Raw genomic sequence first — 57,671 nt, forward strand, 5'->3', positions numbered from 1 at the left:
TAGTATTATTTCAAAATAAAAATAAAAAGGTGAATAAATGCGTATCAAACCAGCTCATATACCTTATATAGCAAATAAAATAATACTTGATTTAATGCATTCTTCTTTTGTTAAAATTAAAGATGATAGTCAAAAACTTTTAAAAACAGCAAAAGAAATTATAGAAATAGATGTTTTAAATGAGCGTAAACTTGATGAAAAAGCAAAAGAAATTTTAGAAAGCCAAGAAGATGAAATTGAGTTTATGCAAATAGATAGAAAAAGTATGTTTTGGATGATTAAGAAAAAACTAGCAAATGAGTTTAAATTTATGCTCGATAGTGAAGATAGATACAATAATCTTTCTCATAAAATTTTAGAAAATTTAGTGGAAGAAGATTTGATAAACTACAATGTGTCAGAAAATCGCGTGAAAAATCTCATTTTTTCAAGTATTATGTCTTATTTAAAAGAGTATGAAAATTTAGAAGATTTAGTCTATGAAAAAATTTCAAATTATAAAAGAAAACTTATTCCAGGTTCTGAAGAATATGAATTGGTATTTGAAAAGCTATATCAAGAAGAGCTTAGAAAAAAGGGACTTTTATGAAAGCATATATTTATATAGAAAATGATGTTTTTTTAAGCGCAAAGGCTTTTGGACAAAGTGGAACTTTTTTTGGAGAGCTTGTTTTTAATACTTCTTTAACGGGGTATCAAGAAATTATTTCTGATCCATCATATGCAGGTCAGTTTGTAGTATTTTCAATGCCAGAAATTGGTATAGTTGGTATTAATGATGAAGATAATGAAAGTAAAGATGTATTTGCTAGCGGAATGATTATAAGAGAATTAAATGAAGATTATTCTAATTTTAGAGCCAATGATTCTTTAAGTGCTTATTTGAAAAAGCATGAAAAAATAGGGCTTTGTGAAATTGATACTAGATTTTTAGTTAAAATGATCAGAGATCAAGGAAATTTGAGAGCGGTAATATCTACTGAAATTAAGGACAAAGAAGAGCTTAAAAAAATGCTTCTTTCTAGTGCTAAAATTGATGAGGTAAATTATGTAGCACAGGTTAGCACTAAAAGCTCTTATAAACATAGTAAAGGTGCTTGGGATCATAGCAACAAAGCTTATGAGAATGTAAAAGCAAATGGTAAAAAAGTAGCTGTGATTGATTATGGTGTAAAAGAAAATATTTTAAATGAGCTTGTAAGTGTTGGACTTGAGGTGGAAGTTTTTCCTTATAATACCAAGGCAAAAGATTTGATTGATTTATATCAAAAAGGTAAAATTCATGGTGTATTTTTATCAAATGGACCAGGTGAGCCAAAAATTTTAAAAGATGAAATCGCAGAGATTAAAAAACTAGCAGAAGCTAAAATTCCTATGCTTGGTATTTGTTTAGGGCATCAACTTTTAAGTAATGCTTTTGGTTATGAAACTTATAAAATGAAATTCGGCCAACATGGAGCAAATCATCCTGTTATTAACCTTACTAATAACACAGTAGAAATTACAGCACAAAATCATAATTATAATATTCCTGAAGAAATAGCAGAGGTTGCAACTATTACTCATAGAAATTTGTTTGGTGATAATGTAGAGGGTGTGAGATATAAAAATTATCCTATTATATCGGTGCAACATCACCCAGAAAGTTCTTCAGGGCCACATGAGAGCAAGTATATTTTTAAAGAATTTTTAGAGCTTTTGTGAGTTTAGATTTTATTGCTTTAGCGAGTATAGCTTTTCTTTCTAGTTTTGGGCATTGTTATGGAATGTGCGGAGGTTTTGTTTTAGCTTATACTCAGCTTTCAAAGCAAATCAAACTCCCTTTTTTTCTTTTAATTTTCTCATATCATCTATCTCGAATTTTTGCTTATGTTTGCTTGGGTATATTTTTTGGAGTTTTTGGAAGCTTGCTTTCATTTAGTGAATTTTCAAAAGGCATAATGTTTTTTATAATTGGAATTTTTATGATAGCATTAGCACTTGCTTTGATTTTTAAAGGAAAATTTCTAAGTTTTTTTGAAAATTCTTTATTTTTTGAATGCGTAATTAAAAAAAACATCTCTAGATTGATTCAAAAAAAATCTTTCAGGAGTACTCTTTTTTTAGGATTTTTAAATGGCTTTGTGCCTTGTGGTTTGGTGTATTTTTATATAGCCTTTGGAATGAGTGTGCAAAGTGTGTATTTATCGGCTTTAATTATGCTTGTTTTTGGTTTTTCAACTTTACCAGCATTGATATTTCTTGCGTATTTTTCTAAAACATTAAATGAAAAATTTCAAAAAATAGCTAGTTTAATTTCCTATATTTTAATTTTTTGTTATGGTGTGTATTTTTCTTATATAGGCTTTGTTTTTACGCGATAATTTATTAATAAATAATAAATAATTAGACATAGTTTAAGCTAAAAAAGATATTAAGTATCGTATAATATAAAGATCGCATAATTGCAGAAAAAAACTTAAGGAGAGGAAATGCACCCAGGAAATGCATTAAACTATGACTATACGGTTGCTAAATATTTTATGTTTGCTACCTTATTGTTTGGTGTTATTGGTATGGCTATTGGAACGCTTATTGCCTTTCAGATGGCTTATCCGGATTTAAATTATTTAGCCGGTGAGTATGGTACTTTTTCAAGACTTAGACCATTGCACACTTCAGGTGTAATTTTTGGTTTTATGCTCTCAGGAATTTGGGCTACTTGGTATTATATTGGTCAGCGTGTGCTAAAAGTTAGTATGGCAGAATCAAGCTTTTTAATGTTCATTGGTAAATTGCATTTTTGGCTTTACATGATCACTATGATTATAGCTGTTATTACTTTGTTTGCAGGTGTTAGTACTTCAAAGGAATACGCAGAGCTTGAATGGCCGCTTGATATATTGGTAGTTTTAGTTTGGGTTTTATGGGGTGTAAGTATTTTTGGGCTTATTGGAATTCGCCGTGAAAAAACTTTATATGTTTCACTTTGGTATTATATAGCTACTTTCCTAGGTATAGCAATGCTTTATTTATTTAACAATATGGCTGTGCCTACTTATTTTGTGAGTGGAATGGGTGATTGGTGGCATAGTGTTTCTATGTATGCAGGGACAAATGATGCATTAGTTCAATGGTGGTATGGACACAATGCAGTTGCATTTGTATTCACTGTTGGTATCATTGCTCAAATTTATTATTTTCTACCAAAAGAAAGTGGACAACCAATTTTCTCATACAAATTATCTTTATTTGCATTTTGGGGCTTAATGTTTGTTTATTTATGGGCAGGTGGACACCACTTGATTTATTCTACAGTGCCTGATTGGATGCAAACTATGGGTTCAGTTTTTTCAATCGTTCTTATTTTACCTTCTTGGGGTTCAGCAATTAATATCTTACTTACTATGAAAGGTGAGTGGAGTCAATTAAGAGAAAGCCCATTAATCAAATTTATGATTTTAGCTTCAACTTTTTATATGTTCTCAACTTTGGAAGGTCCTATTCTTTCTATTAAATCAGTTAATGCATTAGCACACTTTACAGATTGGATTCCAGGACATGTTCATGATGGTACTTTAGGTTGGGTTGGCTTTATGACTATGGCTGCGCTTTATCACATGGTGCCTAGAATGTTTAAAAGAGAATTATATAGTAAATCGCTAATGGAAGCTCAATTTTGGATCCAAACTACAGGTATAGTATTGTACTTTAGTTCTATGTGGATAGCAGGTATTACTCAAGGTATGATGTGGAGAGCTACAGATGAGTATGGTAACTTACTTTATACTTTCATTGATACTGTTGAAGCTATTATTCCTTATTATTGGATTAGAGCTGTAGGTGGCTTGTTGTACTTAGTAGGATTTTTCATGTTTGTTTATAATATTTATAAATCAATTTCAGTGGGTAGAGTGCTTGATAAAGAGCCAAAAAGTGCTTCACCTATGGCAGCATAAGGAGGAAAAATATGTTTAGTTGGTTAGAAAAAAATCCATTCTTTTTTGCTGTGGCAGTATTTATAGTGATCGCATATGCAGGTATTGTGGAAGTTTTACCTGATTTTGCTCAAAATGCAAGACCAATTGAAGGTAAAAAGCCTTATACGGTTTTACAACTTGCAGGACGCCATGCTTATATTAAAGAAAGTTGCAATGCATGTCATTCACAACTTATTCGTCCTTTTAAATCAGAAACAGATCGTTATGGTATGTATTCAGTTAGCGGTGAATATGCTTATGATAGACCATTTTTATGGGGTTCAAAAAGAACTGGACCTGATTTATTGCGTATAGGTAATTTTAGAACTACAGATTGGCATGAAAATCACATGTGGGATCCAGTTTCAGTTGTTCCTGGTTCTATTATGCCAGCTTACAAACATATGTTTAGCAATAATGCAAATATAGAAACAGCTTATGCAGAGGCACTAACTGTAAAAAAAGTTTTCAATGTTCCTTATGATGTTGAAAATGGTACAAAACTTGGTACTTGGGAAGAAGCTCAAGCAGAAGTTAAAGCAGAAGCCCAAGCTATAGTAGATCAAATGAAAAATCAAGATGTTAAAGATGCGTTTGCTAGAGGTGAAATTAGAGAAATTGTCGCTTTGATTGCGTATCTTAATAGCTTGAAATAGGAAAAATTATGGATTTAGAACTAATAAGAGAGTTGCAAGCTTATGGTTTTTTTGCCCTTGTAGTATTCTTAGTGGTAGTTTTGTATTCTTATTGGTTTCATTTGTATAGATCTGAAAAAACAGGTAGAAGAAACTATGAAAAATATGCTGATTTAGCATTACATGATGAAATTGGCGATCGTGTTTTAGAGCAAAATAAAAGGAGTGCTTAATGCAATGGTTGAACTTACAAGATAATGTTAATTTATTATCTTTTATTGGAGCAATTCTTATCATATTGATTACGCTTGTTGTGGTAGGAAAATTGTTTAAAAGTATGAAAGAAGAAAAAAGTCAGGGTGAGCTAAGTGAACATAGTTGGGATGGTATAGGTGAATATAAAAATCCTATACCACTTGGCTGGGCTGTGGTATTTTTCTTAGCTATAGTATGGTGTATATGGTATTTTCTTTGGGGGTATCCTTTAAATAGTTATTCTCAAATTGGTCAATATAATAAAGAAGTGCAAGCGCATAATGAGAAATTTGCACAAAAATTTGCAAATTTAAACAATGAAGATAAGCAAGAAATGGGTAAAAATATCTTTTTAGTTCAATGCTCTTCTTGTCATGGTATTACAGGTGATGGTATCAATGGAAAAGCTCAAAATCTTAATGTTTGGGGTTCAGAAGAGGGACTTATAGAAGTAATTACTAAAGGTTCTAAGGGCTTAAATTATCCTATGGGTGAGATGTTAAGTGCAGCAGATAATGGTATAGATGAAGCTGATATTCCTGCAATTGCCGCTTATGTTGCTTCTGAAATTTCAGCAATTAAAAAAACTGAAAATCCTCAACTTGTGGCAAAAGGAAAAGAATTATTTGTCACTTGTACAGTATGCCATGGTGAAGATGGAAAAGGAACTATTGATGGTCAATTAGTGGCTCCAGATTTAACAAAATATGGTAGTGCAGAATTTGTAGTAGATGTTTTAAATCGTGGTAAAGCAGGTAGTATAGGTGTAATGCCTCATTTTAACAATGGCTTGTTAAATGAGCTTCAAAAAGAAGCGGTCGGCGAATATGTGATTTCTCTTTCAAGGGGCGAATAATGGAAAATTCAAACAGATGTGTATTTTCACTTTCAGGCGTTAGCGGAATGTTAATAGCAACTATTTTATTATTATCGATTTTAGCAGGATTAACTATTTTGGGTCTAAAAACACAACAAGATGTTATGCAAAAACCTTATAAAATAGAAAATGCAGAACAAATTAAAATGTTTGACTCTAAAAGAGAAGAACATATCATTATAAAGGAATGATTATGGCAAAAGTTCTTGAGTATTTAATCATAGCAGGTTTAGTTGTAGCGGCTGGAATCACTGCTTGGTCGGTTTTAACTGCAAATCATCTTTTTATAGGATGAAAAATATATTTAAAGGCGGTTTTTTAGCCGCCATTTTTATTTGTTTTGCTAATTTTTTACATGCTGAAATATTATTAAATGATAATATCTTAAACACTGCGATAGAACAAAATATCACTACAAGTTCTAGACAAATTTATGAATTAACTGGAGTAAATATCGCTTTAGCATTAAGTGATAAAAAAGATTTTGAAAGTTTAAAAAATTATGAAGCTAATTTAAGTAAGCCATATATTTTACTTGTATTTTCTAAAGCTTCACATAAGGTAGATATACTTGCAAGCGATGATGCTTTGGCTTTTTTTGATAAAGAAGGTGTTTTGAGTCCTTATCCTGAAAAAGGAACAATTTTACCTATACTTGCAAATCCTAAACAAAAAGATATTTATAATGCAGCTATTTTAAATGGTTATGCAGATATAGCCGATCAAGTAGCAAATTATTTTAATATAAAACCTTTTTATGGAAATTCAAATCGTGATACTTTAAATATCATGAGAATTTTAATCTATGGATTTTTATGTGTTGCAATTTTAATGCTAGTTCAAAGAAAAATCAAAAGGAGAAAATAAAAATGGAAAATAAGAAAACATTTTGGCCTTATGGTATTTTGATTTCTTTGGGGCTTATTGTTATAGCTTGTATTGTTACGATTTTTATTGCAAGTAAGGCTCCTGTGTATGAAGATAATTTTTATTTTGATTCTTATCAAAATGTAGAGTTAAATTATAATGAAATTCAAAACAGACAAAAGACTTTTGATGAAAATTTTAAGCTAAGCATTAAAGACAAAGAAAGCTTTATGCATAAGAAAAATCAAGTTTATTATATCAATGAAGGACAAAATGAGCTTAGGATTGCAATTGAAAATTTAAAAGATTATGACTTGAGTAAGCTTCAAATCCAAACTTTACTTTCGCGTCCACATACAAATGTAAATGATGAGAATTTGCAAGTAAGATTAGAAGGAAGTGATTTGGTGTTTGATTTTAATATCAAAGAAAAAGGTGTTTGGCAAATACTTTTAAAAATCACTCAAGATGAAAATAGTGTAGGATTTTTTAAATTCTTTTTGCAGACTAAATAATGAAACTTTTTGTATTTAGCTCACTAAGAGCTTTAAGAAAGTATTATGAGAAAAAACTACAGGTTGATAGTTTAGTAGAACCGGCTATGAGTATAGCCGAATTTATACAAAAGTTAGTTTTTTCTCCGCATTTTCAAGCAACACACTATGAGTGTTTACTTTTGATGAAAAAGGCTTGTGAGCAAACTAAAAATTTAGAGCAAAGCTTAAAAATACCGAGTAATTTTTTTGCTTTCTTAAAAAATAATGCTTATTTATTTAGTTTCTTTAAAGAGCTTAGTTTGGAAAAAAAAGATATCAACTCATTAAAATTTCATGATGCTTACGCTCAGTATGATGAACATTTGCAAATTTTAGAAGAACTTTTTAAAAATTATCTTACCTTGTTAAAAGAGCAAAATCTATATGATGATATTTCTTTGCCGCTAGATTATGAAATTAATAGTGATTTTTTAAAAAATTATGATGAGATTATTTTTGATTTTCAAGGTTTTTTAAATGCCTTTGAAGTAGAGCTTTTGTTAAAAGTTAAGGAAATACTTCCTCTTAAAGTGCAGTTTAATTGCACTAAATTTAATAAAGATTTTTTAAATACTCTTAGCTTTTTACAAGGACTTTCTCTTAAGGCAAATTATGCTTATTTGTTTGATTTAAATCAAAAAACAATTTTAAAAGAAGAGTGCTTTTTTAAAGAAAGTAAAATTAGTTATAAAAGTTTTCATTTAAGATCTTTACAAGCTGCTTTTGTTTTTGAAAAAATTAATTCTTTTTTAAAATCCGGTATAAGCGCAAAAGATATTGTAGTGATTACACCTGATGAGAATTTTGTAGATATTTTAAGACTTTATGATAAAAACAATGTTTTAAATTATGCAAGTGGAGAAAGTATTAAAAATACACTTTTTTATCACAGATTAAAGTCTTTGTATGAAAGTGCTAAAGATGATGAGTTTGAGTATGAAGAAGATGAAGAATTTTATGAAAGGTGTAATTTAAACAAACATTTGTGTAATTTACATTTTTTTTCTTCTAGTGTTGATTTTACAGAGTTTAAAAAGTTTTTTGATGAAAATATTTCTTTTGATTTTTTTGAGAATTTTATTTTTAATTTGCTAGAAGATAGTGATGAGGAATTAAAAAATTATATACATCAAGAGCTTATTTTTATCAAAGAGCTTGTAAAAACACACGAGTTAAGCTTTGTGCAAATTTTAGAATTATTTTTCATGCAAATTGATGGTATAAAATTAAGCAGTGTTGGTGGTGGTGAAGTTACTGTAATGGGGCTTTTAGAAAGTAGGGGACTTAGATATGACGGGGTGATTATAGTCGATTTTAATGATGAGTTTATCCCAAAAAGAGTTTCAAGCGAGTTATTTTTAAACAATGAAATTCGCAAAAAAGCAGGACTTATCACTCATGCTCAAAGAGAAAATTTACAAAGACATTATTATTATGCTTTAATAGCCAAGGCAAAATTAGTTGGAATTTCTTATGTGGAAAATGAAGAAAAAATCAAATCAAGATTTTTAAACGAACTTGAACTTCCATTTTATGAAGACAAGACTTATAGTAATAATGCTTATGTGAAATATTTTCAAACTTATCCATGTACTTTTAATCTTGAGCCTATTGTAAATATTAAAGCAAAGCACGATTATTTTCAAAACGATCTTTCTTTTTCAAGATTTCATCTTCTTGTGCATTATGGTTTGGATTATTATTATAAATATGTTTTAAGATTAAAAGAGCCAAAGACTTTAGACGATACACTTAGAGCAAATGAGTTGGGGAGTTTTATCCATAAGGCTTTAGAACTTTATTATACACAAAAATCTAAAAATCATTTTGATTATGAAGTTTTTATGCAAGTGGTAAAAAGCATTAAACAATACCGAGTTGATGCGCTAAATTTAGCTTTAATACAAACTATATTTAAAGAATTCCAAACACTTGAAAATGAGCATTTTAAGCAAGGTTATGTGGTAGAAAAATGTGAATTTAATCCACCAAGAAAAGAATTTATTGCAGAAAATGGAGTGAAAATTCACGCCATAGGCTTTTTAGATAGAGTAGATAATAATGGTAATGAAAGATTGATTATAGATTATAAAAGTGGTAAGGCAGATGAAAAATCTTATCAACTTGCTTTTTATAAGTTTTTATTAGAAAATCAAAATACCTTATTAAATACAAAAGCTTGCTTTTATGATCTAAAAAATATCAAAATCATACATGAAAATGCTAAAAGTAAGAGCGTACAAGAACTTAAAGATTTGCTTAATGAGCTTGCTAAAGAACCTTTGGAAAAAGAATTTTTTAATCAAAAAAACGACAATACTTACAGCCCTTATACCATGCTTTATAAAAAGGAGTTTAAGCTTTGAGTTATCATTTTGAGCCTTTTTTAGCTTTGGAAGCTAGCGCAGGAAGTGGAAAAACTTTTGCATTAAGTGTGCGTTTTGTAGCTTTGGTTTTAATGGGAGCTAAGATTAATGAAATTTTAGCCCTTACTTTTACTAATAAAGCTACAAGCGAAATGAAAGAAAGAGTTTTTAAAACCTTTTTAGAATTTGATGTGCTTGAAAATGGGGAGAATAAAGCAGAGTGTAATGAGCTTATGAAAATGCTAGGTAAAAGCAAAGATGAGCTTATAGCTTTAAGAGAAAAATACAAAGATGAGTTTTTAAGATCTAAGCTTAATATCTACACTTTTGACAGCTTTTTTTCACAAATCATTCGTTCTTTTGCTTTAAATTTAGGTCTTATGAGTGATTTTGACATTATAGAAAGTCAAGATAGTTATAAAAATTTCATTTCTAAATTAGACGAAGAAGAATTAAGAGCTTTAGCTTATTACATTGTCCAAACAAAAAGTAAAAGTGATTTTTTGCAAAATCTTGAAAGCTTGTATGAAAGATCTTGTGAAATAAAATCTATACAAAATGCACATTTTCCAAATAAAACTTTTTTAGAAAAAAGCTTAAGTGAGTTTATAGCTTATGCAAGAAATTTAAGCACAGATAAAAACTATCAAAAAAATTTCGAATTTGAAAACATAGAAGATTTCTTTACTAAACCTATTATTTGTGATTTAGATAAAAAGTATTTTGTAAAAGTCATCGATAGTGAATTTTTACAAAAAAGAGCAGAGTTTTTACAAAGCGCAAAAGAGTATTTTACTCAAATGGAAAATTATCGCATTAGTATGCTTGCAAAGCTTTTGAAGCATTTTAAAGAAGCAAGAAATGAAAACAATGCTAAGCAAAATGCATTGACTTTTTCAGATATAGCTTTAAAAACTTATGAGTTAATTAGTGATGAAACTAATAAAGATTTGATTTATTTTAGACTTGATGGTTATATTTCGCATTTATTAATCGATGAATTTCAAGATACTAATGTTTTGCAGTATCAAATTTTAAAACCCATCATTGCTGAGCTTGTTTCAGGCGAGGGAGTGAAAAAAAATAGAAGCTTTTTTTATGTGGGGGATAAAAAGCAAAGCATATATGGTTTTAGAGGGGGTAAAAAAGAGCTTTTTGATAAGCTTTTAAAAGATTTTCCACAAATTAAATTAGAGCATTTAGATACTAATTATCGTAGTAAAAAGATCATTGTTGATTATGTAAATGAAGTCTTTAAAGATAAATTTTTTGATAGCTTTTTAAATCCTAGCTTTACTTTGCAAAAAAGCATTAAAGAAGGTGGATATGTGGAAGTTTTGCAAAATCATATCCTACCAAAAAGTTCTTTGCATGAAGCAAGTGGCAAAGAAGTTTTAAAGATCATCCAAAAGCTTTTAGAAAAAGGCGTAAAGCTCAGTGAAATTTGCATTTTGGTATGGATTAACAAAGACGCTACTTTAATGAAAGAATTTCTTGAAGAAAATGACATTAAAGCCTATACGCAAAGCAATGTAGCTTTGATGGATTGTATTAGCGTAAGAGTGCTTTTTGAGTATGCAAAGGCTTGTGTGCTTAAAGATGAGTTTAGCTTGTACTTTGCAAGTAGTATTTTAGAAAAAGAGCTTGAGTTTATAACGCTTGATTTAAACCGCAGTGTAGGTGAGATTTTAAAATACTTAGTACATGTTTTAAAGCTTGATTTAAGCGATGTTAATCTCATCGCATATTTAGAGTATGCAAGTACTTTTGATAATTTTTTTGATTTTTTATTTGCTCCATGCGAGTTGAAGTCTTTACAAGCTCAAGATGATGGAGTAAGTATTATGACCGTGCATAAGTCTAAGGGGCTTGAATTTGAAAATTTAATCGTACTTGATAGACTTAGTAAAAAAGCTCCGGATAATGAAACTTTAATGTTTGAGTATGATTTAGAGCAAGGTTGGGAAGTAAAATACCGACACAGTGCTAGAAAACATCTTGAAGATCAAAATTACAATACCTTTTTAGCTAAAAAAGAAAAACTTCAAGTAGAAGATGAGATAAATTGTCTATATGTAGCACTTACTAGAGCTAAAAACTCTCTTTTTATTATAAAAAATGATGAGAGTTTTAAAACCTTTAAGAGCTATTTTCAAGGCTATGAGGAAAAACAAATAGGCATAATAGAAGAACAGCTTTCAAAAACAAAAGAGCCTTTAGAAAATTTAGAACAAATAGAAAACTTTGAAGAATTTCAAAAGGTGAATTTGCAGGAAGTTAAAGTAAAAAGTTATCTTTCAAGCACGCAAATACATTTTGGTTTGGCTTTGCATGAGTTTTTGCAATATTTTGACTTTAATACTAAAAGTAATTTTGAATTTTGCAAGCAAATGGTGTATAAAAAATATCGTTTTTACTTAGATGATGAAGGTTTTAATGAGCTTTTTAAAAGACTTACTATGCTTTTAAAAGATGAGAGCTTTAACGCGCTTTTAGCGGGTAAAAAGCTACTAAAAGAGCAAATCATCACTTATAAAGGTGAGCAAAAACAGCTTGATATGCTTGCATTTGATGATAATGAAGCTATCATTATAGACTATAAAACGGGTTTAAATTTAAACGAGCATAAAAAGCAAGTTTTGCTTTACAAAGAAGCCATAGAAAAAATCTTAGCCAAGACTTCTACTAAGGCTTTTTTGGTATATGTTTTAAAAGATAAAGTGGAGATAGCGGAGGTTTAATAATAATCTATATCATCAAATATAGGTTCTACTATAAAATTTCTATTTTTATCCATAAGTCCCCATTTTTCATTTAACTTGACTTTTGCAATTCCTTGGTTGAAACTATAAACTTTATCAAAATTAGCTTCTATTGCAAATTTTCCATTTTTATCTATAAAACCCCATTTTCCGTTTAAATTAACACTTGCTAGATTTTCCTTAAAATTAGAAATATTGTCAAATATAGGATTTATTATTATCTCCCCGTTTTTATTAGCAAATCCCCACTTTTCGTTTAAATTAATACCTGCAATATTTTCACTAAAACCAAGAGTATAATCAAAAATAGGATCTAATATAATTTTTCCACTTTTATCTATAAAACCCCATTTTCCATTTAATTTAGCGCCTGCTAGATTTTCATTAAAATCGAGAGTGTAATCAAAATAGGCTTTATGGCTATATTTCCATTCTTGTTTATAAATCCCCATTTTTCCTTTAATCTAATACTTGCAAAATTTTCTTTAAAATTCCAAGCATAATTAAATATAGGTTCTGTAATAAATTTTCCGCTTTCATTGATAAAACCCCATTTTCCGTTTAAATTAACACTTGCTAGATTTTCCTTAAAATTAGAAACATTATCAAATATAGGATTTATTATTATTTCCCCGTTTTTATCTATAAATCCCCATTTTCCATTTAATTTAGCTTGTATGGGCTTTTTATATTTAAGAGGATAGGAATCTAAGCACGCCTTAATATCCCCACTGTTGCACTTTTCTTTTAAAATTTCATATTTGTTATTTTGTTTGTTTGGGTTAGTTGTATGAATTTCACTTTTATTTGTATTTTAATAAATATTAAAACCAAAAGCTAAAATAGGTAGTACAAAAGCAATAGCAAATTTTATTTTATGTTTAGCAAATAAATTTAACATTATTTCGCCTTATAAAGTATTTTATATTACAATTGTAATATAAACTATTATAAGAATAAGTTACAATATAAAAAAGATATCATTTAAACTTTAAGTATTCTTAAATTAAGTATTAATTAAGCTAAAATAATTATAATCTCATTTTTAAAAAATTTTTGGCAAAGGTAAGATGATGACAAAGATAACAAAGCCAAACGAAGTAAAACGCGAATGGATCGTTTTAGACGCTGAAGGAAAGCGTTTTGGTCGTCTTTTAACAGAAGTAGCGACTATTTTAAGAGGTAAAAATAAACCTTGCTATACTCCAAATGTTGATTGTGGAGATTATGTAATCATTATCAATGCTTCTAAAGCAGTTTTCACAGGTGCAAATAAAGCAGAAGATAAACTATATCACAGACATTCAGGGTATTTTGGAAGCGTAAAAAGTGAAAAATTTGGTGATTTATTAGAAAAAAATCCAGTTAAATTATATAAATTAGCAGTTCGTGGTATGCTACCTAAAACAAACCTAGGTAGAGCTATGCTTAAAAAATTAAAAATTTATGCAGGTAGCGAACATCCTCATACTGCTCAAATTGCTAATAAAGGAAAATAATCATGGCAACAACATACGCAACAGGTAAAAGAAAAACCGCTGTAGCTAAAGTTTGGGTAAAAGCTGGTAGTGGTAAAATCATCGTTAATGGTATGGATTTAAACACTTGGCTTGGCGGACATGAAGCTATAAAATTAAAAGTAGTTCAGCCTTTATTAGTAACTAAGCAAGAAACTTCTATGGACATTAAAGCAACAACTTTAGGCGGTGGTTACAGTGCTCAAGCTGAAGCTTTAAGACATGGTATTTCAAGAGCTTTAGCTGCTATGGATGCAGATTTTAGAGCATTATTAAAACCAAAAGGACTTCTTACTAGAGATAGCAGAACTGTTGAGCGTAAAAAATACGGTCGCAGAAAAGCAAGAAGAAGCCCACAATTCTCTAAACGCTAATATTTTTTGGATCCATTTTGGATCCATTTTCTCTATTTTTTTAAAAAAATCATATTTTTTTCATATATTTTTATTTTATTTAAAATCAAAGGATTTTTTGTTTAGAATAAATATTTATAATTCCAAGGTCCGATCAGGGAAACCTCCTTTTTGTAGTAAATTTAAGCCCCTTACCCAAAGGGGCTTATTTTATTTTAATCTTCTTTTTTATATAATCGCTCAATTTATTTTATAAGGATTGTTATGAAAAAAATTATAAGCTTAGTTAGTTTAGCTAGTGTTTTATTTGCTTTTGATGCTAGCAAAATAGAAATAACCCCGACCTTTAACTATACAACACCAGAAGGAAATTTAGATCTTAAAAATTATGGTGGAGTTGGCTTAAGATTTGGCTATCACTATGATGATTTATGGATAGATCAAGCTGAACTTGGTTTAGAGTATTATGATAATGCAAAATATAATAATCCAAATGATAATACACATACAAATACTAGTGTTTCGAGATTTTATGTGAATGCTATTAAAGGAATTGATTTAGCTAATCATGTGTATTTATATGGATTATTAGGAACAGGTTATGAGTATTTAAGTCATGGGGCTTATGAAAATAAAAGTGGTATGTTTGCTCAATATGGTGCAGGTTTTAAATTCGCGCTTGGAGAAGATTTAGCTTTAAGACTTGAAGCAAGAGATCAAATTAAATTCAACAATGGCGAACATAATTTAATTTCTAGTGTTGGTTTAAGTTTTTATTTTGGCAATAAAGCTCCAAAAACTCCTAATGTTGAAACAAAACAAATTGAAGAAAAGCCACAAGTAAAACAAATCGATAAAACATGTTCAGAACCAAGAAAAGGTGCTTTGCTTGATCATATAGGTTGTGAAAAAACAATAGCCCTTGAGGGACATTTTGGTTTTGATCAGACTAATATAAATCCAGAATTTGCTCAAAAAATTCAAGAAGTAGGTAAGATCTTAGAGGAAAATCCTCAATACTATACTATTTTAGAAGGCCATACAGATAGTACAGGTCCTAAGGCTTATAATCAAAAATTATCATTAGAGCGTGCTAATGCCGTAGCGAAGGAACTTGAAAAAACAGGTGTTGCTAAAGAAAAAATTGTAACTAAAGGCTATGGTTTTGAAAAGCCAAAAGCAAGCAATGATACCAAAGAAGGTCGTGCGCAAAATAGACGCGTTGAAGCAAAATTTTTTATTAAAGAATAAACTTTGCTAAAAAAGACAATTTTATTTGATTTAGATGGCACTTTGATAGATTCTACAAGTGCCATTTTAGATGGATTTGATACTGCTTTTAAAGCTTTTAATGAGCCTTTAAGAGATCATGAAGCTATTAAGGCTTTGATAGGTTTTCCTTTGGATGTAGCTTTTGAAAAGCTTGGTGTGGCAAAAGAGAAAACAAGTGAATATATTAATGCTTATAGAAAAGTATATCAAAAAATCTATATAGAACAAACTTCTTTACTTCCTTTGGCAAAAGAAAGTGTATATGAGGCTAGTTTATTTGCTGATTTAGCTGTTGTTACGACTAAAAGTTCTAAATTTTCTAAACCTTTACTTGATCATTTAGGTATAGGAGAGCATTTTAAAGTTATTATAGGTAGAGACGATGTAACTTGTCCAAAGCCAGATGCTGAGCCTATTTTATTAGCTTTGAAGAAACTTTCTAAAAACAAAGAAAATGCTTTTATGGTAGGTGATACTCATTTAGATATAAAAGCTGCTCAAAATGCCAATATTATTCCTGTGGCTGTAAGTAGTGGTTATGAAAGTAAAGAAAGTTTAGCTAAATTTGAAATTCCGCTTTTTAAAAATACCTATGAAGCCATAAAATATATAAGAAATATCCGATAATTTCCCATTTAAACTCTATACCTATAAATAATAAAAAATTTTTATTATTGTTTAAGACAATTAAAGATAAAGTAGTTATTGACTTTAAGTAATTATTTAATTATAAGGATAGATTAAATGAGTAAAATAATGAAAACGATGGATGGTAATGAAGCAGCAGCTTACGCTGCTTATGCATTTACAGAGGTTGCTGGAATTTATCCTATCACTCCAAGCTCTCCTATGGCTGATTATACTGATATATGGGCTTCTCAAGGCAAAAAAAATCTTTTTGGAGTGCCAGTTAAAGTTGTAGAAATGCAAAGTGAAGCAGGTGCAGCAGGGACAGTTCATGGGTCTTTACAAGCAGGTTCTTTAACCACGACTTATACCGCTTCTCAAGGACTTTTGCTAAAAATACCAAATATGTATAAAATTGCAGGTCAACTTTTGCCTGGAGTAATTCATGTGGCAGCTAGAGCTTTAGCATCTCAAGCGCTATCTATTTTTGGAGATCATCAAGATATTTATGCTGCAAGACAAACAGGTTTTGCTATGCTTTGTTCGCATTCTGTGCAAGAAAGTATGGATTTAGCAGGTGTTGCACACCTAGCAGCTATTAAAGGTAGAGTGCCTTTTATGCATTTTTTTGATGGTTTTAGAACCTCTCATGAAATCCAAAAAATTGAAGTAATGGATTATGCACATTTTGATCGCTTATTGGATCGTAAGGCTTTATTGGAATTTAGAAATTCCTGTCTAAATCCAGAAAATCCAAAAACAAGAGGTACGGCTCAAAATGATGATATTTATTTTCAAACAAGAGAGTTGGCAAATAAATATTATGAAGCTGTTCCTGATATTGTTAATGAATATATGCAAGAAATTTCAAAAATTACAGGAAGAGAATACAGACCTTTTGTGTATTATGGGGATAAAAATGCAACGCGTGTTGTTGTAGCAATGGGTTCAGTGACTGAAGCTTTAAAAGAAGTTGTAGATTATTTGAGTAGCAAAGGTGAAAAAGTAGGGGTTTTAAAAGTTCATTTATATAGACCATTTAGTTTAAAATATTTATTTGATGTAATGCCTCAAAGTGTTGAAAAAATTGCTGTTTTAGATAGAACTAAAGAGCCAGGAAGTTTAGGCGAGCCACTTTATTTGGATTTAAAAAGTGCATATTATGGAAAAGAAAAAGCACCTTTAATCGTTGGTGGTAGATATGGACTTTCTTCAAAAGATGTTGATCCTGCCCAACTTTTAGCTGTATTTGAAAATCTAAATCAAGCAAATCCAAAAGATGGTTTTACCATAGGAATTAATGATGATGTAACCTTTACTTCATTGCCTGTGGGAGAGAAAATTTCTTTGGGTGATGAAAGTACTATAGAGTGTTTATTTTATGGACTTGGTGCCGATGGCACTGTAGGTGCAAATAAAAACTCTATTAAAATTATAGGAGATAAAACAGACTTTTACGCGCAAGCTTATTTTGCTTATGATTCTAAGAAATCAGGTGGTTATACAAGAAGCCATTTAAGATTTTCTAAAAAACCTATTACTTCAACTTATTTAGTTTCTACACCACATTTCGTAGCATGCTCAGTGGCTGCGTATTTAGAAATTTATGATGTTTTAGCAGGTATTAGAAAAGGAGGAACTTTCCTTTTAAATAGTATTTGGAGTGCGCAAGAAACTATTGAAAAAATTCCAAATGCAGTAAAAAGAGTTTTAGCACAAAAAGAAATTAATTTTTATATCATTAATGCTACAAAACTTGCTAGAGAGATAGGACTAGGTAGTAGAACAAACACAATTATGCAATCAGCATTTTTCAAACTTGCTAATATCATTCCTTTTGAAGATGCGCAAAAATATATGAAAGAATTAGCTTATAAATCATATAGTAAAAAAGGTGATGCTATAGTTGAAATGAATTATAAAGCTATTGATGTAGGTGCAGATGGACTTGTAAAAGTTGATATTGATCCTTCTTGGGTAAATTTAGCTAATGAAGCAAAAGAAGAAACTATAGCTTATAAAGGTACTGAGTTTGTTGAAAAAATCGCAAAACCTATGAATGCAGCTAAGGGTGATGATTTACCAGTTTCGGCATTTTTGGGCTATGAAGATGGTAGTTTTGAGCATGGTACTACTGAGTATGAAAAAAGAGGCGTTGGTGTTATGGTGCCAAGATGGATAGAAACTAATTGTATTCAGTGTAATCAATGTGCTTCAGTATGCCCTCATGCAGTTATCAGACCTTTCTTGATTGATGAAGAAGAATTAAACAATGCTCCAGCAGGTGTAAAAGAGCACAGCTTAAATGCAAAAGGCGTGAAAGAACAAAAATTAAATTTCAAAATTCAAGTTTCGCCGCTTGATTGTACAGGTTGTGAGCTTTGTGTGCATGAGTGTCCTACCAAAGAAAAATCTTTAGTGATGGTACCACTAGGTGAAGAGCTTGATCATGGTGAGCAAGAAAATGCAGATTATTTATTCAAAAAAGTAAGTTATAAAGATAATATTTTAAATAGAGAAAATACCAAAGGCATCCAATTTGCTCAACCTTTATTTGAATTTCATGGAGCATGTCCAGGGTGTGGAGAAACTCCTTATATTACTTTAATTACTAGATTATTTGGTGAAAGAATGATTGTTGCTAATGCAACGGGTTGTAGTTCTATTTATGGTGGCTCAGCTCCTTCAACTCCATATAGAAAAAGCAATAAAAATGGTCATGGACCTGCTTGGGGCAATTCTTTATTTGAAGATAATGCTGAATTTGGTCTTGGTATGAAAATAGCAACTGAAACTACAAGACATAAAATAGAACACATAATGAATGAAAGTATGCAAGAAGTACCTAACGCACTTTCTGCATTATATAAAGAGTGGATTGCAAATAAAGAAGATTCTAAAGTTTCTTTGGAATTAAGAGATAAATTAGTTCCATTGTTAGAAGAAAATAAGCAAATCAAAGCAGTTAATGATATTTTAGAACTTAAAAGCTATTTAAGTAAAAAATCACATTGGATTTTTGGTGGTGATGGCTGGGCTTATGATATAGGTTATGGTGGACTTGATCATGTTTTGGCAAGCGGTGAGAATGTAAATATTTTAGTGCTTGATACTGAAGTGTATTCTAACACAGGCGGTCAGAGCTCAAAATCTTCAAGAACGGGTTCAGTAGCACAGTTTGCTGCAGCAGGTAAGCCAGTACAGAAAAAAGATCTTGGTCAAATTGCTATGACTTATGGTTATATTTTTGTGGCTCAAGTAAATTCTAATGCAAATTATGCACAATTGTTAAAAGCTGTAATGGCGGCAGAAGCTTATGATGGACCTTCTTTGATTATTGCTTATTCTCCTTGTATAGCTCATGGTATTAAAGGTGGACTTGGAAATTCAGGAAATCAAGCAGAGTTAGCTACAAAATGTGGATATTGGCCAACTTATATTTATGATCCGCGTTTAGAAGCTGAAGGTAAAAATCCTTTAACAATTTCTTCAAAAGAACCTGATTGGGATTTATATGAAAGCTTTTTAATGAATGAAGTTCGTTATAATTCTTTGAAAAAATCAAATCCTGAGCAAGCAAAAGAATTATTTGAAAAAAATAAAGCAGAGGCACAACGTCGTTACAGACAGCTTAAGCGTTTAGCAAGTGCTGATTTTAGCAATGAAAATTAATTTTGTTTCGAATTTTTTTTCTTATTTTATGGGTAATTAATGCTTTTGGTGTTAATTATCCATTTTTAAATCAAAATTGTTATGTTGATAATTTAATTTCAATTCAAGATCCTTTTTTTAAAAAGACTACAAATATAAAATCTAATTTTTCTTTGCAAGCTATTGTTTCAAATAAGATTAAGATTAATGATAAGTGGTATGCTTTAAACGATTATATTGATGGTTTTAAAATAGTTGAAATTAGAAATTCTCAAGTTGTATTAAAAAAGGAAGAAAAAATAATGGTTGTAAATTTGTATGAAAAAAATAGTATTTTTATGTATTAATTTTTTGTTTTTTACAAATGTATTTGCCATGCAGTGTAATCAGCATTTTTTTAATATAAGAGTAGAAAACAAAACTTCTTTGCTTGAAATTTTAAATGAACTCGGAAGAGAGTGTGATTTTAGTATTATTATCAAAGATATTTTTGCTCAAGAAAAATTAATGCATGCTCAAAATTATTTACATATAAAGAAAATGTCTTTAAGAGAGATTTTTAAGCTTTTATTGGTGGAAAACAATCTTGCTTATGAATACGATAAAAATGCTTTAAAAATTTATGGAAAACAAGTTGAAACTTTTAAAGTGCATTATATAAGTTCTATTAGAGAAGGACAAAGTATTACTAAAGCTTCAGTGGATTCTAGACCAAAACAAGGAGATTATGATAATTATAAGGAAGTAGATAATTTAGTTATTAGTACTGATAAATTTGATTTTTGGGAGAAAATTTCAGAAGAAATTCAAGCTTTGTTGGATGAAAATACAACTAAACCTATTGTCAATACTAATGCAGGAATTATTACTTTAAATGCAACTCCATATGAACTTGCAAGAGTTGGAAAATATTTAGATGACTTAAATAAAAGACTTAAAAAACAAGTTTTAATTGATGTAAGTATTGTTGCTGTGCATTTAAACAAAAATCATTCAAGTGGAATTAATTGGCAAGAACTTGCTTTTAAACTTAATGGTGATGATAATGATTTTATAATTAATAAAGATGGTGTTAGAAATATTAACTTAAAAGCAAATATTGAAACTAAAGCTATTTTAAATTTATTACAAGAAAATGGTAAAACAACTATACTTTCTAACCCAAAACTTATGGCTTTAAACAATCAGCAAGCTATTATTTCTATAGGCGATACAATAAATTATCAAGTAAAAGAAAGTTCTAAAGGAACAGAAAATGGTACAATAGTTAGTGAAATATATAATAATTATTCTATTTTTGTAGGAATTTTACTTAATATATTGCCTGAAATTTCAGATGATCATAAAATTATGCTTAGGATTAATCCAAGCTTGAGTGATTTTAAATATAGTTTTGATAATCATAGACAAAGCAAACCAAGAAATATAGCGCCAGATACTATACAAAAAAAGCTTTCTACTGTAGTTGAAGTTGATGATGGGCAAACTTTAATTTTAGGCGGATTGATTAGTAAAAATACCATTAATAATCATAATGAAATAAGCATTTTATCTAAAATTCCACTTTTTGGAGCTTTATTTCAAGGAAAACAAAATTATGAAGATATTAGCGAAATAGTTTTTATTATCAAACCAAGTTTAGTAAAAACTAATAATAAAATTTTAAGTTTAAAAGACCTAGGTTTTCAGTATGAAGATGATATGTTTTAAAATCTTAATATGTTTTTCTTTTTTAAATGCTATAGAAATTCAAAACAATAGTTTTGATCAAAACATATTTTATGAAAAATTCATTAATCAACCAAACTATGAAAATGCTTTAAATTTAGTAAAATATTTTTATCAAAATAAAGAATACAAACAAGCAGTTTTTTGGGCTATGGAAGCCAATGATTTTGATTTATTGCAAAAAGAAGCTTGGCTTGTTTTTATTAATGCTAAAATAAAACTCGGAAGATATGAAGATGCTTTAATAGCTAAAAAAGAATACGAAAAGCTTTTGGAGATTTATTTTGAGTGATACACATCAAAAATTAAAAAACTTAAGTGAGTATTCTTTAAAAGAAATTGCTTCTCAATATAAAATGGAATTTTTAAATTTAAATCAAACTTTTGATTTTGAAAAATATCTTCACATTTTGCCTTTTTCTTTAATAGAACAACATGATATTTTTTGTTTTTATGAAGATGATGAAAAAATCCATATAGCTTCCTTTAAACCATTGGAAGAGAATGTTTTGGAAAAAATACAAAATTTATATCGTTTTAAAACTATCAAGATTTTTCTTTGTGTTTTTACACAATTTGAATTTTTGCTAGAAAGGGTTAAATTTTTAATTAAATTTCAAAATCATCTTAATAGATTAGAGCTTAGTTTGAAAAGTGATGAAAATAAAGATGAATTTTTATTAGAGCAGTTTTTGAATTTAATTTTAACTTATGCTTGTTTTTTAAGAGCAAGTGATATCCATTTAGAGCCTTTAGAAAATGAAGTATATGTAAGATTTAGAATAGATGGAGAGTTAAAATATATACATAGTTTTGATGCAAAATCATACCAAGCCTTATTGATGCATGTAAAAATTATTGCTTTGCTTAATGTAGCTGAACAAAGACAAGCTCAAGATGGGAGTTTTTCTAAAATCATTTTAGAACAAAAATATGATTTTAGAGTTTCAATTATGCCTTTATTATTTGGACAAAGCGTAGTGTTTAGAATTTTAAAACAAGATGGATATGTTTTAAAACTTGATAAACTTTTTATCAAAGAAGAAAATTTAATTCAGCTGAAAAAACACACGAATGCACCTTATGGTCTGATTTTGTTTTGTGGGCCAACAGGGAGTGGTAAAAGTACTTTTATGCATGCTATTTTAAATGAAATTGAACAAAGTAAAAAAATCATCACTCTAGAAGATCCTATAGAATATAAACTTAAATATGCTCAACAAATTCTTTTAAATTCTAAAGCCGGATTTGATTTTCACAAAGCTTTAAGAGCAGTTTTAAGACACGATCCTGATGTGATTATGATAGGTGAAATTAGAGATGAGGATAGTTTGGATATAGTTTTAAAAGCTTCTTTAAGCGGACATTTAGTTTTAAGTACCCTACACACTAATGGCGCTATAGAAGCTATTTTTAGAATGAAGCATATGGGTGCAAGAGAATACTTAATAGCTCATTCTCTTAATTTAATTATAGCTCAACGATTAGTAAGAAAACTATGTGAATGTAAAGAACCTAACAAGGAAAAATTTTACTTTCAAAATCAAGTTTTTGAAGGAAAATTTTACAAAGCAAAAGGTTGTGTTGAGTGTATGTATAGTGGATATAAAGGGCGTTTGATGGTAGCTGAATTTTTGTTTTTAGATCATAATTTAAAAAATATGATAGAAAATAATGCAAATTATGAAAATATTTTAACATACGCTTTAAAAAAAGGTTTTTTGACTTTAGGTATGGATGCTTTAGAAAAGGCAAAACTTGGCTTAACAAGTATAGATGAGTTAAGAAAGATTAGTTTTTGAAAAAATTTGTTATTTTTTATGTATTAAATAAAGAGCAAAAACAATATATAATAAGGGCTAGAAATTTATATGAAGCTAGAAATTTTGCGTTAAAGTCATTTGTAAATATTATTAGTGTTGAAGAATATTTCAAACCGATAAAACATAAAATCAAAGAAGAAGAGCTTATTTTCATTCTTAAGGATTTAAATATGATCTTAAAGGCAGGATTAAGCTTACAGGAAGCAATTTTAGAATTTTTAAAATCAAGCTATGAAAAACAAAATATTAAAATTTTTAATACAATTTATAATAAACTCAATAATGGAAGTTCTTATAATGAAGCCTTTAAAGATATTTTAAATTCTAGAGAATGTGCTATTTTAAAAATTTGTGATGGCAGAGAAGATTTACATAAGGCTCTTGATATTATTATTAGTTTAAAAGAAAAAAATCTTCATAGTTTTAAGCAGTTAAAAAAGGCTATAGCTTATCCACTTTTCGTTTTTATGTGTATTATTTTTGCTTTTTTTATTCTTATAACTTTAGTTTTGCCTGAATTTAAAACTTTATTTTTACAACTTGAATTGGATTTGCCAAAAATCACTCAAATTCTTTTTATTATAGCTGATTTTTTTAGTCATTTTTATATGATTATTTTATTAAATATAGGATTTTTTATAATACTTACTTATTCTTTTAGGAAGTCTTTATTTTTTCATAAAATTCTTTTTTATTTTCCCATTTTTGGAAAAATAATATTTTATCAAGATAAATTTTGTTTTTTCTTAATTTTTTCATATTTATTAAAAGCAGGAGTGGATATAAAAAGAGCTTTTGAACTTGCTTGTGAAGGTATAGAAAATCAATTCTTTAAAAACAAAATGTTTATTATAAAGACTTCATTTGAATCAGGACTTGATTTAGCTCAAGCTTTTTCTAACACAAAGCTTTTTGAGCCTTTTGTGATAAGAATGTTAAATTTAGCTTTAAAAAGTTCTAAATTAGATGAAAGTACTTATGAGCTTGCTTTGTTTTATGAGTATAAAAAAGAAAATTATACTCAAAAGCTTTTGAGTGTTTTGGAGCCTTTGATGACAATTTTTATGGCGAGTTTGATTTTAGTTTTAGCCTTGGGTGTGTTTTTACCTATGTGGCAAATTAGTCAAGAAATTTAAGCAAGATAATCATAAGCAACCTTAGCTATAGTTAAAGCAACCATAATCAAAAAGAGTTTTTTGATAAAAGTTCCTTGTGTTTTTAAGACTAGTTTTGATCCCATAAAAGCACCTAAAATTTGACCTATACCCATTAAAATACCAACTTTCCAAAGCACCTCATAAGAGTATAAAAATACCCCTAAAGCTACTACATTGCTAGTAAAATTTAAGATTTTAGTATTAATGCTTGCATTTTTCATGCTAAAACCAAGAAATATCACGCAAGCAAAAATCCAAAAAGATCCAGTTCCAGGCCCTAAAAAACCATCATAAAAACCAAGTAGCAAGCCAAAGATGATTTGAAAGCTTGTAGTGCTCATTTTAGCTTTATTATGTACATGGCCTAAATCAGGCTTGAAAATAGTGTAAAAAAAGATTAAAACAAGGCAAATTAATACAATGATTTTAACAGCATTTTGATCTATTAGTAAGACTGCATAAGTTCCAATGGCAGCTCCAATAGCAGTAAATAAAATTCCCAAGGCTATCTTTTCTATATGCATAGATTTTCTATAAGCTAAAACCGCAGTGAGTGATCCAAAGGTGCTTTGAAGTTTATTAGTAGCTAGGGCTAAATGAGGAGGAATACCACAAGCAAATAAAGCAGGTATGGTAATAAGCCCACCACCACCTACAATCGCATCAACACAACCTGCAAAAGCAGCAACAAAGAATAAAATCACATAATAAGTTAATTCAAGCTCCATAAGCTTTCCTTGTTTTGTCCGATTCTATATAGAGCAAAATCATATTTTATAGGATCAGTAGGATCGAATTTTTTAAGACTTTGCGTAAGTTCTAAAACACTTTTAAAATCATAAATCTTACGCTTTAAAAGCTTAAGTTTTAATGAAACTTTATGAGTATGAGTATCTAAGGGTATGAGTAAATCTTTTTTGTCTATATTTTTAAACAAACCTAAATCTAATTCATCTTTTCTTACCATCCACCTAAGATACATATTGTATCTTTTTAAAGGACCTTTTGGAATGTTAAATTCTTTTGAAAAGAAAAATTCATAACCATAACTTTTATAAGGATTAAGCTTGTAAATTGTTTCTATGAAAGCTTTTATTGCTTGTGTTATGTTTTGCTCTTTTTGATAAGTTTTGGTAAAAATATTTTCTATACTATCTTCATTTTTTAAGCGCTTGAGTGTGATGAAAATTTGAGCTATATCTTGAGAGTTTTGAAAGCGGTATTTTAGATTTTTACATTCTTTTTTAATAATCTCATCGCTTTTCTCAAGCAAGGAAAAATCAAGTTTATTTAAAAAATTTACAATATTTTTAGCATTTCCATAGGCAAATAAAGCACAAAGCAAGGCTATATTTTCATCTTTATAAACACTTGCAATTTGTAAAGGATCAGGATGAGAGAAAAGCTCTTTTTGAGTGTTTTTGCTTAAAATTGCTTCATCTAAAAGAGCTTTAATTTGCATTAAGATTTTAAACCAAGTAAGGTTTCAAGCATTTGATCAACGGTAGTTACGATTTTAGCTGCAGCGCCATAACTTGCTTGATATTGTATGAGTGCTGCTAATTCTTCATTGGTATTTACACCACTTTTTGATTGGTATTCTGCATAAGCTGTATTAAATACCGTCATATTAGTTGCATGCGCAAAGCCATTGCTTTCAGCATCTGAAGCAATTTGGCCTGTAAATTTTCTATAATATCCATCTAAAGTCATAGTATCTACTGTACCATCTTTATTATAAAAATTTACTTTTTGATTTTGAAGTTGCAACATAGCATTAGCTACATCGTTATTTCCATCAACTCCGTTTGAACTTGCTTTTAAGCTATTTGGATCATTTCTAATGCTTGAATTTACATTAATGCTACTTGCATCTTGACCATTGAAAAATGAAGATACATTTAAAGCGCCTGGGAAATTTGTGCCATTGTCCTTAAAAGCTATTTTATAACCTTTTTTTAAGCCATTGATTTGGAAATTTCCACTATCACTTTTTCCATCATAATGATAAAAGGCTTGAAAATAATCATTTAAATCATTACCGCTAACACCATCTTTATTATCATCAACATCTGCATTGATTTGTTTAATAACATCTTCTATAGTGGTATTAACATCTATTTTTATAGTTCTAGTAGCAACCGGCTCACCTTTTTCATCATAAACTGTGATGTCAAAGCTTCCTGCTTGGATGTTTTTATCATAACTCATTAAAGAAGTATCAGATTTTAAACCTTTTAAATCATCTGAATTTACTTTATCGGTTGCTGCTTGAGCATAGACATTATTAGTTTGAGTTATGAGTGTTTTTGTAAAGGTATTGAGCATATCTTTATACTCTTGTAATTTTCCATCGCTGTAAGTATCATGATTGCCATCATAATTTCTACCTCTAAGATCAAGTTGAGCACCAAGCTGTCCGCCTGAAATTTTGCTTGTTAAATCATAGCGGTTTTCATCATTTACTTCATAATAAATTTGATAAAAACCATTAGGGTTGTTATTATCTAATTTTAAAGGGTGAAAGCTAGAGCCATTTACTATACTAAAACCTTGAATGCTTAAATCATAATATCTTCCAGAATCAGTCATGGTAGATTCTAAAGTACTATCTTGAGAGCTTGTTCCTTTCCAAGCAACAGCATTAACTAACTTTGAAAGTCTAAGTTCAAGTTCATCTCTTTTGTCTCTTAGTTGATTTGCATTATCGGTAGGTAAAACTTCTTCATTTTCAAGTTGTTTATTAATATTTGCAATTTCTTGACCAATGTTATTAATCTCATCTACGGTTTGTTGAATTTGCTCATTAACGGTTTGTTGCATTTTGCTAAGATCTTGTAATGTTTTTTGTATGTTTTGAGCTAATGTGTTTGCACTATTAACAAGATCTATTTTACTTGCTCCATCGCTTGGGTTGGAAGCAAAGTTATTCCACGCATCATAGTAATTTTTATAATCTTGTAAAATACCAGTTCCTTGCATATCAGGAAATCTTTGACTTGCTTCTTGTAAAATTTGTCCTAAATAATTTGTATAGTTTTGTTGAGTAGTGGCGTTTTTTAGCTCATAATAAGAATGCTCATCATGCAATCTTTTAATAGTATCAATTTGCGTACCTGTTCCTAGGTGTAAGCCACCTCTATCAAGAGACATACCTGAACTTTGCACCGCTCTTTGTCTAGTATAAAATACTGCATTTGCATTAGAGATATTGTTACCTGTGGTATTGATTTGAAGTTCAGCAGCTCTTATACCACTAACCCCTGTATATAAACTATCAAAAATTCCCATGACTTAGCCTTTAAACATTGATCTTAAATAATGAATCTGGAATTGTCTTATTATCCCCATAAGCATTATTTGTTCCATTTTGTTCAAACATTGTATTTAAAAGATTGTCGTAAAAATTTTTAATAATAAGAGCCAATTTAGCATATTCTTTATTTTTTTGATGTAAGGTGTTTAAATTTTGCTTTAAAAGAGCAAGTTTTTCTTTATCTTCATCATCTAAAAGTTCGTCTAAACCCTTATTGTTTCCTTGATTGCTAAGTTCTACTAAAGCCTTATCAAGATTTTTTTTAGCAATTTGAAAATCATTTACAAGTTTAGTTTTTTCTTCTACACTTTTGCTAACATGTTGGTGATTAGCAGCTTGAATTTGAGCTATATCTTCTAAGGTAAGATTGATGAGTTTTTCTAAAATAGAATTTGTTTTGTCTAAGTGTTGTTTAACCATTTTTTATCCTTTCTTAGGCACTAACCCAAAAAAGGATAAAAATTATAATAAAGAATCTACTATTGCTTTTGAAGTGGCTTGCAAGTCTATTTTATACTCGCCATTCTTTATTTGTGAAGCAATAAAAGATGCCTTATTTTCTTCTACCTTTTGAGTTTCTTTTGCCTTGTTATTTTCTTTGTTTTCTGTTTTATTTATATCGCTAGTAGCAACTTGAGCCACATAGCTTTGATGTATAGGGTTTATCATTTTAAGCCTCCAGTTCTATTGAAAAACTCTAAGAACCATATCGACACTTAAAAAAATAACTTAACGCCTTTCTTTTAAATAATCAAATAATAATTTTGAAAAACCTAAACCACCACTTAATGCTTTACTCATAGTATCATTATACATAGATGAATAAATTTCATCACTTGCATCTTTTCCAAATAAAGAATTTTCTTGTTTTAAAGAAATATCCAAAACACTTTTGATTAAGAAAGCTTCAAAAGCATCGGTTTGTTCTTTTAAAGCTTTATCTTCATCATTTAATGCTTGTATATGAGTTAAATCATTTTTAAAAGCACTATCTGCATAGTTTTTAGCAGCCTTATAGCTATTATTATGCTTGGTAATGTTTTCATAAAGCTCACTGCTGTAATTTTTGCTCGCTAAATAATTATCAACTCTCATCATATCACCTCTAATTCAGCACTGATTGCACCAGCTCTTTTTAGATTTTGCATAATAGCTATGATATCATTTGGTGCTGCTCCAAGTTTATTTAACATTCTAGCTATGTTTGCTACTGTTGTTTTATTGTTTGTGATTTTTAAAGTATTAGATACAGGGTCTAAAATACCACCATCTTTCATATCGATTTCATTTTGTCCTAAAGCTACGGTATTGTTTGGATCAATTTTTATAGTAATATCTTTATGAGTAATTAATATAGGTTCAACTTCTATATTTACTCCCGCTACGATAGTTCCTGTTCTTTCATCAATAATCACTTTGCTTTCTGGGGTATAAGCTATATCTTGTTCTAATACTCTTGCCATAAATTCAACATGAGAAAATTCTTCAGGTTTTGTTAATTTTATAGTTCTAGAATCTAAAGCTTTTGCTATATCTGTGTCAAAAATAGTATTTAAAACTCTTTCTATATTATTAGCTGTTTTAAAATCTGCTTCTTTTAAGCTTAAAATCAAATCTTCATTTTGGCTAAAGTTTTGTGGAATTTCTCTTTCTACTACAGCGCCATTAATAACATTTGCTGAGGTTGAGTGTGTTCCTGCTGCACCCGGTCTTGGGCTAAGTCCACCTATAGCTAATGAACCTTGAGCTACTGCATAAATCTCTCCATCAACTCCTTTTAGAGCCGTCATAAGTAAGGTTCCACCTTGTAAAGATTTTGCATCACCTAAAGAAGCCACACTTACATCAAGCTTATCCCCACTTCTTGCAAAAGCAGGAAGCTTTGCTGTTACCATTACTGCTGCTGTATTTTTTGATTTTATATCGCCTGGGCTAACTTTTACATTCATACCCTGAAGCATATTTGAAATAGATTGTAGAGTAAATTCACTACTTGTACCATCTCCACTTCCGTTTAAGCCAACAACCAAACCATATCCTATAAGTTGGTTATCTCTAACACCTACTACATTAGTAAGTTCTTTAATAGTAGCTGCAAAAACGCTTAGATTTAATACCAAGCAAAATAGTAATATTCTCATCGATTCTTCCTTTAATCTATGCTATTTTCATAAAATTAAAGCAAAAAAAGTTCCAAATTTATATAAAGGAGTAAAAACTTAGAGTAGTTGAGCCAAATTTTTTTTCTTTAGTTTTCTCATAATCTTGTATTTTAGTTGGAGTTTTAAAAGTGCTGTGGTGTTCAATGATAATGATTTTTACATTTGAATTTTGTATATTTTCTATCAATTTTAAAGTTTTTTCATAAATATCAAAAAAACCTTCTCTAATATCAAATGGAGGATCAAGATATAAAATAATATCTTCTTTGGAATTTTGAATAATTTGAGGAGTTTTTTTAAAAGTATCATCATTAAAACAAAGAGTATTTTGATCAACACCAGAAGCGTTTTTTAAAGCTATTTCATAAGCCTTTTTATCTTTTTCTATGGCATAACTTTTTAAACAACCATTGCTTCTTGCTTCTAATGCCATCAAAGCACTTCCTCCAAAGGCCTCTATAAAAACCTTATCTTGTAAAGAAAAACGCAAAACATTAAAAACACATGATTTTACTATGCTTTTAGTGCTTCTTGTGGTATCTAGGCTAGGAAGTAAAATTTTTTTACCCTTATAAATTCCACTTTCTATGGTGGTGTAAATTTTTTGAGCTTGTTTTTTTGAGCTTGTTTTTTTATTCTCTTTGTAATTTTTTAAAAAATCTCTTACGCTTTGATATTCTTGTGTTTTATGCATTATTATTTTCTTCTTTGATAAGATTTTTTAACTCTGTTTTATAAAGATCAAATATTGCATCGATTTTTTCATGACTTTCTTGGCGTAGTTGTTCTAAAATGGCTTCACATTTTTGATTCATAATTTTTTTCTCACGCATTGCTATTTTATAGGCAATATTTTGCAAGCTTGCATTGAAATCATTTAAAGCACATAGCAACTCTTCTATGTTAAAAGGGTGAGTTAAGAAATTTGATTTTTTGTTGATGATAAATTGTGGCTTTTGTGTGTTGATTTTTTCATCACAGACTAAAAAATCACAATCTTTTTTTAAAACTAAAAAATCTTTTAAAGCAATTTCTAAAGTTTTTTCTAAAATTAAATCCTTGCATTCAAGAGCGATTTTCATTGACTAAACTCACTTTTAATTTGTGTTTTTTTAAAGTGTATGGTACTATACCTAGAGCTAAATTTGCAAGCTCTGCAAAACTTAAAATATAAAAATCTTCAAAATTTCTATTTGAAATTGCTTGTAATTCTTTAGAACACTTATCAAACATATAAAAAGAATAAAAATCTTCTACAACTAAAAAATCACAACCACTATCATAAGCATCTAAAATGATTGCTGCTGCACTTTTATAAGCTAATTGCGCATTTAAACTTAAGAACCCATAGCCACAACTCTTATATTTTCTTTCAAAATCAATTATATTTGCTTTAAGAATCTTAGCAAGTTCTAAAGAGCAATTAGCATGGGAAAATCCTTGATATACACCTATGTTAAATTTATCAAAAAAATATTTAATGTGTTCTGTTTTTAAGTATTTTAAAAAAAACTCTGGAGCGTATTTAATCTTATCGATTTTACTCATAATTTCATAAGAGCTATATTCGCAAGCTAAGATATTATTCTCATCCATCATTCTAGAATATTCATCTAAAATATCTTTAGGATCATAGTCAATAATAAAATAATTTTTACCCAAAGGTTTTTCACATAATGTGCTTTCAACACCGACTGTATCTAAGACATTTTTGATAATATCAAAATAACAAAATAAATCATTATTGCTATTGGTATAAATTTTATACATTTTAATTCCTTAAAAAATACTTCTTGCAAGACCTGATTTCACAAGCATAACTTTTAATTCTTTGATGTAAGATTCATAGTCAAGCTCATTAGATGAAATAAAATTTTTGAATTTAGTATGATAATAAATTCCTTTTTCTTCATCTGCTATCAATTTTAAAAATTGTGGAGTTTTTTCTGGATATTTAAGTAGCATTTTATAGGCAAATATAAAGAAACTATCTCCTAGATATTCAGGTAGAAATTCTCTTACTTCGCTTGTATAATATAAAAAGTCATATTGCTTGTAAAGCTCTATATCATGTATGTCAATAAGTCCTTTAAAAAGCTCAAGTTTTTCTAAAAAATCACTCTTATCCATGATTAAGTCTTTAATAGCTCTTTTAGTATCGAGTGGTTCTATGATGAGTTCTTTTCCAAATCTTTCAATAATATTACTTAAATCTCTTCTTTGTCTAATGGTAACTTGATTAACTTTAATACAACTTTCTGGGTTTTCTTCAAAATCAAAATATATATCATCTTTTTTAATCTGACTTAAAATATCATAAACACTTTTAAAATTTTTACTATCATAAACATATGGTTTATAATAAGCTAAATAATCACTATCTTTATCAAAACGAAAAATTCTTAAAGTTATTTGCATTTTTTATCCTTGGCATTATTTTTGATTATATACATTTTAAACTTATAAAAATTTGATTATTATATAAAATTAAAAGCTTTTTGTATAAAATATTCACATGGATAAAGAAAAATTTATTATAAATGCTTTTGCAAATTCTATCAACGGAGATGATGGAGCAATCATCGATGGATATTGTTATTCTAAAGATTTATTTTGTGAGGATGTGCATTTTAAACGATCTTGGATGAGTTTAGAGCAAATTGGCGCAAAAGCTATGCTCGTTAATATTTCTGATGCAATTGCTATGAATGCTACACCAAAATACGCTCTTTTAGGGCTTTCTTTACCAAAATGTTTAGAAATGAAACAAGTTAAATCTTTGCAAAAAGGCTTGCTAGATAGCGCAAAAGAATTTGGGGTGCAAATTATAGGCGGAGATACTATAGCAGATAGGAAAATTAATATTAGTATAACTATTATTTCTAAAGTGAATAAAAGGGCTATTTTTAGAAAAGGTTTAAAAAAGGGAGATTTGCTTGCTTTTAGTGGGAAATTAGGTGAGAGTTTAAAAGGTTTAAATATACTATTTCGCGGTGGAAAATTACATTCTAAACATCGTTTTATAAAACCAAATTTAAGGCAGAAATTTTTTTATGATATAGCAAAAAAAGTCAGAGTAAGTATGGATATTTCAGATGGTTTAAATAAGGATCTATCGAGAATGCTCTTTATAAATCAACTTGGTATAAAATTTCTTAAAAAATTAGATAAATTTAGCTTAAATAGTGCAGAAGAGTATGAAATTTTATTTGCTTTTGATAAAAAACATAAAGTATTTATACAAAATATGGCTAAAAAACATAGAATTAAACTAAATATTTTTGCAAAAACAACAACAGGAAGGTATAAATTTTATGGAAGAGAACATCATTTTTAAGCCCTTATATACTTTAAAACACAGCTCGATAAATGTGTATTTTTCAAAAAATAGTAATGATTTTGTAGTAAGAGAAAAGCCTTTGTATGAATTTAGTGGTAAAGGTGAACATCTTATTTTACATATACAAAAAAAAGATCTAAGCACCAGTGAAGCTTTGAGAATTTTAAGTGAGCAAAGCGGTGTTAAAATGAGAGATTTTGGTTATAGTGGTTTAAAAGATAAACAAGGCTTAACTTTTCAATATATTTCTATGCCTAAAAAATTTGAAGAGGGCTTAAAAAATTTTAAACATGATAAGATGAAAATTTTAGAAAGTTTTTATCATGATAATAAACTTAGAATAGGGCATTTAAAAGGAAATTCATTTTTTATAAGATTAAAAAAAGTTTCAAAAGTAGATGCTTTAAAAATAGAACAAGCTTTCAAAAATATCCAAGAACAAGGTTTTGCTAATTATTTTGGATATCAGCGTTTTGGTAAATTTCAAGATAATTTTTTACAAGGACTAGAAATTTTAAAAGGTAAAAAAATCAAAAATAAAAAAATACAAGAATTTTTAATTTCTGCCTTTCAAAGCGAACTTTTTAACAGATATTTGAGTAAAAGGGTGGAATTATCACATTTTATCAATGATTTTAGTGAAAAAGAAATAAAACAAATTTATGATTTAGATAAAGATGAAATCAAAAGTTTAAAAAATCAAAAGCAGTTTTTTAAGATTTTAAAAGGTGAAGTTTTAGGGCATTATCCTTTTGGTAAATGCTTTGTATGTGAAGATTTGTCAAGTGAAGTAGAAAGATTTAATCAAAAAGATATTAGTTCTATGGGGCTTTTAATAGGCTCTAAAGCTTATGAAACAAATGAAGGTCTAGCTAAAAAATTAGAAGATGAGATTTTTTCTTTTGCATATGAGTTTAAAGATAAAATGCAAGGTTCAAGACGCTTTATGTGGTCTTATTTGCAAGATTGTAAAAGTTATTATGATGAAGAAAAAGCTCATTTTACTTTAGAATTTTTCTTGCAAAAAGGTTCATATGCTACAGTGGTTTTAGAAGAGATTTTACACGCAGATATTTTTGATCAAACCTATAATACATAATTTTAAAAATTGATATTGAGTATCAGTTAAAATTTATCTTTTATAAATTATAATAACAATTATCATTTTTATAAAAGGAAAGCTCAATGTCAGTTTTGGTTATAGGTGCAGATGAAATTACTCCAATTAAGGCAGTTTTGACAAATTTAGGCGCAAAAAGTATAGAGCATTGGGATGCTAGAAATGAAAATAGGGTAAATAGAAAACCCATTCCACAAAATACTGAATGCATAGTCATGCTTACTAGTTTTTTAAATCACAACACTATGAAAAAAATTAAAACGGAGGCAAAAAAACGCAATATACCTTTGGTTTGTGCTAAACGCAGTGTGAGTTGTGTATATTGTGAATATTGTAAGGTTTTTGGTCTTGATCAAACTTATGAATGTACAAAGAAGGCATAACATGTTTGGTTTTAATAACAAAGAGGATTTGGTACCTAAAATATTTAGAGATTTAGAACAAGAAAATATTAATTTTATTTTTTTGAATTTGTATAATTCTTTGGTGGAAAATGATCTAAAAATACCTTATATTTATGCAAAAAAAGCTACTAGTTTAAGAAATATTTTTGAGTTAAAAATCCAAAATATGATCACAGAAAGGGTTTTGAAATTTAGTAAAATAAAACAATTTTGTCCATATTCTCATAAAATCATCAAAGCATATAAAGAAGGAAATTTAAATAAATTACAGCTTGAAGCAAAGATGCCAAAATATGCTTTAGCTAGATTAATACAAAATGTTTTTATGTCATCAAATTTTATCTTAGATCCACAGGTGGCTTTTGAGTCTTTTGTGTATGATAAAATTTGTAAAAGCAATGTAAAGGCTAGGGTAGATATTCAAGAAAATATCATTATTATCAATGATAAAATGGCTATTATGCCTTCTTTTTTTGAAGATAATAAAAAGGATATAAATTTAGCTTTGCAAATTATCAAAAAAAATGTTTTTGAAATATTTTATATTGTGTATCCAAGAAATAAAAATTTTACTCAACATAAAGAAATAAGACATAATTTATGTGAAAATAACAAAACTTTGCTAAAATTAGTTCCCTATACTATTAATAATCAAATTTTAAGGAGATGTTAAATGTCAGTAGCAGTAATTTATGGTAGCTCTATGGGAAATACCGAAGGTGCGGCAAATATGATCGCTCAAAAATTAGGAATTTCAGAAGTGTTAAATATTGCAGATATTAATGCAGAAAAAATCAATTCTTATGATAAATTAATCTGCGGAACTTCTACTTGGGGAAGTGGAGATTTTCAAGATGATTGGGATAGTTTTGATTTTTCAGCTTTAAATCTTAGTGGAAAAACCGTTGCAGTTTTTGGTATGGGAGATAGTGAAAGCTACTCAGATACATATTGTAGTGCTATGGGAAAACTTGCTCAGGCTTTAAAAGCAGCAGGTGCAAATTTAGTAGGTTCAGTTTCTACAGGTGGTTATACTTTTGAATCAAGTGATGCGGTAGAAGGAGATAAATTTGTAGGGCTTGCATTAGATAATGATAACCATGAGGATTTAACCGAAAGTAGAATTGATGCTTGGTTAGAACAAATTAAACCTTCTTTTTCTTAAATCTAGATGCCAAAAAGGCATCTTTTAAAATTTTCTTTTTTTTGTTTCACTTAATATATCTTGTGCTAAAGAATCTACTTCATTTGCAATAGCATTTGTATGTATTGCTGTTTGAGAATTTTGTTGTGTAAGTTTTTCTATAGTAGCCACTGACTCATTAATTTGGCTAATATCATTAGCTTCTTCCTTTATAGCTTCACCCATATCATTTATAGACTGGGCTAAGATATTAGTATTAGCTTCAATCTCACCTAAAGACTTTTGAGTTCTTTCTGCTAAGTTTCTAACTTCATCAGCAACAACAGCAAAGCCACGACCATGTTCTCCTGCACGAGCTGCTTCAATAGCTGCATTTAATGCAAGTAGGTTAATTTGATCAGCAATATCTGAAATCATAGTGGTAACACTTTTAATATCGTTACTTTGTTTAACTACATCTTGTGCTTTGATAGAAATTTCACTCATAGTTGAATTCATTTGCTCTAAAGCTCTTGCACTTTCTTGTAGTGATGAGGTTTGATGTGTGGCATCATTTGTAAGTTCATGCATACTTTGTTTGAGTGCTTCAGCTTTTTGATTTAATAACTCACCTTGGTTTAGTGATTGTGAAAGCATGTTTTTGATTTCATTCCCAAGGGCATTGATTGCTTTTTCAACATCGCCTTTTGGGGTATTAATAGCTGCAGTAAAATCTAATTGTTTATAACTATCAAATACCGCTTGAATTTCGTTTAAATTATTACCAATTTTTTGTTGTAAAGTATCAAGCATTTTATTTAAAACATCTATGAGTTCTTGAATTTGCGGATTGTTAGCATGAGAGCTAATGTGTAAATTAAGCTCACCTGTTTCTATTTTTCTAGCAACATTTACAGATTCTTCAATAGCTTTTGCATCTTTACTTAAAGCCTCTTTGATAATATTAATATTTTCATTAATCTCATCAGCCATTTTCCCAAATTCATCTTGAGTTTTTAGTTTAATAGGGTGTGAATGAATGTCTTTATGATTTAAATAGTTAAAGAAATTATGCAAGCCTGAAGATATAATAGCAATTGGCTTAAGATTATAAGAAATGATTATTCTAATAAAAATCAAAGTAATAAAAATAGCAATTAAGGAAATAATAATTTGTTCCATCAATGTTTGTTTAGCTGTATCGCTGTAAAAATCATAATCAGCTATAGAGCAAATAGTATATTTTGGATTGATACTACCATTACAAATTAAAGCTTTGATCCCTTCTTCTTTAGTTTGAATTTTGAAAATATCCCTAGAAAGACTTTTGTTTGCACCTTCAGTTGTTTTAAAATAATTTGAAATAATATCTTTACTAATATTAGTTGAGGTTAAGATTTTGGAAGAATCGGTATGAAAAAGATAAGTTCCATCATCAGCTAAAACAGCAGCATGTGAATAAGGTGTTTTACCTATAGCCAAAACTTCTTCTGAGAATTTTTTCAAATCATAATCAGCAGCAACTACACCTATAACTTTTCCATTGTCTATAATAGGACTAGCATAAGAAATGGTTGGTTTTTGCATACTAGATGATATGTAAGGATCTGTGATAATTAATTCTCTTTTTTCCTTGGCTTCTTTATACCATCCTCTAGATCTAGGATCATAACCACTTTCTGGAGTTTGATTATTGCCATTTGATCTAAATATAGTTCCATCTTCAAAACCCACATAGGTTAAATCAAAACCCAAAGAATTTCCTATAGAATTTAATAAACTAGTATATTGTGTTGAATTTAGATTATTTTTATTTTCTTTGATGTATTTTGTTAAAGAATTGATCACATTGCGTCTATCGCTTGCGTATAAATCAAATCTTTTACTCACATCAAAAGCAACCTTTTGTTGAAACTGAACTAACAGTGTATGGCTATTGGATTTAGATTTAACATAATTAAAAAAACCTAAAACACATAGCAAAACTACAACAAAAATACAAACTAAGAAAGCTATTTTGTTGGAAAAATTACCTAGTAGGTATTTCTTAATAGAAGAGAGCATTTTTTCTCCTTGACAAAGTCAATATTTGACTTCATGATTATGATAGTTTGTATGATTTTATTAAAAAAATATTTAAAAAATTATAAAAAAATTAATTTTTATTAAAAAATATTATATTTTTAGGATATTTTTAAATAAAAAATTCTAATTTTTTAGAAAGTAGAATTTTATTATCGGTATATTTTGCCCATTGTATATTTAGAGCAAAAATACAAGCTTTTGCAAGTTTTGCAAAGGGAAATTTTTCATAATATATTTTTTCTTGTTCTGCGGTAGCTTTTCTAAAAATAGCTTTAATTTGTACTCCTTTAATAAGATTGATAATATTTGTATCTAGTGCTATATTAACTCCTACTTTTGGATTTTTGTAAGAAAGCTGAATGTGTCTAGTATGTTCTTCGCTAGCAAAAATCAATGCAAGATTTTCATCATCAAAAGCATAATAGCAACTTGCGCAATATATTTCATCATTATCTTGCACGCTCAAGGTTAAGAGTTTTTGAGAATGAATGAATTTTTTAATTCTCTCATCCATTATTTTTAGCTTCTAAATTTAAGATCTTTTGGTAACTTAAATGAGTTAAAAAAATTACATAAAATACTTGTAAAAATAGTCCAAGCAAAGGAATGCTTGATAAAATAAAAAATATTAAAGTGCTTATTTTAAAGTTCAAAGGTGAAGAGTTCTTATAAAAATTATTAAAAGAATTTTTATCCAAGACATTGCTTAATACATCTAAGAGTAAAAGTTTATGAAATAAATAATAAAAAACTCCATAATAAATCACAATACTTATAAAAGGTATGATTAGTAAAAAAGTAGCGATTATAAATAATACGCAAAAAGTCAATATAAATTTAAATGTTTTGAGTAAAACTTCTAAAGAATTTACTTCTTTTTGTATGAAATAGTTGTAGTATTTTTGATTTATTTTTTTTACTATATAAGGCGTTAAAAAAGAAATAATTAGCATGGATAAAAATACTGAGGCAAAAACTACTATGAAAAATCCACCTATGGCACTCAAAAATGTAAGTGAAAATTGTACTATGGAAAAGCTAAAAAACCAAGCCATGAAAGTTCCGCTAATGACATCTTCAATATAAGAAAAAAAGATATCATAGGTGTAGAATACAAGCAAGGCTAAAATAATTAAACTAACAAAAAAAGGCAAAAAAGAAAATTTTAAAAAAGGTTTACTAAAAAAATTTTGTAAGCTTAGATATAAAATATTCATTTTAATTCATCGTAATAATTTTGAAGTTTTTTGTAAATTTCTTTATAATCTAAGGTTTCTTTTAAAATTTGATTTAAAACTTCATTATCTTCTACACCATTCCATGTTTTTTTATATGTGCCTTCTTTATAGCCATTTTTTTGTCTGAATTGATTTAAAATATTTTTTCCAATATATGTTTTGTAAAGTTTAAAAAAATTTAAGCCACATTTTCTAGCTAGAATAAAATAGACACTTAAAAGCTCACCTAAATCATAATCAAATCCACTGCATTTATGGATAATAAGCTCAATATCATTTAAAATTCCATAAATATCCGCTTCGTTTGGATTAGAAGTTTCTTTGCAAAAATCATCAAAAAAACTTACAGAAGAAACTTCTTCTGCTATAAAATTTTTATCATTAATTTGTTTTTCTTTGTATTCTTCTAAAATTAAACTCAAGATAAAATGCCATATATCTACTATTTCAATACATACATTATCCCAGTTTGCAGGAGTGTGTATACTTTTCCAATGCTTCCAAGCAAAAGAATCAATAAGTTCAGCACATTCCATATAAATGCATCTTCTAAAGCTAATTAATTTACCTTCTTTGGTATAGCCATTTTCCCATCCTATACCATTAGTATCATCATTTAATTTTTGCTGGAGTTCTAGCATGCTTTTTAAAATATCTTTTACTTGCATTTATTTTCCTTCTTAAGCGTAAAATCCAAATTCTTTATTATTTTCTTCTTCTTTTTTCTTTTCTTGATTGTTATATTGCTTCCAAATTTCTTCTAATAATTTAGCACTATCTTGGAAAATCTGTTTTTTAATATCTTCAAGATCAGTTTTTGTCATTTCTTTATTTAAACTTTTATCCATAATATTAAATAACTCATGCAAGGTTGCTTTTTTATGCTCTTCATTTTTTGGTATAGGCAGAGCATCGCCAATTTTCATCGCAGTGGTGATAAGCTCTTTTGGCTTTAAGGTTCCTACTCTTGAGTTTTTCATAAATTCATCAATTTGAGGCTGTACTTTGGCTACTGCTTCTTTAATTTCTTCAATTTCTTCTTGTGAAAGTTTTGTGCCACTATATGAAAACGAAAAACCAAATTGATTTCTTAAACTCAAAGATGCTGAATTTCCATCTTTATCTAATTTTGCTTCTTTTTTATCGTACATAGAAAAAGAAAGATGATTGCCGTTTTTTGTTTTTATATCCATAGAAAAATTTTGAGAGTTATAGCTAGAAATTTGCATAATGTTCCTTTCAAATCAAGATAAAGTTATATCGTCAAAATAACTAAATCTTAAATAAATTTGCAAAGTTTTTAAGCTTTGCAAATTTCAAATACTAGGGAGACAAATATTTTATCATTAAGTCTTTAAACACTCGTTAAATCCCAAAATAATTTTAGTATTTTTTCATTATTTGAGTGTATTAAAATTTGTTTTTTGTTATGTATATTTTTACATGCTTTTAAAGCCTGTTTTAAATTTTCTTTTAAAGAAAAAATCAATCCAAAAGCAATAGCTTCTTTATCTAAACCACCTAAAATATAAATCAAAGGCATACGCATTGACTTAGAAACATCAAGCTTTGCTTGTTCATTAATGGTAGTTTTAAAATCAAATTTGCTAGGATGTTTGAACTTATAAGCTAAAGCAAGATCTAAAAACTCATCTAAATGGCTTAATTTTTTTCCGCTAATAAAAGGATATATAAAATAAAATAAATCTAAGATATTATTGCTAATTTTGCTTTCATCATCATAATTTTCTTGTATAAAATTATAATATGTTTTACATTGCTTTTGATAGTTTTGTATTAAAGTCATAGCCATTTTAGTTTTTGCAAAATTATTTAAAAAAACTTTAGGATTAGTTTCAAAACTAAAGTCTAAAAAATTAATCTTTGTGTCATTTTGATAAAAAATTCCACTAATATCGTTTTCTAAATCTAACAAAATATTATCTGAATTAAGCTCATTGTTAGAGCTATTATGGACTATTTTATTATCCAATATAATAGAAAAATTATTATAAGCAAATTCATTGCTCATAGGTTTTTCATAAAAACCAAAATCATCCCAAAAATTCTCTTCACTACAAGCAATACAGCCATGTCCTGCAGCTACTGGCCAAGAGGTTTTGGAGTTAAATTTAACCTTAGGGCAATTATTATAAGCATAAGGTCCTTTACAACCTACTTTAAAAAGACAATAACCTTGTTTTATATTTTCATCGTTAAAACTTTGAGCAAAATTACCTGCTTCAAATTTAGCTTTTCTTTCACATAAATCATGCAAACATTTACCATAAAAGGCTAAAGGTCTATTTTGCTCATCTAAAGCCATGTCTTGTTCAAATAATATATAAAAACAAAGCGCTGCGATGATATTTACATCACTTGGAGGACAACCTGGTATATTGATTACTTTTTTTTCCAAGACTTTAGAAATTCCTATGCTTTTGGTAGGGTTTGGATGTGCAGCTTGAATTCCTCCATAGCTTGAGCAAGTTCCCATAGCAAAGATTGTTTTAGCATTTTTGGCACATTTTTGTAAAATTTCATATCCATTTTCACCATGTGCTCCTATAGTTAGATAAAAAGGATCTATAGCGCAAACCCCGCCTTCAACGGCCAAAAGAAAATCTTTTTTTTCTAAAACTTCCTCTAAATGCGATTCTGCCTGGTGTCCGCTTGCACTCATAAAGGTTTCATGATATTCTAAAGAAATAAAATCAAAAATTAGATCTAAAAAGTCAGGCAATGAAGTTCTAAGCAAACTCTCACTACACCCTGTGCATTCACTTAAATGAAGCCATATTAGACTAGGTGGGGTGTGAAGTTGAAAATATCTATGTGCTAAAGGGCTAAAATCATTTGGCAAACCTAAAATTTTAATGATGGAATTTACGGCTTCTAATGAGATATTTTTCTCTTCTTTGTGCGAGTTTTCTAATAGAGCAATTTTATGCTCTAATATGCTTTTTAATTCTTCATTGCTTAAAGACATTTTTTAACCTTTGGCTATTTGTATCATATTTAAAAAATCATTTGCATTTAATGCGGCTGAACCTATTAATACTCCATCACAATTTTTTAAAGCACAAATTTCTTTAATATTGTTTTGATTAACACTTCCACCATATAAAAGCTTAGCGTTAGTAAATTCTCTTAAAAAATTAAGTATGGTATTAATATCATCAAGATTAGCACTAACTCCTGTGCCTATAGAATAAATAGGCTCATATGCTATGATAAGTTTTTTATAAGATAAATCAATATTTTCAATTTGTTTTTTTAAAAAATCCAAGCTTTTATTAGTATTTTTGGTTTCTAAACTTTCGCCTATACAATAAATGATATTAAAATCAAGATTTTTTGCAAAATCAAATTTAGCCCTTAAAAAGCTTTCATTTTCACTTAAAGCTCTCCTTTCAGAGTGGCCTATTAAAACGCTTTTGATATTAAATTCTTCTAAGTGAATTTTACCTATTTCTCCGGTATATGCTCCATTTTCACAAGGGTAGAAATTCTGCGCGCCTTGCTGAAATGAAAAATTGTCTTTTAAGAAAGCTATGCTAGGAGGGAAGATGAAAATTTCATCTTCTTTGTTTAAGTTTTGGTTTAATTCTTGAGCATAAAGTTCAAAGCTTGATCTTGTATGATTGCACTTTAAATTTGCTGCAAAAATCATTCATTATCCTTTATAGTCAAAGGTTTTACACCAGGAAGTTCTTTTCCTTCTATAAGTTCTAATGATGCCCCACCGCCAGTTGAAATGAAAGTCATCTCATCAGCATCACCCGCTCTTGCTACAACATCAGCAGTATCACCACCACCTATTACAGTTGTTGCATGAGATTCGCTAATATAATGACTCATTTTAATGCTACCTTTTGAGAATTTATCGATTTCAAAAACCCCCATAGGCCCATTCCACCATATAGTTTGAGCATCAGAAAGTGCCTCTTTAAATAATCTTACGCTAGCAGGACCTATATCAAGTCCCATCCAACCTGCAGGAATTTCTTGCACAGGGGTGTATTTCATTACTGCTTCTTGAGAGCAAGTTTGCGCTGCTGTAACATCCACAGGAAGATAAATTTTTACACCTAGATTTTTACCTTTGAGTAAGATTTTATTTGCTTCTTCAATTAAATCTTCTTCTAAAAGAGAATTTCCTATATCATAACCTTGAGCTTTTAAGAAAGTAAAGGCCATACCTCCACCTATGATTAATTTATTTACTTTTGGAAGTAAGTTAGTCAAAGCTTGTAATTTTCCACTTACTTTAGAGCCACCCACTACAGCTACAAAAGGACGCGCAGGGTGTTTGATAAGATTGCTTGCAAATTCTATTTCTTTTTGGAGTAAAAATCCCGCACCCTTGTTTGCATTATCAAAGTATTTTGTAATAGCTTCAACGCTAGCATGGGCTCTATGGCAAACCCCAAAAGCATCATTAATATAAACATCAGCCATAGAAGCAAGTTCTTTAGCTAAGTTTTCATCATTCTTAGTTTCACCTTTTTCAAAGCGTAAATTTTCTAAAAGCAAAATTTCACTTGATTTTAATTCGCTAGCTTTTTTCTTTGCATCTTCACCTATAACATCTTTAGCCATGATGACTTCTTTAGCCATTAAGCGTGCAAGTCTTTTTGCAACTGGTTCTAAAGAGTATTTTGAAGCTATTTCTTTTGGACGCCCTAAATGTGAAGCTAAAATAACCGCACAGCCATTATCTAAACAATACCTTATAGTAGGGATGGCCGAGCGAATACGACGATCGTCGGTGATATTTAAAAACTCATCTTGAGGAACATTAAAATCACATCTTATAAATACTTTTTTCTTTGCAAGATCAATATCTTTAATCGATAAAATACTACTCATCTTAAGCCTTTGCTATAAATACTGCCATATCTACTAAACGAGAAGAATAACCCCATTCATTATCATACCAAGCAACCACTTTAACAAAATCATCACAAATAACTTGAGTTAAATCACTTGCTACAATTGCACCATAAGAGCAAGTTATAAAATCACTAGAAACTCTTTCTTCATCATCTACCAATAATATGCCTTTTAAATTACTAGCAGCTGCTTTTCTAAAGGCTTCATTGATTTCTTCTTTACTTACTTTTTTCTTTAAAGTTGCAGTTAAATCTACAGTTGATACATCAGCTACAGGCACACGCATGCTTTGACCATGTAATTTTCCATCAAGTTCAGGCATAACAAGCTTCATAGCTTTTGCTGCACCAGTTGAAGTAGGGATGATATTTTGTGCAGCAGCGCGTGATCTTCTTTTATCTCTTGCTTTTGCATCAATAATACTTTGACCATTGGTGTAAGCATGTATAGTAGTCATTAAGCCTTTTTCTATGCCAAAATTATCTTGCAAAACTCTACAAATTGGTCCTAGGCAGTTAGTGGTACAACTTGCATTTGAGATGATATTTTCGCCTTTGTATTCGTGAGCATTTACTCCTAAAACATAGGTTGGAGTTTTATCTTTTGCAGGTGCACTCATGATGACTTTTTGCACTCCATGATCTAAAAATCCTTGACATTTTTCCATAGTTAAGTGTGCACCGGTACACTCTAAAACAATTTGTGCTCCATATTTTGCAAAGTCTAAATCTGCTACATTTCTACTTTTTAAAACTTTTATTTTTTTATTATCAATTATTAAATCATCATTTTCATTTTCAACACTACCATCATATACCCCATGAACGGTGTCGTATTTAAAAAGATATTTTGTGAGTTCAATATCAGTGGTATCATTAATCGCTACAAGTTCTATATCATCGCGTTTCATGATAATTCTTGCAACACATCTTCCAATGCGTCCAAAGCCATTTATTGCAACTTTTACAGCCATTTTCATTTCCTTTTTATGATTAAGTAGATAAAATTCTACTAAAAAAAGGTTAAATTTTAATGAAAATCGCACTTTTTGGCGGTAGTTTTGATCCGCCTCATTTAGGTCATAATGCTATAGTCTTAAATGCATTAGAAAATTTAGAGCTTGATAAACTCATTATTATGCCTACTTTTATTAGTTTTTTTAAACAAGAATTTACTGCAGATGAACAAAGACGCTTAAAATGGTGCAAGGAAATTTGGGGTAGCTTAATAAAAGTTGAAATTTGTGATTTTGAAATAAAAAAGCAAAGACCTGTGCCTAGTATAGAAAGTGTTGAATTTTTATATAAGCAATATGAAATTTCAAAATTTTATCTTATTTTAGGAGCTGATCATTTGCAAAGTCTTGAAAAATGGCATGAATTTGAAAGATTGCAAAATTTGGTAGAATTTGTTATAGCTAAAAGAGATGATATTTTTATACCAAAACATTTTAAAACTTTAGATACTAAAGTAAATATCTCTTCATCTTTTATAAGACAAACTTTACAAACAACGCAAGTTTGTGAGCAAATCAAAGAAGAAGTTAAGCTTTATTATTCTAAATTTAAAAATATTTAACAAAAGGAAAACAATGCAAGAAAGAATTAATAATATAGTGCAGATTTTAGATGATAAAAAAGCAGATTTAATAGAAAGCTTTGATATGCAAGATAAGGATTATTTTGTTAAATTTGTAGTGATTGCTACTACTATGGGGGAAAGACACGCGCTTTCTTTAATTGATGATTTAAAAACTAATCTTAAAAGCAAAGGTGAGGAGTTTTTAAATATAGAAAGTAGTGAAGAATGGACTGTACTTGATTTAGGAGATATTTTGATTCACTTAATGAGTGAAACTTATAGAGCAAAATATAATATAGAAGAATTTTTGAAAAGTTTAAATAAAGAAAATCAAAACTAGGATTAATATTTGGATAATCTAATCACTGAATTATCAGATTTAGCTAAAGAATATTTTGAAAATTCAGAATTTGAAAAATGCGATGAAGTTTTAAGCGAGCGTATTGTTTTTGGAAGCTTATCACAATAGAGCATTTTGTGGATTTAATTGTTTCAAATTTCAAGAAGTACTTTTGGCTTTCAATAAAACCATGTACTAGATAATACATATTATTTAGTATATTTTAACAGAGCTAGAGTTTATATACTTTTAGATAAGCAAATAAAAGCCTTAAAAAAATTGTAAACTTATATTGATCTAGCTCTTGTTTAAGAAGCGACTTTGAGAATTTCGAAGATATCAAAAGGCTATAGAATTTTTAATAAAATGATTGAGTAAACAAGTTTTAGAATATACCAAAGAATTATCAAAGCTTGATGGAGAAAATGAGTTTGCATTAAAAAATCAAAATATTTTAATGCAAAAATTAAAACAACAAAATAAAAAGTGGTGGCAAATTTGGAATTAAATTAGAGTTTGTTGATGTATTCTTCAATCTCTTTTTTGATTTTGTCTTTTTTGTCTTTTAAAGCTTGTTTTTTATTTTTATACTCTGTTTTACTCATATAATCTTTTTGTTTTTTTAATTCTTTTAACTCTTGTTCGATTTTTTCTATCTCTTGCTCTTTAAGTTTTTTGCCCTCTAATTTTTTATCATAAAAAAGAGGATCTTTTGCGCAATCTGCCTGGACTTCTTTTAAGGCTAATTCTAAACTTAAAGCTTTTTCTTGATGATTGTAATTTTTAGCATAAGCTATTTCTTTTTGAATTTGCTTTATTTTAACCTCACATTGCGTGGAAAATGCAAATGAGCAAAGTGTAAGTAAAAATAACAATTGCTTCATAATTTAAACCTTTCTTTTTTGAAATTTTAGTTTATTATATTAAATAATTTATTTGCTGTTTTTAATAAAAACATGAGTTTTAAAAAAAGTTATTTGACCTTTTATAAAAATAAAGATGAATTATTATCAAGCTTATAGTTTGATTTTCTCATATTTTAAACTTATATGATTTTTGTACTAAAATAATCCTAAGTAGATAATGTAATAGGATTTGATAACTAGAATTAATAAATTTTTAAACATGAATATTGTTTATTTTTTTAAGTAAAATTGATACAAATCCTTCAAAATCAGGCAATTTTAAATCCTTAATTTCTCTTTGTTGTTTTCCCCACATGCATTCAGGAAAAAACCCATCTTCTTTAAAACGTGCCATAACATGAAAATGCACTCTTGGCACATAGTTTGCAAAGGAAGCTATGTTGATTTTTTCTGGGTTGTAGTATTCTCTAAGGCTTAACTCACAAGCTAAAACATACTGAAAAAGCATATTTTGCAAAAAGGCTGGACAATCACTTAATTCTCTGTAATTTTCTTTAGTAAAAATTTTTACCCAAGGAATTTGAGAATCTTCTTTTTCTATAAATAAAAAATCATTTTCATAAATCATCTAAATCCTTAAAAAGACTAGGGTTATTCCTAGTCTTTTGATTATTTTTTTACTCCTATCATTTTTGTAGGATCTACAAATTTAGCAAAGTCTTCTTCGCTTACTAAGCCAAGTTCCATAGCACTTTCTTTTAAAGAAATACCTTTTTTATGAGCATTTTTTGCTACTTTAGCTGCATTTTCATAGCCAATATGTGGATTTAGTGCAGTTACTAGCATTAAAGAATTATGTAAATTATGATCTATTTTTTCTTTATTTGGCTCTATACCAACAGCACAATGGATATTAAATGAATGCATAGCATCAGCTAATAAATCAAGGCTTTGCAAGAAGTTATAAATAATCACAGGTTTGAAAACATTAAGCTCGAAATTTCCTTGGCTTGCTGCAAAGCCAATAGTTGCATCATTTCCCATAACTTGCACTGCAACCATAGTTAAAGCTTCGCATTGAGTAGGATTAACCTTGCCTGGCATGATAGAACTTCCTGGCTCATTTTCAGGTATGTTTAATTCCCCAAGACCACATCTAGGACCACTTGCTAGCCATCTAATATCATTTGCTATTTTCATTAAATTTGCAGCTAAGCCTTTCATGGCTCCATGAGTAAAATTAATTGCATCATGGCTTGTTAGGGCATGGAATTTATTTGGACTTGAAACAAATTTAGTGCCTATTAGCTTGCTTAATTCTTCACTTACTTTTTCACTAAGTTCTGGATGCGCATTCAATCCTGTACCAACAGCTGTCCCACCTATTGCAAGTTCTCTTAATGTAGGTAAAGAAGCGATGATTTGCTCTTTTGAGTGAAGTAACATAGAAAGATATCCGCTAAATTCTTGAGCTAGGGTAAGTGGTGTAGCATCTTGAAGGTGAGTTCTTCCTATTTTAATAATTCCTTCAAATTCTTTTACTTTTTTTTCAAAAGTTGCAATAAGCTCATCTAAAGCAGGGATAAGTTTTTTCTCTACTTGCTCTACCGAAACTATACTCATAGCAGTTGGAAAAGTATCATTTGAACTTTGACTCATATTTACATGATCATTTGGATGAACAAGCTTTTCCTTTCTAAAATCTCCACCCATAATTTCAGTTGCACGGTTTGCTATAACTTCATTCATATTCATATTGCTTTGAGTGCCTGAACCTGTTTGCCATATTGCTAGTGGGAAATTATCGTCAAATTTTCCTGCTACAATTTCATCACAAGCTTGCACGATAGCATTTTTTTTAACATCATCTAATTTGCCAAGTTTATTATTTACTAAAGCCAAAGATTTTTTAAGATTTGCAAAAGCATAAATTAAAACTTTTGGCATTTTCTCACAACCAATTTTAAAATTTTCAAAACTTCTTTCAGTTTGTGCTCCCCAATATTTATCATTAGGAACTTTTATCTCTCCCATAGTATCGTGTTCGATTCTGTATTCCATGGCCTTTCCTTGTAATAAAATAAGTTGTGATATTTAAACTAAATAAACCCTAAAGTTTGCTTATAATTTAAGAAGTATTTATAAAATTTTTGAAGAAAGGTGTAGTTTTTTTCAAAACTACACAAATATTATTCTACTGTAACACTTTTTGCTAGATTTCTTGGCATATCCACATCATTGCCAAGTCTTATAGAAACTTCTAAAGCTAGAAGTTGTAAGATTACCATCATTTCGAAAAATTCGCACATATAGTGCTCTTGTTTTGAAGTTTTTATAAAATCATCACTTAAATCAAAATCAAGTGGAGAGATAGCAAGTAAAGTAGAATCCCTTGCAGCTAATTCTTCTACATTTGATTTTGTTTTTTCATAAAGACAATTTTGCGGCATTAATGCAACGGTAAAAAGCTCACTATCTGCTAGAGCAATAGGTCCATGTTTCATTTCACCTGCTGGATAGCCTTCAGCATGTAAGTATGAAATTTCTTTAAGTTTTAAAGCTCCTTCTAGTGCTAATGGATAAAATACATCTCTTCCTATAAAGAAAAAGCCATGGCCATGTAGGTATCTTTTTGAAATTCTATGTACTTTTTCATGTAAGTTTTGTTCAACTTTAACTATACTTGGCAAGCTTCTTAGAGCTTTGATTTCTTTACCCATATCTAAATTTGCTTTTTGTGCAAGATAGATTGCAAGCATCCATAAAGTTGCTACTTGAGTGGCAAATGCTTTAGTTGAAGCTACACCTTTTTCAATGCCCGCTCTAGTAAGTAAAGATATATCAGCCAAACGCACGATGTTAGAATTATCCACATTACATATTGCTAAAGTTTTAACTCCTTGTGTTTTTGCTATTTTTAAAGCTTCTAGTGTATCAGCTGTTTCACCGCTTTGAGAGATTACTATAAAAAGAGTATTTTTACCTATAATAGCTTCTCTGTATCTAAATTCACTTGCTACTTCAACTTTAGTTTTAATTTTTGCAAGTCTTTCAAGTAAATAAGCCCCACTTAATGCTGCATGATAGCTTGTACCACAAGCACAAAGTGTGATTTCATCTATGTTTTGTAAAAGAACTTCATCTATATCTTCAAAAACAATCTGCTCACCTTGCAAGCGTCCCATTAAAACTTCACCTAAAACTCTACTTTGCTCATAAATTTCTTTTTCCATGAAAAATCTATAACCATCTTTTTGAGCATAACTTTTATCTTGACTTAAAGCTACGAAAGTAGGTTGTATACAAGCTTGATCATGACAAATTTTACATTCGTTTAAATTAACATATCCATAATCTCCATCTTCAAGATAAGCTACTTTATCCACTAAAGAAACTAAAGGTGCATCACTTGATGCAAAATAATATTCATTTTCGTCGCCATTTTTTCCGATGATGAGTGGTACAGCATTTTTAGCAAAATAAATTGTATTAGGATCTTTTTTACTCACAAGCAAGATTGCAAAAGCACCTTTTAGTTCAGCTATGGTCTTTTTAAAAGCTTCAAATGGTTCTAAATTACTCGCATGATATTCAAATAAATGTACAATAACTTCAGTGTCAGTTTGACTTAGAAAATTAATACCTTCTTGTGTGAGTTTTGTTTTTAATTCTTGGTAATTTTCTATGATTCCATTATGTATTACACAAGAGTATTGTCCTAAATGTGGATGCGCATTTATTTCGGTTGGTTTTCCATGAGTTGCCCAACGCGTATGGCCTATAGCAAGCCCAAATCCATCACTATTAAAATTAGCAGTTTTATTAGCTAAATTTTCTAATTTTCCAACCGCTTTAAAAAAGTCTAATTCTCCATCTTTCATTACTGCTATACCGGCGCTATCATAACCTCTATATTCAAGCTCTTTTAAACCTTCTAATATGATTTTTTTCTTTTCTTTAGTTCCTATATAACCTACTATTCCACACATCTTTTACTCGCTTATTAGTGATTTAAGAATTTGATCTTTATGATCTTGCAAGCTTTCATTTTTATGCAAAATCAAAACATTTCGCGTTCTTTCTTTTATAGTTTGAATTTTTGCTGCACTTAAGATAATATCATATCTTACAAGCACATCCATTACATAAGCCATTAAACCTTTTTGATCTTTTGTGTTTAAGGTTATTTTGGCATAGCTTTTGGAATAATTCATGTCTAATTTTAATTCATCTTTTTTAATGTTTGGTTTTTTTGCTTTTTTTTGTACTTTTAAATGTAATTTAGAATTAAGTAAATTTTCTAAACTTTGTTTTTGATTATCACTTACTATATCTGAATATTCAAATTTCAGATAAACTTTTTCATCAAATAATTCAAAAAAACTCATAAAGACTAAATTTAAAGAACTTAAAGTGTTAAGTATATTTTTAAGATTATTTTTTCTATTCATTAGAAGCTCTAGAGTAAAATTATCTTGATTGTCAAGCCAAAAAGTAAAATTTTCTTTTTGCGCAATCTGTGTTATTTTAATAATTTTTTCAAAGCTATTTTTTATAAAAAAGAGATTAGATTTAATATGAGTGATATTGTTTTGAGTTTGCTCATCAAGATCTAAAAAAGCCTTGCTTCTTTTTAGGGTTTGTTCTTTTTTTACCCTTCTTTGACTCTCATCAATTAAATTTTCATCCTCAAAACCTTCTAGTGCATTTTGAAACAATCTTTCTAAACTTTTATAATAAAAATGATTTTCTATACCCAAAGCTTTAGCATTGCAAAAAGATAAAAGATGTAAGGTTTTTAGGGTATGAGTATCATTTAATTTGGAAATAAAATTTAATACAATAGTAGAATTATAAATATCTTCTTTTTCTATAATATCTTTAAAAGCATTGAAATTTTTAAATAATCTTAAGCCAAAATCTAAAAATTCATTATCAACTTGGAATTTTCCAACATAAGCTCTATAAATATTAGCTAAAGAAATTTCATTTTCTTCATGAATAGCACTTAAAAGTATGGTAAGCTTTATTATTAGAAGTGTTTTTTTATCAAATTTGCAATCTTTTTCTTCAAAGTATTTTAAGCAAAGTAATGCTCTATCTAATGCGCTATAAACACCTTCTTCTTCGAGTAAAAATTTACTTTGAATTAATGGTTTGCAAAAATCTTTTAAAATATTTGCATTGTTTAGTAGTTTTAAAATACTAAAAGAATGTTTTTTTTCTAATATACCTTTAAATAACTCCAAATTTTCATCATTATTTTTTGCTCTTTTTAATGCAAAAATTAGTTTAATATCAAAAATAAATTCCTCATCTTCTAGTTTTAAAAGTCGATTGAGTATTGAATTTAAATTTTCATTTTCATCTGAATAGGTAAAAAAGTTATCTTGTATTTCATAAAGTTTATTTTCTTTATAATGTTTTTCTTGGATGCACCTTGCTAAAAAATGTGTATAAATTCCACAAATTTGCATACTTTGCATTGCTTTTTGAATGAGTATGGATTTAAGATCTAAATTTTTCTTTTCTTTTTTATGCATTAAGTTAGCAAGTTCTTGTGAATTTTGTATTAAAAATAAATTTGTGTTTTTACCTTCTAAAAGATTCATTGCACATTTAAGTGAAAATAAAAAATCACTTGCAAGCTTAAATTCGCTAAATTCTTTTTCATTGATAAAATTAAGCATATAATTTTTGGGAGAATCTTTAAATAAAATATTTAAATTTTCCATATTAAGTTGCTCATCTAAACCGCCAAAATTTTTATTAATATCAAATTCTTGCTTGATTAAAGGTTGATAATAAGGGTTAAATTCATGCAAGATTTTTAGAGCAAATTCTTCTTTTAACTCATCTTGAGCTTGGGAAATTTTTTCTTTGATTTGTTTAAATAAAATCTTAGAGCCACTAATATAGCGATATTGTAAAATATTTTGTTTAAGCTCATTTTTAGCTATATTATAAAGTCCATTTATTTCACAAATTTGATAGTTAATGCTTAAACCAATATCGTTTAAAAAAGTAATAAATGCTTTCATTAAAGGCTTAATATTATAAGCTTTTATATCTTTATAAATAAGCAATAAATCAATATTTTCTTTTATGCTTAAATTCATTTTAGCATATTGTTTAATGGCGATAATACAAAAAGGAATTTTGTCATTATGTGGAAAAAAATCATCAAAAAAATCATTTAAAACAAGTTCATAAATATCTTCTATAAAACGATCAATCTCTTTAGAATGGTAAAAGCTAAAAGAGCCTTGCTTTAAAAAAAGTCTAGAACAATATGCTTCATAGTCTTTTAAAGAATTTTTTAATTTTTGAATTTTTTGCATATCCATTTTTGAAAATTATTCCTTGCTTTAAATTTTTGTTAAAATCATACCAAAAAATACTTTGTATTAAATTTTAAGTAAGTTAAAATTATAATTGTAGTTTAAAATTAAAAATATGGTAAGAATATGCAAACAATTATAGAAAAATTAGAAAATCAAGAAAGATTAAACGAAGAAGAGGCTAATAAACTTTGGGATTTAGAGCTTTTTACTCTAGCTAAATATGCACAAAAAATTCGTACTAATTTGCATGGCAAAAAGGTTTATTTTAATATCAATCGACATATTAATCCTACAAATATATGTGCAGATACTTGTAAATTTTGTGCTTTTTCAGCACATAGGAAAAATCCTAATCCTTACACTATGACACATGAAGAGATAATGAAAATAGTTGATGAGACAGTTTTAAGAGATACGAAAGAAATTCATATTGTTTCAGCGCACAATAAAAATACATCATGGCAGTGGTATTTAGAAATTTTTAAAATGATTAAAGAAAAATATCCATTTTTACACATTAAAGCTCTAACTGCTGCTGAGGTTGATTTTTTAAGTAGAGCTTTTGATATGAGTTATGAAGAAGTGATAGAAAAAATGCTTGAGTATGGTATTGATTCTATGCCAGGTGGTGGAGCTGAAATTTTTGATGAAGAAGTTAGAAAAAGAATTTGTCATGGTAAGGTAAGTAGTGAAAATTGGTTAAAAATTCACAAACTTTGGCATGAAAAAGGCAAACAAAGTAATGCTACTATGTTATTTGGGCATATAGAAAGTAGAGAAAATAGAATTAATCACATGATAAGATTAAGAAATCTCCAAGATCAAACAAGTGGGTTTAATGCTTTTATTCCTTTAGTTTGGCAACAAGATAATAGTTTTATTACAGGTAAAAAGCCACTTGGCTCGGTGGAAATTTTAAAAACTTTAGCTATAGCAAGAATAGTGCTTGATAATATTAAAAATATCAAAGCTTATTGGGCAACTATGGGTATAAATTTAGCTATGGTGGCTCAAGATTTTGGCGCAAATGATTTAGATGGTACCATAGAAAAAGAAAGCATACAAAGTGCAGGTGGAGCAAAAAGTTCAAATGGCTTAAGTTTAAAAACCTTCATAGAGATGATTCAAAGTTCAGGTTATATAGCAATAGAGCGAGATAGTTTATATAATGAACTAAAAATTTATTAAGGATTAAAATGGATTTTTTTAAACTTAAAGAGCATAATAGCGATGTAAAAACTGAAATTTATGCAGGTATTGCTACCTTTTTAGCAATGATTTATATTATACCAGTTAATGCTAATATAATGAGCAATTCAGGTATGCCACTAGAAGCTTTAATCGTAGCAACCGCTTTGGTAACTATTATAGCTACTACTTTAAGTGCTTTTTTCTCTAATACTCCTGTGGCTATGAGTGTAGGCATGGGATTAAATGCGTATTTTACTTTTAGCGTGTGTAATACTTATCAAATTCCTTGGCAAAGTGCTTTGGGGGCTGTTTTTTTATCAGGTATTGTTTTTACTTTATTATCTTTTACTAATTTTAGAATTTGGGTTATAAAAAGCATACCAAATGATCTAAGAAAAGCTATATCAGCGGGTATTGGAACTTTTATAGCTTTTATGGGACTTGTGCAAATGGGAATTATCACCAAAAGCGAAGCAACTTTAGTAGGCTTGGGAGATTTTTCAAGCACTAAAGTACTTTTTGGATTATTTGGTTTGTTTTTAGTTTTTGTTTTTTGGGCTTGGAGGATTAAAGCTGCTTTTATCTTAGCTGTTTTTGTAAGTGCTTTGTGTGCTTGGATTTTTGGTATTGATGGAGCTAGGTTTCCAGAACAACTTTTGTCGATGCCAGTTATAAACGGAGATAATGGCTTAAGTGCAATATTTGGTAAGCTTGATATTAAAGGAGCTTTAGAGCTTAGTATGATTCCTATAGTGCTTACTTTTTTTGTTACTCAGCTTTTTGATAGCGTAGGGACAATCACAGGCGTAGGCTCAAGAGGAAAAATATTTGATGATCCAAAACAAGGTGATAAAAAACTAGGAAAAACTTTAGGAGTAGATGCTGTTAGTTCAGCTATGGGAGCAGTTGTTGGTACCTCTACTGTAACGGCATTTGTGGAGAGTTCAGCAGGAGTTGAAGCAGGCGGTAGAACAGGTCTTACAGCTTTAGTTACTGCTATATGTTTTGTTTTCACTTTATTTTTACTACCGGTATTTAAAGCTATTCCTGCAAATTCTATTTATCCTGTATTGGTTCTTGTTGGAGTTTTAATGTTTATGGAAGTTGCAAATATTAATTTTAAAGATAAAGCAATAGCTGTGAGTGCGTTTTTTATTATTATTATGATGCCGCTGACTTATTCTATTACAACAGGTTTTGCTTTTGGTTTTATTGCGTATTTATTTATGCGTATTATGCAAAAAGAATTTGATAAAATTAATCTCGGAATTATCATTTTAAGTGCAATTTCATTATTGGTATTTTTATTACAATTTTTATAGGAAGTGATTATGTATTATTATGCTTATGAAGAATTTCAAAAAGAAATTATCCCTTTTACGCGCAAAATAAAAGAGGAATTTAATCCCGATGTTTTACTTGCTATAGCAAGAGGTGGTATGACTTTGGGCCATTTTTTAGCAGAAGGTATGGGTAATAGAAATTTATTTTCTTTAAATTCTATCCATTATGAAGATACTCAAAAATTAGATACGATTAAAATTTTTAATATTCCTGATCTTAGTTCATATAAAAAAGTTCTTTTGGTAGATGATATCATAGATAGTGGTGAAACTATGATAGAAATTAAGAGAGTCTTAAGTCAAAAGTTTCCTCATTTAGAGCTTAAAGTAGCAAGTGTTTTTTACAAAACTTCAGCATTATTAATCCCTGAATTTTATATTAAAGAAGCTAAGGAATGGATTGATTTTTTCTGGAGTATTAAAATTTAGTTTATTATTAGCTATAAATAATACAATATAATTAAATACTAAACTAAAAGGAAGGACAAACATGAGTTTAACAAGAAGAAAATTCTTAAAAGGTCTTGCTGCAACTTCAGCAGTTGCTTCCGTTAATCCTTTAATGGCAGCACAAACAAAATTTTACGATACTAAAAAAATTCCTCATGCAACTCACTTTGGTGCTTTTTGGGCTGAAGTAAATTCAGAAGGAAAAATAGTAAAAGTTACTCCACAAAAATCTGATAAACATCCTTCAGTAATAACTGATGCTATTATCGATAGAACTTATTCAGACACTAGGGTAAAGTATCCTTGTGTTAGAAAAAGCTTTTTAGAAGGTAAAAAAAGACCTAAATTAAGAGGTAAAGAACCTTTTGTAAGAGTAAGTTGGGAGAAAGCTTTAGAGCTTGTATTGGAAAAATTAAAAGAAACCCCTATTGAAAATTTATTTAATGCAAGTTATGGTGCATGGGGACATGTAGGTTTATTGCACAATTGTAACTCAGTAGCAGGAAGATTTTTTAATACCGCTTTAGGTGGCCATATTGGCACTGATGGTGAGTATAGTAATGGTGCTGCTGGTAAAGTAAATGCTAGTATAGTAGGAGATTTGGAAGTTTATTCTTTACAAACTTCTCATGAAGTTATTTTGGAAAACACTCAGGTTTATGTTTTATGGGGAGCTGATCTTTATAAATGTAATCAAATTGATTTTAAAGTTGCAAATCGTGGTAATGATGATTATTATAAAAAATACAGCAAATCAAAAATTAAATTTATAACTATCGATCCTCAATATACTCAAACAGCAGAAATTTTAAATGCTCAGTGGATTAAGATTCGTCCAAATACTGATGTTGCTTTAATGCTTGGTATGATGAATTATTTATATAAAAGTGGAAAATATGATAAAAAATTCATTGAAAAATACACTGATGGTTTTGACAAATTCTTACCTTATCTGCTTGGAAAAACTGATGGTATTGATAAAACTCCAGCTTGGGCTGCAAATATTACCGGCGTTGAAGAAAAAGTTATTACCGCATTGGCAGATACTTTTGTAAAAAATAGAACCTTTTTAGCAGGTAACTGGGCTATGCAAAGAGCACATCATGGCGAGCAAGCTGATTGGACTTTAATGGTTTTAGCTTCAATGATAGGTCAAGTAGGCTTACCTGGTGGTGGATTTGGTTTTTCTATGCATTATTCAGGTGGTGGTCAAGCATTTTCAGGTGTAAGATTACCAGTAGGTTTACCACAAGGTAAAAATAATCTTGATACTAATATTCCTGCAAGTAGAGTTTCAGAAGCTATTTTAAATCCAGGTAAAACAGTTAAATTTAAAGGTAAAGAAATCACTTATCCTAAAATTAAACTCATGTATGTAGTGGGTGCTTCTGTATTGGGCCATCATCCAAATACAAATGAACTTATCAAAGCTTTAAGAACACTTGATACATTAATTGTACATGAGCCTTGGTGGACTCCTATGGCAA

60 protein-coding genes and 2 pseudogenes (1 of these 62 only partly in view) are annotated in these 57,671 nt (G+C 28.9%); 34 read left to right on the forward strand and 28 right to left on the reverse strand.

Translation table 11 applies throughout. The features are described 5' to 3' along the window. Positions 1-37: 37 nt before the first annotated feature. The 12 genes from L8T82_RS04310 to L8T82_RS04370 all read left to right on the forward strand — a co-directional run bounded on the left by L8T82_RS04310 (position 38) and on the right by L8T82_RS04370 (position 12,236). Positions 38-589 carry a DUF507 family protein gene (locus L8T82_RS04310; protein WP_133319399.1) on the forward strand — a complete coding sequence of 184 codons (552 nt, stop codon included), beginning with the start codon at positions 38-40 and terminating at the stop codon, positions 587-589. After that, complete coding sequence (carA, locus tag L8T82_RS04315; protein ID WP_133319398.1) at positions 586-1,704, forward strand: glutamine-hydrolyzing carbamoyl-phosphate synthase small subunit; 1,119 nt, start codon at positions 586-588, stop codon at positions 1,702-1,704. Before L8T82_RS04310 ends, carA begins: the two co-directional genes overlap by 4 nt. Further along, the gene (locus L8T82_RS04320; RefSeq protein ID WP_263725949.1) at positions 1,701-2,363 is read left to right on the forward strand and encodes a sulfite exporter TauE/SafE family protein; all 663 of its coding nucleotides are present in this window, start codon (positions 1,701-1,703) and stop codon (positions 2,361-2,363) included. The genes carA and L8T82_RS04320 overlap by 4 nt, the downstream gene beginning before the upstream one ends. A 108-nt stretch (positions 2,364-2,471) precedes the next feature. Beyond that, on the forward strand, positions 2,472-3,938 hold the full coding sequence (gene ccoN, locus L8T82_RS04325) for a cytochrome-c oxidase, cbb3-type subunit I (RefSeq protein ID WP_039617631.1): 1,467 nt from the start codon (positions 2,472-2,474) through the stop codon (positions 3,936-3,938). A gap of 11 nt (positions 3,939-3,949) precedes the next feature. After that, complete coding sequence (gene ccoO / locus L8T82_RS04330) at positions 3,950-4,615, forward strand: cytochrome-c oxidase, cbb3-type subunit II (RefSeq protein ID WP_087700416.1); 666 nt, start codon at positions 3,950-3,952, stop codon at positions 4,613-4,615. Between the two features lie 8 nt (positions 4,616-4,623). Beyond that, positions 4,624-4,827, forward strand: coding sequence for a cytochrome c oxidase, cbb3-type, CcoQ subunit (locus L8T82_RS04335; protein ID WP_133319395.1), 204 nt, complete (start codon positions 4,624-4,626; stop codon positions 4,825-4,827). Next, positions 4,827-5,705 (forward strand): cytochrome-c oxidase, cbb3-type subunit III, encoded by an 879-nt coding sequence (gene ccoP, locus L8T82_RS04340; RefSeq protein ID WP_263659490.1) that lies wholly within the window; start codon positions 4,827-4,829, stop codon positions 5,703-5,705. The genes L8T82_RS04335 and ccoP overlap by 1 nt, the downstream gene beginning before the upstream one ends. Continuing rightward, positions 5,705-5,917 (forward strand): DUF4006 family protein, encoded by a 213-nt coding sequence (locus L8T82_RS04345; RefSeq protein ID WP_133319393.1) that lies wholly within the window; start codon positions 5,705-5,707, stop codon positions 5,915-5,917. The genes ccoP and L8T82_RS04345 overlap by 1 nt, the downstream gene beginning before the upstream one ends. 100 nt (positions 5,918-6,017) lie before the next feature. Next, positions 6,018-6,593 (forward strand): hypothetical protein, encoded by a 576-nt coding sequence (locus tag L8T82_RS04355; RefSeq protein ID WP_261529512.1) that lies wholly within the window; start codon positions 6,018-6,020, stop codon positions 6,591-6,593. A gap of 2 nt (positions 6,594-6,595) precedes the next feature. Beyond that, on the forward strand, positions 6,596-7,108 hold the full coding sequence (locus L8T82_RS04360) for a FixH family protein (RefSeq protein ID WP_165955270.1): 513 nt from the start codon (positions 6,596-6,598) through the stop codon (positions 7,106-7,108). Further along, complete coding sequence (locus tag L8T82_RS04365; protein WP_263725950.1) at positions 7,108-9,495, forward strand: PD-(D/E)XK nuclease family protein; 2,388 nt, start codon at positions 7,108-7,110, stop codon at positions 9,493-9,495. The genes L8T82_RS04360 and L8T82_RS04365 overlap by 1 nt, the downstream gene beginning before the upstream one ends. Then, on the forward strand, positions 9,492-12,236 hold the full coding sequence (locus L8T82_RS04370; RefSeq protein ID WP_263725951.1) for a RecB-like helicase: 2,745 nt from the start codon (positions 9,492-9,494) through the stop codon (positions 12,234-12,236). Before L8T82_RS04365 ends, L8T82_RS04370 begins: the two co-directional genes overlap by 4 nt. Here L8T82_RS04370 and L8T82_RS04375 read toward each other — a convergent pair. Both L8T82_RS04375 and L8T82_RS08040 read right to left on the reverse strand, forming a co-directional pair. After that, positions 12,233-12,709 (reverse strand): WG repeat-containing protein, encoded by a 477-nt coding sequence (locus tag L8T82_RS04375; RefSeq protein ID WP_263725952.1) that lies wholly within the window; start codon positions 12,707-12,709, stop codon positions 12,233-12,235. The two genes, L8T82_RS04370 and L8T82_RS04375, sit on opposite strands and share 4 nt — an antisense overlap. Beyond that, positions 12,631-13,053, reverse strand: coding sequence for a WG repeat-containing protein (locus L8T82_RS08040; protein ID WP_412175066.1), 423 nt, complete (start codon positions 13,051-13,053; stop codon positions 12,631-12,633). Before L8T82_RS08040 ends, L8T82_RS04375 begins: the two co-directional genes overlap by 79 nt. 277 nt (positions 13,054-13,330) lie before the next feature. On the opposite strand from L8T82_RS08040, the gene rplM reads away from it, so the two are divergent. The 10 genes from rplM (at position 13,331) to L8T82_RS04425 (ending at position 24,364) form a co-directional block, all read left to right on the forward strand. Next, positions 13,331-13,756, forward strand: a complete 426-nt coding sequence (gene rplM / locus L8T82_RS04380) for a 50S ribosomal protein L13 (protein ID WP_039617653.1) — start codon at positions 13,331-13,333, stop codon at positions 13,754-13,756. Positions 13,757-13,758: 2 nt separating this feature from the next. Next, positions 13,759-14,148, forward strand: a complete 390-nt coding sequence (rpsI, locus tag L8T82_RS04385) for a 30S ribosomal protein S9 (RefSeq protein WP_039617655.1) — start codon at positions 13,759-13,761, stop codon at positions 14,146-14,148. Between the two features lie 243 nt (positions 14,149-14,391). Beyond that, complete coding sequence (locus L8T82_RS04390; RefSeq protein ID WP_263661062.1) at positions 14,392-15,378, forward strand: OmpA family protein; 987 nt, start codon at positions 14,392-14,394, stop codon at positions 15,376-15,378. Between the two features lie 3 nt (positions 15,379-15,381). Next, entirely contained in the window at positions 15,382-16,026 is a 645-nt protein-coding gene (locus L8T82_RS04395) for an HAD family hydrolase (protein WP_263725953.1), read from the forward strand. A gap of 117 nt (positions 16,027-16,143) precedes the next feature. Next, positions 16,144-19,698: a pyruvate:ferredoxin (flavodoxin) oxidoreductase gene (gene nifJ, locus L8T82_RS04400; RefSeq protein WP_263725954.1), complete on the forward strand. Its 3,555-nt coding sequence runs from the start codon at positions 16,144-16,146 to the stop codon at positions 19,696-19,698. Between the two features lie 2 nt (positions 19,699-19,700). Beyond that, complete coding sequence (locus tag L8T82_RS04405) at positions 19,701-20,024, forward strand: hypothetical protein (RefSeq protein ID WP_263725955.1); 324 nt, start codon at positions 19,701-19,703, stop codon at positions 20,022-20,024. Beyond that, positions 19,996-21,387, forward strand: coding sequence for a pilus (MSHA type) biogenesis protein MshL (gene mshL, locus L8T82_RS04410; protein ID WP_263725956.1), 1,392 nt, complete (start codon positions 19,996-19,998; stop codon positions 21,385-21,387). The genes L8T82_RS04405 and mshL overlap by 29 nt, the downstream gene beginning before the upstream one ends. Continuing rightward, positions 21,368-21,697: a hypothetical protein gene (locus tag L8T82_RS04415; protein WP_263725957.1), complete on the forward strand. Its 330-nt coding sequence runs from the start codon at positions 21,368-21,370 to the stop codon at positions 21,695-21,697. The genes mshL and L8T82_RS04415 overlap by 20 nt, the downstream gene beginning before the upstream one ends. Further along, complete coding sequence (locus tag L8T82_RS04420; RefSeq protein WP_263725958.1) at positions 21,690-23,207, forward strand: GspE/PulE family protein; 1,518 nt, start codon at positions 21,690-21,692, stop codon at positions 23,205-23,207. Before L8T82_RS04415 ends, L8T82_RS04420 begins: the two co-directional genes overlap by 8 nt. Then, positions 23,204-24,364 carry a type II secretion system F family protein gene (locus L8T82_RS04425; protein ID WP_263725959.1) on the forward strand — a complete coding sequence of 387 codons (1,161 nt, stop codon included), beginning with the start codon at positions 23,204-23,206 and terminating at the stop codon, positions 24,362-24,364. The genes L8T82_RS04420 and L8T82_RS04425 overlap by 4 nt, the downstream gene beginning before the upstream one ends. On the opposite strand, the gene L8T82_RS04430 is transcribed toward L8T82_RS04425, so the two are convergent. From L8T82_RS04430 to L8T82_RS04480, 11 genes are read right to left on the reverse strand one after another with little or no spacing between them, the layout of a single operon-like run. Continuing rightward, positions 24,361-25,113, reverse strand: a complete 753-nt coding sequence (locus L8T82_RS04430; protein WP_263725960.1) for a TSUP family transporter — start codon at positions 25,111-25,113, stop codon at positions 24,361-24,363. The two genes, L8T82_RS04425 and L8T82_RS04430, sit on opposite strands and share 4 nt — an antisense overlap. Beyond that, a complete protein-coding gene (locus tag L8T82_RS04435; protein WP_133319377.1) occupies positions 25,098-25,847 on the reverse strand; it encodes a TIGR02757 family protein in 750 nt (249 codons plus the stop codon). Before L8T82_RS04435 ends, L8T82_RS04430 begins: the two co-directional genes overlap by 16 nt. After that, positions 25,847-27,676: a flagellar hook-associated protein FlgK gene (gene flgK, locus L8T82_RS04440; RefSeq protein ID WP_263664621.1), complete on the reverse strand. Its 1,830-nt coding sequence runs from the start codon at positions 27,674-27,676 to the stop codon at positions 25,847-25,849. Before flgK ends, L8T82_RS04435 begins: the two co-directional genes overlap by 1 nt. Before the next feature lie 10 nt (positions 27,677-27,686). Further along, positions 27,687-28,121 (reverse strand): flagellar export chaperone FlgN, encoded by a 435-nt coding sequence (gene flgN, locus L8T82_RS04445; protein WP_133319375.1) that lies wholly within the window; start codon positions 28,119-28,121, stop codon positions 27,687-27,689. A gap of 42 nt (positions 28,122-28,163) precedes the next feature. Then, entirely contained in the window at positions 28,164-28,370 is a 207-nt protein-coding gene (locus tag L8T82_RS04450) for a flagellar biosynthesis anti-sigma factor FlgM (protein WP_133319374.1), read from the reverse strand. Positions 28,371-28,430: 60 nt separating this feature from the next. Then, positions 28,431-28,796, reverse strand: a complete 366-nt coding sequence (locus tag L8T82_RS04455) for a rod-binding protein (protein ID WP_207921002.1) — start codon at positions 28,794-28,796, stop codon at positions 28,431-28,433. Further along, the gene (locus L8T82_RS04460; RefSeq protein WP_263725961.1) at positions 28,796-29,842 is read right to left on the reverse strand and encodes a flagellar basal body P-ring protein FlgI; all 1,047 of its coding nucleotides are present in this window, start codon (positions 29,840-29,842) and stop codon (positions 28,796-28,798) included. Before L8T82_RS04460 ends, L8T82_RS04455 begins: the two co-directional genes overlap by 1 nt. A gap of 58 nt (positions 29,843-29,900) precedes the next feature. After that, positions 29,901-30,557, reverse strand: a complete 657-nt coding sequence (locus tag L8T82_RS04465; protein ID WP_263666251.1) for an RsmD family RNA methyltransferase — start codon at positions 30,555-30,557, stop codon at positions 29,901-29,903. After that, on the reverse strand, positions 30,550-30,945 hold the full coding sequence (locus L8T82_RS04470; protein ID WP_263659833.1) for a hypothetical protein: 396 nt from the start codon (positions 30,943-30,945) through the stop codon (positions 30,550-30,552). Before L8T82_RS04470 ends, L8T82_RS04465 begins: the two co-directional genes overlap by 8 nt. Next, positions 30,929-31,633 (reverse strand): hypothetical protein, encoded by a 705-nt coding sequence (locus L8T82_RS04475; protein WP_220566453.1) that lies wholly within the window; start codon positions 31,631-31,633, stop codon positions 30,929-30,931. The genes L8T82_RS04470 and L8T82_RS04475 overlap by 17 nt, the downstream gene beginning before the upstream one ends. 9 nt (positions 31,634-31,642) lie before the next feature. Beyond that, positions 31,643-32,281 (reverse strand): DUF5644 domain-containing protein, encoded by a 639-nt coding sequence (locus tag L8T82_RS04480; protein ID WP_133319369.1) that lies wholly within the window; start codon positions 32,279-32,281, stop codon positions 31,643-31,645. Between the two features lie 97 nt (positions 32,282-32,378). Here L8T82_RS04480 and L8T82_RS04485 point away from each other — a divergent pair, with 97 nt between their 5' ends. The 5 genes from L8T82_RS04485 to fldA all read left to right on the forward strand — a co-directional run bounded on the left by L8T82_RS04485 (position 32,379) and on the right by fldA (position 35,892). After that, positions 32,379-33,200, forward strand: a complete 822-nt coding sequence (locus tag L8T82_RS04485) for a thiamine-phosphate kinase (RefSeq protein WP_263659831.1) — start codon at positions 32,379-32,381, stop codon at positions 33,198-33,200. Next, complete coding sequence (gene truD / locus L8T82_RS04490) at positions 33,169-34,302, forward strand: tRNA pseudouridine(13) synthase TruD (protein WP_263725977.1); 1,134 nt, start codon at positions 33,169-33,171, stop codon at positions 34,300-34,302. Before L8T82_RS04485 ends, truD begins: the two co-directional genes overlap by 32 nt. A gap of 86 nt (positions 34,303-34,388) precedes the next feature. Then, the gene (locus L8T82_RS04495) at positions 34,389-34,706 is read left to right on the forward strand and encodes a DUF2325 domain-containing protein (protein WP_039666680.1); all 318 of its coding nucleotides are present in this window, start codon (positions 34,389-34,391) and stop codon (positions 34,704-34,706) included. Position 34,707: 1 nt separating this feature from the next. Further along, positions 34,708-35,400 (forward strand): hypothetical protein, encoded by a 693-nt coding sequence (locus L8T82_RS04500; RefSeq protein ID WP_133319366.1) that lies wholly within the window; start codon positions 34,708-34,710, stop codon positions 35,398-35,400. Beyond that, positions 35,401-35,892 carry a flavodoxin FldA gene (fldA, locus tag L8T82_RS04505; protein WP_263666248.1) on the forward strand — a complete coding sequence of 164 codons (492 nt, stop codon included), beginning with the start codon at positions 35,401-35,403 and terminating at the stop codon, positions 35,890-35,892. A gap of 24 nt (positions 35,893-35,916) precedes the next feature. On the opposite strand, the pseudogene L8T82_RS08045 reads toward fldA, so the two are convergent. The 10 genes and pseudogenes from L8T82_RS08045 to gap form a co-directional block, all read right to left on the reverse strand. Then, a pseudogene (locus L8T82_RS08045) lies at positions 35,917-36,318 on the reverse strand (methyl-accepting chemotaxis protein); the annotation flags it as partial. A gap of 924 nt (positions 36,319-37,242) precedes the next feature. Further along, positions 37,243-37,914: pseudogene (locus L8T82_RS08050) on the reverse strand (cache domain-containing protein); the annotation flags it as partial. 130 nt (positions 37,915-38,044) lie between these two features. Further along, positions 38,045-38,449: a hypothetical protein gene (locus tag L8T82_RS04515; protein ID WP_263725963.1), complete on the reverse strand. Its 405-nt coding sequence runs from the start codon at positions 38,447-38,449 to the stop codon at positions 38,045-38,047. After that, a complete protein-coding gene (locus L8T82_RS04520) occupies positions 38,442-39,152 on the reverse strand; it encodes an EI24 domain-containing protein (protein WP_133319362.1) in 711 nt (236 codons plus the stop codon). Before L8T82_RS04520 ends, L8T82_RS04515 begins: the two co-directional genes overlap by 8 nt. Continuing rightward, the gene (locus L8T82_RS04525) at positions 39,149-39,841 is read right to left on the reverse strand and encodes a dUTP diphosphatase (protein WP_263725964.1); all 693 of its coding nucleotides are present in this window, start codon (positions 39,839-39,841) and stop codon (positions 39,149-39,151) included. The genes L8T82_RS04520 and L8T82_RS04525 overlap by 4 nt, the downstream gene beginning before the upstream one ends. A 12-nt stretch (positions 39,842-39,853) precedes the next feature. Further along, on the reverse strand, positions 39,854-40,402 hold the full coding sequence (locus L8T82_RS04530) for an ATP-binding protein (protein WP_133319360.1): 549 nt from the start codon (positions 40,400-40,402) through the stop codon (positions 39,854-39,856). Positions 40,403-40,527: 125 nt separating this feature from the next. Beyond that, the gene (locus L8T82_RS04535) at positions 40,528-42,162 is read right to left on the reverse strand and encodes a hydrogenase small subunit (protein ID WP_263725965.1); all 1,635 of its coding nucleotides are present in this window, start codon (positions 42,160-42,162) and stop codon (positions 40,528-40,530) included. Positions 42,163-42,165: 3 nt separating this feature from the next. Continuing rightward, positions 42,166-42,846: a triose-phosphate isomerase gene (locus L8T82_RS04540; RefSeq protein WP_263725966.1), complete on the reverse strand. Its 681-nt coding sequence runs from the start codon at positions 42,844-42,846 to the stop codon at positions 42,166-42,168. Then, on the reverse strand, positions 42,843-44,045 hold the full coding sequence (locus tag L8T82_RS04545) for a phosphoglycerate kinase (protein WP_263725967.1): 1,203 nt from the start codon (positions 44,043-44,045) through the stop codon (positions 42,843-42,845). The genes L8T82_RS04540 and L8T82_RS04545 overlap by 4 nt, the downstream gene beginning before the upstream one ends. 1 nt (position 44,046) lies before the next feature. Next, entirely contained in the window at positions 44,047-45,042 is a 996-nt protein-coding gene (gap, locus tag L8T82_RS04550) for a type I glyceraldehyde-3-phosphate dehydrogenase (protein WP_220566300.1), read from the reverse strand. A gap of 59 nt (positions 45,043-45,101) precedes the next feature. Here gap and nadD point away from each other — a divergent pair, with 59 nt between their 5' ends. From nadD to L8T82_RS04565, 3 genes are all read left to right on the forward strand, one after another. Further along, positions 45,102-45,647 (forward strand): nicotinate (nicotinamide) nucleotide adenylyltransferase, encoded by a 546-nt coding sequence (gene nadD / locus L8T82_RS04555; protein ID WP_263725968.1) that lies wholly within the window; start codon positions 45,102-45,104, stop codon positions 45,645-45,647. Positions 45,648-45,660: 13 nt separating this feature from the next. Continuing rightward, positions 45,661-45,990: a ribosome silencing factor gene (rsfS, locus tag L8T82_RS04560; RefSeq protein ID WP_263725969.1), complete on the forward strand. Its 330-nt coding sequence runs from the start codon at positions 45,661-45,663 to the stop codon at positions 45,988-45,990. Positions 45,991-46,360: 370 nt separating this feature from the next. After that, positions 46,361-46,498, forward strand: a complete 138-nt coding sequence (locus tag L8T82_RS04565) for a hypothetical protein (RefSeq protein WP_220566298.1) — start codon at positions 46,361-46,363, stop codon at positions 46,496-46,498. 1 nt (position 46,499) lies between these two features. Here the strand turns inward: L8T82_RS04565 and L8T82_RS04570 are convergent, their stop codons facing one another. The 5 genes from L8T82_RS04570 to L8T82_RS04590 all read right to left on the reverse strand — a co-directional run bounded on the left by L8T82_RS04570 (position 46,500) and on the right by L8T82_RS04590 (position 53,203). Continuing rightward, complete coding sequence (locus tag L8T82_RS04570; RefSeq protein ID WP_263725970.1) at positions 46,500-46,874, reverse strand: DUF1090 domain-containing protein; 375 nt, start codon at positions 46,872-46,874, stop codon at positions 46,500-46,502. Positions 46,875-47,109: 235 nt separating this feature from the next. Next, a complete protein-coding gene (locus tag L8T82_RS04575) occupies positions 47,110-47,484 on the reverse strand; it encodes an HIT family protein (protein ID WP_263662839.1) in 375 nt (124 codons plus the stop codon). Between the two features lie 41 nt (positions 47,485-47,525). Beyond that, positions 47,526-48,917, reverse strand: coding sequence for a class II fumarate hydratase (gene fumC / locus L8T82_RS04580; RefSeq protein ID WP_263664611.1), 1,392 nt, complete (start codon positions 48,915-48,917; stop codon positions 47,526-47,528). Between the two features lie 128 nt (positions 48,918-49,045). Beyond that, positions 49,046-50,845, reverse strand: coding sequence for a glutamine--fructose-6-phosphate transaminase (isomerizing) (glmS, locus tag L8T82_RS04585; RefSeq protein ID WP_263725971.1), 1,800 nt, complete (start codon positions 50,843-50,845; stop codon positions 49,046-49,048). 3 nt (positions 50,846-50,848) lie between these two features. Beyond that, complete coding sequence (locus tag L8T82_RS04590; RefSeq protein WP_263725972.1) at positions 50,849-53,203, reverse strand: nucleotidyltransferase; 2,355 nt, start codon at positions 53,201-53,203, stop codon at positions 50,849-50,851. 120 nt (positions 53,204-53,323) lie between these two features. Here L8T82_RS04590 and mqnE point away from each other — a divergent pair, with 120 nt between their 5' ends. The 4 genes from mqnE to L8T82_RS04610 form a co-directional block, all read left to right on the forward strand. Continuing rightward, entirely contained in the window at positions 53,324-54,388 is a 1,065-nt protein-coding gene (gene mqnE / locus L8T82_RS04595; protein WP_263664608.1) for an aminofutalosine synthase MqnE, read from the forward strand. An 8-nt stretch (positions 54,389-54,396) separates the two neighbouring features. Beyond that, on the forward strand, positions 54,397-55,713 hold the full coding sequence (locus L8T82_RS04600) for an NCS2 family permease (RefSeq protein ID WP_263661047.1): 1,317 nt from the start codon (positions 54,397-54,399) through the stop codon (positions 55,711-55,713). Positions 55,714-55,722: 9 nt separating this feature from the next. Then, the gene (locus L8T82_RS04605) at positions 55,723-56,163 is read left to right on the forward strand and encodes a phosphoribosyltransferase (RefSeq protein WP_133319347.1); all 441 of its coding nucleotides are present in this window, start codon (positions 55,723-55,725) and stop codon (positions 56,161-56,163) included. 61 nt (positions 56,164-56,224) lie between these two features. Then, positions 56,225-57,671, forward strand: the 5' portion of a protein-coding gene (locus L8T82_RS04610) for a molybdopterin guanine dinucleotide-containing S/N-oxide reductase (RefSeq protein WP_263661046.1). 947 nt of this gene lie beyond the right edge of the window; 1,447 of the gene's 2,394 nt are visible here — the first part of the coding sequence; its start codon is at positions 56,225-56,227; its stop codon lies off the right edge, out of view.

It is taken from the genome of Campylobacter sp. IFREMER_LSEM_CL292, assembly GCF_025771615.1.
Taxonomy (GTDB): domain Bacteria; phylum Campylobacterota; class Campylobacteria; order Campylobacterales; family Campylobacteraceae; genus Campylobacter_D; species Campylobacter_D lari_D.

Excerpts from the sequence above, each read along its gene's own strand:
- L8T82_RS04310 (WP_133319399.1), top strand. The coding sequence starts at position 38 with ATGCGTATCAAACCAGCTCATATACCTTATATAGCAAATAAAATAATA.
- carA (WP_133319398.1), top strand. The coding sequence starts at position 586 with ATGAAAGCATATATTTATATAGAAAATGATGTTTTTTTAAGCGCAAAG.
- ccoN (WP_039617631.1), top strand. The coding sequence starts at position 2,472 with ATGCACCCAGGAAATGCATTAAACTATGACTATACGGTTGCTAAATAT.
- ccoO (WP_087700416.1), top strand. The coding sequence starts at position 3,950 with ATGTTTAGTTGGTTAGAAAAAAATCCATTCTTTTTTGCTGTGGCAGTA.
- L8T82_RS04335 (WP_133319395.1), top strand. The coding sequence starts at position 4,624 with ATGGATTTAGAACTAATAAGAGAGTTGCAAGCTTATGGTTTTTTTGCC.
- ccoP (WP_263659490.1), top strand. The coding sequence starts at position 4,827 with ATGCAATGGTTGAACTTACAAGATAATGTTAATTTATTATCTTTTATT.
- L8T82_RS04345 (WP_133319393.1), top strand. The coding sequence starts at position 5,705 with ATGGAAAATTCAAACAGATGTGTATTTTCACTTTCAGGCGTTAGCGGA.
- L8T82_RS04355 (WP_261529512.1), top strand. The coding sequence starts at position 6,018 with ATGAAAAATATATTTAAAGGCGGTTTTTTAGCCGCCATTTTTATTTGT.
- L8T82_RS04360 (WP_165955270.1), top strand. The coding sequence starts at position 6,596 with ATGGAAAATAAGAAAACATTTTGGCCTTATGGTATTTTGATTTCTTTG.
- L8T82_RS04365 (WP_263725950.1), top strand. The coding sequence starts at position 7,108 with ATGAAACTTTTTGTATTTAGCTCACTAAGAGCTTTAAGAAAGTATTAT.
- L8T82_RS04375 (WP_263725952.1), bottom strand. The coding sequence starts at position 12,709 with ATGGGGATTTATAAACAAGAATGGAAATATAGCCATAAAGCCTATTTT.
- rplM (WP_039617653.1), top strand. The coding sequence starts at position 13,331 with ATGACAAAGATAACAAAGCCAAACGAAGTAAAACGCGAATGGATCGTT.
- rpsI (WP_039617655.1), top strand. The coding sequence starts at position 13,759 with ATGGCAACAACATACGCAACAGGTAAAAGAAAAACCGCTGTAGCTAAA.
- L8T82_RS04390 (WP_263661062.1), top strand. The coding sequence starts at position 14,392 with ATGAAAAAAATTATAAGCTTAGTTAGTTTAGCTAGTGTTTTATTTGCT.
- nifJ (WP_263725954.1), top strand. The coding sequence starts at position 16,144 with ATGAGTAAAATAATGAAAACGATGGATGGTAATGAAGCAGCAGCTTAC.
- mshL (WP_263725956.1), top strand. The coding sequence starts at position 19,996 with ATGAAAAAAATAGTATTTTTATGTATTAATTTTTTGTTTTTTACAAAT.
- L8T82_RS04415 (WP_263725957.1), top strand. The coding sequence starts at position 21,368 with ATGAAGATGATATGTTTTAAAATCTTAATATGTTTTTCTTTTTTAAAT.
- L8T82_RS04430 (WP_263725960.1), bottom strand. The coding sequence starts at position 25,113 with ATGGAGCTTGAATTAACTTATTATGTGATTTTATTCTTTGTTGCTGCT.
- L8T82_RS04435 (WP_133319377.1), bottom strand. The coding sequence starts at position 25,847 with ATGCAAATTAAAGCTCTTTTAGATGAAGCAATTTTAAGCAAAAACACT.
- flgK (WP_263664621.1), bottom strand. The coding sequence starts at position 27,676 with ATGGGAATTTTTGATAGTTTATATACAGGGGTTAGTGGTATAAGAGCT.
- flgN (WP_133319375.1), bottom strand. The coding sequence starts at position 28,121 with ATGGTTAAACAACACTTAGACAAAACAAATTCTATTTTAGAAAAACTC.
- L8T82_RS04450 (WP_133319374.1), bottom strand. The coding sequence starts at position 28,370 with ATGATAAACCCTATACATCAAAGCTATGTGGCTCAAGTTGCTACTAGC.
- L8T82_RS04455 (WP_207921002.1), bottom strand. The coding sequence starts at position 28,796 with ATGAGAGTTGATAATTATTTAGCGAGCAAAAATTACAGCAGTGAGCTT.
- L8T82_RS04460 (WP_263725961.1), bottom strand. The coding sequence starts at position 29,842 with ATGAGAATATTACTATTTTGCTTGGTATTAAATCTAAGCGTTTTTGCA.
- L8T82_RS04465 (WP_263666251.1), bottom strand. The coding sequence starts at position 30,557 with ATGCATAAAACACAAGAATATCAAAGCGTAAGAGATTTTTTAAAAAAT.
- L8T82_RS04470 (WP_263659833.1), bottom strand. The coding sequence starts at position 30,945 with ATGAAAATCGCTCTTGAATGCAAGGATTTAATTTTAGAAAAAACTTTA.
- L8T82_RS04475 (WP_220566453.1), bottom strand. The coding sequence starts at position 31,633 with ATGTATAAAATTTATACCAATAGCAATAATGATTTATTTTGTTATTTT.
- L8T82_RS04480 (WP_133319369.1), bottom strand. The coding sequence starts at position 32,281 with ATGCAAATAACTTTAAGAATTTTTCGTTTTGATAAAGATAGTGATTAT.
- L8T82_RS04485 (WP_263659831.1), top strand. The coding sequence starts at position 32,379 with ATGGATAAAGAAAAATTTATTATAAATGCTTTTGCAAATTCTATCAAC.
- L8T82_RS04495 (WP_039666680.1), top strand. The coding sequence starts at position 34,389 with ATGTCAGTTTTGGTTATAGGTGCAGATGAAATTACTCCAATTAAGGCA.
- L8T82_RS04500 (WP_133319366.1), top strand. The coding sequence starts at position 34,708 with ATGTTTGGTTTTAATAACAAAGAGGATTTGGTACCTAAAATATTTAGA.
- fldA (WP_263666248.1), top strand. The coding sequence starts at position 35,401 with ATGTCAGTAGCAGTAATTTATGGTAGCTCTATGGGAAATACCGAAGGT.
- L8T82_RS04515 (WP_263725963.1), bottom strand. The coding sequence starts at position 38,449 with ATGGATGAGAGAATTAAAAAATTCATTCATTCTCAAAAACTCTTAACC.
- L8T82_RS04520 (WP_133319362.1), bottom strand. The coding sequence starts at position 39,152 with ATGAATATTTTATATCTAAGCTTACAAAATTTTTTTAGTAAACCTTTT.
- L8T82_RS04525 (WP_263725964.1), bottom strand. The coding sequence starts at position 39,841 with ATGCAAGTAAAAGATATTTTAAAAAGCATGCTAGAACTCCAGCAAAAA.
- L8T82_RS04530 (WP_133319360.1), bottom strand. The coding sequence starts at position 40,402 with ATGCAAATTTCTAGCTATAACTCTCAAAATTTTTCTATGGATATAAAA.
- L8T82_RS04535 (WP_263725965.1), bottom strand. The coding sequence starts at position 42,162 with ATGTCTTTAAGCAATGAAGAATTAAAAAGCATATTAGAGCATAAAATT.
- L8T82_RS04540 (WP_263725966.1), bottom strand. The coding sequence starts at position 42,846 with ATGATTTTTGCAGCAAATTTAAAGTGCAATCATACAAGATCAAGCTTT.
- L8T82_RS04545 (WP_263725967.1), bottom strand. The coding sequence starts at position 44,045 with ATGAGTAGTATTTTATCGATTAAAGATATTGATCTTGCAAAGAAAAAA.
- gap (WP_220566300.1), bottom strand. The coding sequence starts at position 45,042 with ATGGCTGTAAAAGTTGCAATAAATGGCTTTGGACGCATTGGAAGATGT.
- nadD (WP_263725968.1), top strand. The coding sequence starts at position 45,102 with ATGAAAATCGCACTTTTTGGCGGTAGTTTTGATCCGCCTCATTTAGGT.
- rsfS (WP_263725969.1), top strand. The coding sequence starts at position 45,661 with ATGCAAGAAAGAATTAATAATATAGTGCAGATTTTAGATGATAAAAAA.
- L8T82_RS04570 (WP_263725970.1), bottom strand. The coding sequence starts at position 46,874 with ATGAAGCAATTGTTATTTTTACTTACACTTTGCTCATTTGCATTTTCC.
- L8T82_RS04575 (WP_263662839.1), bottom strand. The coding sequence starts at position 47,484 with ATGATTTATGAAAATGATTTTTTATTTATAGAAAAAGAAGATTCTCAA.
- fumC (WP_263664611.1), bottom strand. The coding sequence starts at position 48,917 with ATGGAATACAGAATCGAACACGATACTATGGGAGAGATAAAAGTTCCT.
- glmS (WP_263725971.1), bottom strand. The coding sequence starts at position 50,845 with ATGTGTGGAATAGTAGGTTATATAGGAACTAAAGAAAAGAAAAAAATC.
- L8T82_RS04590 (WP_263725972.1), bottom strand. The coding sequence starts at position 53,203 with ATGGATATGCAAAAAATTCAAAAATTAAAAAATTCTTTAAAAGACTAT.
- mqnE (WP_263664608.1), top strand. The coding sequence starts at position 53,324 with ATGCAAACAATTATAGAAAAATTAGAAAATCAAGAAAGATTAAACGAA.
- L8T82_RS04600 (WP_263661047.1), top strand. The coding sequence starts at position 54,397 with ATGGATTTTTTTAAACTTAAAGAGCATAATAGCGATGTAAAAACTGAA.
- L8T82_RS04605 (WP_133319347.1), top strand. The coding sequence starts at position 55,723 with ATGTATTATTATGCTTATGAAGAATTTCAAAAAGAAATTATCCCTTTT.